The organism is Flavobacterium arsenatis (genome assembly GCF_031456785.1).
Taxonomy (GTDB): domain Bacteria; phylum Bacteroidota; class Bacteroidia; order Flavobacteriales; family Flavobacteriaceae; genus Flavobacterium; species Flavobacterium arsenatis.
In genome coordinates this window covers 230686-283419 of the sequence record NZ_JAVDVI010000003.1, presented here as the reverse complement: position 1 = coordinate 283419, position 52734 = coordinate 230686, and the positions used below count along the sequence as shown (strand labels likewise).

Sequence of the window (52734 nt, the reverse complement as noted above, 5' to 3'; positions counted from 1 at the left end):
AATTGCTTATAATTTTCTGCCGAAAAAACCTTCTTTAAAATACGAAACAATTAAAACTAACCAATTAGCGGTCTTTTATTAATCGAGTTCAGGTTGAGATTATTTTCGCTGGATGAAAAAAGCGTAAATGTTTACAGTAAAAAATATGCTCGAAAAAGCCCTATTCAAGCAATCGCAAAAACCGCCTACAAAGATTATTTCTATAACATTCCTCAAAAAATTATTGTGACAAATAATTTAGAGATTCCCACAACTTTTTATGAAACTGAATTTTTTGATAAAGTTGTTGAGCAAGAATATAGTAAACTGTTGGGTAAACTTACTGCCGTTGAAATTGAAAATGAAAAAATTACGAAACCGGAACCGTTAACAATAGATGAAAAACAATTGTTCGCAGCTCTTATTGCAATTCAATACTTAAGATTACCCACGGTCATTGATGAATATTGGGAAACATACGAAAAAACAGGAAGCGCAAGTTTAGATATTATCAAATCTTTTATGGTAAATCAACACCCAGATAAGAAAGAATTCATCGACAGCGTGAAACTAGAGCTTGATAAGGATTATAAGCCTGTAGAACATTCTAATTTGTACACAGATGAAAAGCTTATCGCAAACCTTCAAGATTTAATTCTGGATAAAATATGGATTTTCATGTCACCAAAGATAACTTTCACACTTCAGACAATCCAGTAATTGTCAAACCACATGTTCCCAACCAAAAACCTTTTTATCATGGGTTTGGAACATATGGCTCAGAAATAATATTTCCATTAAGCAGTAATGTTTTGTTATCGATGTTTGAAAGAGAGTATTTCCATGAGTTGGAATCCGAACATGAAAGTTACCTTATTATTGATAGCAAAAAAACTCGTGAATATAACTGTTACCAATATTTTTTTTCAGACGAAGAAGTTTATTCCAAAATCAATGATTTCAAAGGGTATGAGATACTGAAGGCCGATAATAAAGGAAAAGATATTTTTCTAAAGCAATCTAAAACGAAAATAAATTAAACTATTCCGGCATATTCGTTGCCTGTAAACAGTAACATCACAAGAAGCGAGTGGAAATCGGACTTTTCAGGTCCTGCCAAAACAATTTCAACTGTAGTCAGGCTGAACTAATTAATAACCTTATTTTTAATAAGAAATGGGTTAAAGAAGAGTCAATGGGTTTAATAACATTACTAAAAATACATAGGCAAATTTGATATTAAATGTTAATAGTGATAAACCCTAAAAGTTGAAAAGGATGTTGAAAAAATTCCAGCTTATCTGTAGCTATTTTTGCTATTAAGATTATCTTAGTGCTATAGTAGTAACAGAAATTTCAAGCCATGTGCACTTTTATCTGATTGCTTTTAATTTTTTTATAGTCCAATGGCAAATTCTTTATATGGCGATACAAGATTAAACGATTCACTTGAACTGGCAAGGAGAAGTAAGAGTATCGTTCCTGAAATAAAGCACTGGTGTTCTCATATAAAAATAGCTTCCGAGTATGGTGGCATGATTGGCCAAATGGGCTTGCCCACAATGAATCATGTTTCTTGCCCACAGGCTAACGGTGGCGGTGCAATGAATTTAGAATGGGTAGCACAGGATTTTATAATTGCCAATTGTCAGGATTGTCAATTTCATGCTGAAGTCTTTCCGAAAAATTTTGGACGCAGAACCTTGGAACTTTACAAGGAATATGTTGATAAATTGAATCAGGATCGCGAAGAAGAACAAAAGATAGTTGATGACGTAAAGACAAAAATTAAAGGGAAAATTTTAGATCGGTTTAAATTCTCAAAGACAACTGAGGTTTCAATCTTAAGATTAGTCGATAAATTAAGTGACAATCAAAATCAGTTCGAAATTGCAAAAAGCATCAAGGAATCAAGTAGATTGAAACCTGCTTTTTTCAATTCACTTTCGTTGGATTACTTGGTGCTTTTTTTTGATAATGAAGATATTTCACCTGACATCGCGGACGCAGTTGTAAACGTTTTACTCGCTGATCCTTCGAAATTATCCGATTTTGGTAAAAGTCGAATTCTTGACTGTTTTGCGAAAGGTCAAAACTTAAATACAATTGTCAGATTAGCACAATATTTAAATCTTACCCAGGAGGAAGAATTAGTGTTTGTGACATTATTGATAAATAACTATTTTAAGGAAAATTTTACAAGCCAGGATGATCCTTTCGAGAATTCTTCACCATTCATAATTAAGCATTTCCAAGACTATAGTTCCCGCCAGCAGGAAAACTTTAAAACAATCGTCCGCAATTCGTTAAAAGACCAAGATTCTGCTGTCAGAAAAAATACATGCCTAATTCTATATCAGTTATATATTCTTGAAAAAGCGATTGCCATTCCTTTTCTGGATAATATGATTCTTGCATACAATATTGAGGAAGACAGTCGTGGCGGCTCAGATTGGACCGTTTGCAGAACTTTAATTAGATTTTGTTACACAGATATAGATTTGGTTTTAAACACTATTTCGGGCAAATTTAATACGCTATCTGCGGGTGCGAAAGTCCAAATTTTAAAATTCTATGATAAATTTTTGGAAACAGACGATCTTCGCGAATCATTCCCAGTCCAAAGCAGTGCATTGATTGATAAGATTATTGGCTTTACAGCTAATAACGAAATAAAAGATGATTTTGAAAACCCGTTCTCGATATTACGTGACCTCACCAGGTCATACCCAACAAAGTTTAATGACAAATTCGAAGTTTTCCTCGGATTTCTGATTACTGCACTTAAAGAAAAAAATACTTTCAATTGGAACAAGGATAATCTGAACTCGAACACCACGACTTTTAATCCACTTATTGGCCTTAATCCCTATGATATTATTGGCTTAGAAACCAAAATTTCTGCAAAACTCAGTAATGTAAAAGATATTTTAGTGAATCTGGTTCAGGAAAACGAAACAGCAAATTTTGGAGAGATTATAAAAATCATCCGAAATCTGGATTCCAAAAAAACTGAAGACGTAGATGTTAAAATTTATTTAATCTCCATAATACGTTCCTCCATAAAATCGAATATTAGCTTAGTACAAATCCTTCCTGATACTTATAATTGGCTACTGGATATGAACGCATTAGCAGTACGTATGGAAGCGCTTAAGCTATTAGCAATTTTACTCGAAAATCATTTTGTTATTATACCGCAAACAATCATTGATTTATTGTTACTATTGATAAAAGACGACAATGTAGTAATTAAGAAGTTCGCAATTGATGCATATGGACAGATTTTGGTTAAAAAACCTTCAACAGTTTCCGAAGAAGTAATTAATTATTTATTGGATCAATACGATAGTCGTTACATCGGCATTAGTCATGCCATGTCCAATCTAACATATCCTTTGTTGAATATGCTATCGGTTGAAATGCATGGTAAGTTATATGGAAAAGTGGTTATGATGCTTGCTTTACATTGTTTGCAAAAAGAAAAGAATCATAATTTTTGCCAAAAACTTTTAAAGCAGGCTATATTTTTAAATAGAAAAGTTAATAGCGAAAACTTTATTCCTTACGAAAAAAACATCGTGACAAATTACTTGCTTCCCGATTGTAGCGATTTAGATTTCTATAAGGCTGAGAATGCAATTAAGCTATTAAAGGACTTGAGAAGAAACAATGATGATTTAAATGATTTATGGCTTGCATCAGCTTTGGGTTTTATTTACAAATATCCACCGCATCGCCACGAAATGGCCATATCAAATTCTTTCCGAAAAGGCTTTTACAGTGAAATGTACTATCTAAGGCGTTCTGATATGGTTAGAGAATCTGAAGCAATAATAGAATATTTAAAAAATCATTTGGATGAAGTAGATTTATATGACTATGATATAATCAATATATTAAACCTTTTTGGCTATTTCAGCCTGCACAGTGAGAATTTAAATCTGTGTAATTATATTATTGAAAATGTTCAGAACGTACCCTCTAAAAAATATTTTTTCCGTGTTGTTAAAGACCACAAACTCTTGTCTGGATTGGCACTGGCTGGAAAAGACAATGTTTTAAACGAATTCCTCTTAAAATCTAAAACTGATGGGAGCATTATTTGAAGCGGACATCATTGATGTTCAAAAACTGCTGCGCCAGAAAATAGGTAAAGTATTTTCTGATTTTAGTATTGGATCTATTCCAAAAATCCAAAGCGAAAGAAATGAAATAGATAAATTGCAGCTTGAATTATTAGCTTTGGCAGGAAGCAGAAAAGAAGAAGCAATTTTTAGAAATGAAAAGTTGCTTGTTGATGCAGTTTTCCTTTTGTGCGAGTGGTGTCAAATGGTATTAAAGGGCAATGCGGGTGCTGAAGCAAAAAGAGTTGCTGCTGGGGTCAACATAAATCTTTTCGAATTTGATGCATTTTCACATCTGGAAATTTTTAATGATGAGATAAAAGACCTCCAGACGCTATTTCATAAAATAAACCACACTAGTTTCAATGATTTAAGAACTATCATAGATAAATTTCTTAAATTACAGCATCCCTCAATCGCGTATTTACATTCTGATAATTTTATTCCAAGGAACTACCGCGAAGATAATGATCAAGTTGAGATAATGCCTGAGACTATTGTAGTGTCGCTGGAATTTTATTTGCATGATACTCCATGGGCCAATCCACAGGTCTTAAAAGCAAAAGAGGTATATGTGATAAAAGGGCTTTTACGATTTAATAAATTCCCTGAAAACTTTAAAACGCTAAAAATCTTAGCGGCAACAACCTCATCTGATATATTTGAATTAAATATAAACGATATCATACTTGATGAAAGACTGGATTATAATGTAGAAGGAACACTATTATTCAAATACAGCCAAAGCAATTTTGAAGACAATTTGTCTATTAAACTTGTTCCTTATCTGTTGGGATTGGAAAAGGAAGAATTGCAGCCTGTGATAATTGGCTATGACGAACTGAACGCTAAAATTTTGGATCAAAATAACAACCTGTTCAAAACTGGTTTTGAAACTATTGATAAAAAAGTATTTGAGATTTATACCAATCCTCTTTTAGCACAAATGGAAATGCAGGATAGAAACGACTTTATCAGACTACTTAATGGCATTACAAATTTTCAAGGATATTGCCTTCAAAGCGGTTTATACAAACATTTATCATCATTGAAAGAAGATCAATTCAGGGATAAACTCATTCAGCACCTAACGGCAAATCCTCTAATTGGCGGTGCCATTACTAAAGAGTCACACGTAGCTGGCGGACGTGTTGAGATTGCCTATAAAGGGCATATTGCAGAACTAAAGGTGGAAACAACAATTTCAGATCGTGCGGCTTTAATGAAAAAGTATTCATCTCAAGCTGTGGCTTATGCTTCAGGAAACGGAAAATCAGCTTCAATTGTTTGTATTTTAGATTTGACCACAAAAGTGATGCCGCCAGGTCCTCCTGCAAGTAATGTAATATTGCGATCAGTGGCGATACATGGATTTGAGGAAACACAAGATGGCGAGCATGCACAGGTATTCATATTTATTGATGGGAACACAAAAAATCCAAGCGAATACAGTAAATAACTTTTTTCTCGTCGTCACCTAAAATTGGTGCTTTCTACCTACTATTTATAAGTAAGAAAAGTCATTATTATGCGCAATCGTCATCACCGACTATCGGGTAGTAGCCTTGCACCGTGTGTCTAAGACTCTTCGACCGTGCATCGAGTAACCTTGGCCCGACGGCGGGGAATCCTTCGACCGCGTATCCAATATTCTTTGACTGTGCATGGAGTCCGTTTCCATCGTATTGGAATACAAGTTTCTTCTCTGAAATCTTTCAATTAAAGTAAAATAAAAAGTAATCCTAGCAGTACCTAATCCAGGCGGGATTATTAAGTCTTTAATAATTTGTCAATGTTAAGTTTTAATACATCTGAATCAATGTTTTTTCCATATGTTTGTAAAAATAGGCTCTTGCTGTTGTCCAATATCGCCAACAATTCCTGAAGTTTCCGTCTGATTATTATTGCCTCAACCTGATATTGTAAGGCCAGACTATCTACACTTATATTAAATAAATTTAGCCATTTGTTGTCAGTTGTAGCTATTGAAAGTTGTGTAATAAGACTTTGTGCAACCCAATCTTTTGCTGCTATTTGCTTTGCTTTACCCTGCTGTTCGATGAGCTGATTATCATCAATGGATATCGTATGGAAATCATTGTAAGATATATAGTTTTTGATAGAAGGCTTTATGCTTAGATGCTGTTCAAATCCGGCATTTGGCTCTTTGTATTTCTCCATCTTCATTGGAAGATAGGAGGTCCAGACAGAATCATTTTTTAATACAGGTATGATGTCTTCAAGTTGGGTATTAATACTAATAGCATCGCTGTGCCTGACAGAGTTTTCCAGAAAAGCGCGCATCCCTGCCATGATCATGCAGGGGCTTTCGAGTTCCATTTTTGGTATTGGTTCACTATAGTGCAGTGCTGCTAACAGTTTTATGGCCATAATATCGGGGGAATTGTGGTCCGATAATATGTTGTTCTCAAGGTTGTTGATAATAACCCGGAATAACTCATCAAATGAGGTTTGTCTGCTTAAGAGATACGCATAACAAACGACGATCCCCAACATTGGATTTTCCCACTTTTCGTGGGCAGTTCTTCTAATGAGGTCAGGCGGTACAAAATACCTCCCATTCTGCATTTTTTGCAGTACGGCATCCAGTATTTGCGTCTCATTTTCATTAAAATTCTGTCCATTGTATGGTCGAGCCAAAAGTATGCGGGTAGTCTGAAATATGGGGGTTTGTTTGAACGTTATGAACAGCTGCGTTTGCCATGTTCCAAATATATACAAAGGAATTTCTCTTTTTCTTTTTCCATTTCCGTTATAAATCAGGTAATATATTCCTGCTGGTAATTTGGCGTTGAAAGCCATCCATCCCTGAATGGTATCTTCCCTAATATCATCACCTTTAAGCCTAAAAATAGGCTTTCTATTCGAATCAGCAAGTGTAAAACGCCAGCCCATGGATGCTGCTACATTCTTTTGGGAATCACGGGTTTCCCTGTCCGGATAGCGAAAGAATATGAACAGGGACCGGTTTACAGCGTTATAGTTGTCACCGGGGTCATTACCTTCAATATGCAGGCCATTACGGACAGTTGTATTCTGACTCCAAAACTTTGAGGTTTCGGAATAATACTCATGGGAACTTTTGAATGAAGTATCTGGTATAGAAGAATAAGAGCCTTTGTATTCCCAAGATTCATTAAAATCGTTTTCAACACGCAGGAATTTATTCTCGATCTTTTCATTTGTCTGTACCTGCACCTGGTAGAGCCCTTTTGTAAGTCTAATGTTTAAATTCTGGTAACCGCTGGCTATATTATTTCCTTTTCCATCAAAGAGCCTCAGTTTTACAAAATCCTTAAGTGCTCCTGTAATATTATAATTAAAAGACAGTTCACTTTCACTTTCTATCGGGCGTTCTTTTGTATTAGATGTCATAGCTTATTTCTGTTAAAGTTCCATCAATCCTTACATTCATAATATCCTTTGCATGGTTCCTGAAACGAATTGCATACAGGCCTTTCTGAACAGGGACTGACCATGGGCCCGTAGTAAAGTCCCCTTCTTTGAGCACTTCCAAATTAGAATCTTCTAAGTAGATATACTCCCCATGGGTTATAAAGTTTATTAGGAGGACAATTTCCTTTGGAGGATGTGCAGCGATAATTGTCAGTTCCGGCAGATGGCTTTCGACATAAAATGTGGGTATCTGCATTTTTTGCTTTTTTTTCGCAAGTTCGGGCAATTCGCGCTTTAGGTAATCAGCCAGTGTAACGGTAGTTATTTCTCCATTTTGTTCCGCCCCCCCTTTTAATCCATTCAGGAGTGCGGTAGTGAACAATCCCCTGGTCCGGCTGTTATCAAGTTGGTTCCCGTTTCCCGGCTGGATCAAAGCCTCAAAAGCCTTGTTATCGAATTCTGTCGCTGAAAAGCCATAACATCCGCACTGGCCTGGTTCCGGCCTTACGTTTCCAAAATAGGGTGATGCACCGGTAACCCCTACCATCCTGTTCCTGCAACAATCTAAAAACACCAGAACTTCTTCGAAATAACCAGATTCGATTAAGGTTTTTAAATACCTGGAAGAAGACAGGGCATAATTCCTGAATGTCTCAGACCAGGGAGGCAAGACTAGGGCCGTGTCATTCCATTCAACACCTAAGCCGTGCCCGGAAAAATAGAAATATAATCGCCTGCCAGGATTTTCCTTGCCGTCAAGCTCTTTGAGTATTGCTGCAAATTTCAGGTCAATGGTATGTTGTATGGGTGATTGAAGATCTTCGGTAGAAAGGATCAGATGGCAATTTTTCTGTAGGATACTCCCGCCATCATCTTCCAACAACCACTTTCGGAAATCATAGGCATCTCCTTCAGGTCCTTTTAGCGTTGCCAATCCACTATAGTGGGAGACGCCGACTACAACAGCATAATCGTTTAAGTTTTTTGGCATATCACTTTTTTATAAGATACATAATACTGTCCAAAGTCGTTTCATCGTCATCATCAAAACCGCCATGTGTTACGGAACCTGATCGCAAACCATCTGCTACATCATCGAGGGTTATAGAGTAGACAATCCTGTTCTCCGTTTTCAGATACAATGCAACCTGATCAAGGAAATTCCCCGAATAAGGATAATTCCCCGAGACATGCCTTTGCAGGCCCAGTATGTATGCATCTTGTTCTGGTTCTAATATCCCGGAAATGAGGTATAAGAGTGATCGCGGATAAAGACGTACTAGATGATCGAGTTTTTCTTTTTCATCGCTCATTGTAAAGCATCTAAAAGATGAATACAGTTTGGGGTAGGCTAGTAAGGTTTTTGAAAAGAGGTCACAACGGCATGCCGGTGCCATAAAGATAATATTGCGAAAAGTAACGGCATAATTGCTCTCCTTTAAAAAATCAATAAGTTCACAGATTGCTATCGATCCGGCAGAATGCCCTACAAGGTCAACAGTCAATTCGTTAGTTTCCAGGTACTCATCGAGTTTTTTAATAAAGTATGTTCCAACATGCCATTTTGAACTATCTCCGCTAAAATCATCATCATTCCACATCGCAGCGGCTTTGTTTTTCATTCCTTCCCATGCCCATCTTCCAAGATCGGCGACGTAGAATTCCCTGAGTATTTCTTCAACAACAGTAGGATAGAACCCATGATTTCTCTGTGTTATATGACGTTTAATTATATTTACAGTTATTTTCAATGCAGCAGCAAGAAGTTTTACTGAACTCACAATCCCTTTAGAATCTTCATCTTCAGTTTGCTGTTTATTATCAAAAAGTTCAGCCTCCTGGTCAGGCTTTTCTTCATTTGCAAGTTCCCTAAGTGTTTTATCAGCTTCAATCTCTTCTTCCATTTTGCCTTTTAGAGATTTTCTTAATCTTCTATCAATAACCGGTTCAGGGGTTTCCGAAGGGATTTCAATTATGGTTGCAGATTTAGCGTCAGTATCTGTGCGGTATCGTTCAAAAGGTACCGGTTTTTCAAGTTCGGCATATATTTCGGTATCGCTAAGACTGCTAACTCCTCTTGATCCAACTTCCGTAATACTTTCAATCCCTAGCTCCCCGCCGGCAATCTTAATTATCCTCACTAACAGCCTTCTAAAAAAAGCCGAATTCCATATGGTATCCAGATTGTCAAGTACAGTCCTTTTAATACCTGTATCCCAAACAAAACAAATGGGGTATGCATCGGTATCGCGATTGACATACTTTATGATACGCTCGGCGGTAATAATCCCTTCGTCAGAGGGTACAAGCCCCCCGTGGAAATACATTGCAATTTTTTTGACCTGTTTTCTTTTAAGTTCGTCAAACAGCTCATCAATTTCTTTTGGTGAACTCGTATGTAATAATGTGGCTTGCGAATCGTATTGAAACGTTCCCTTTTTCCCTACATTGATGTAGTTTAGCTTTGATAATTTTGCGGACATATTAATGAGGATTGGTTAGTTAAAATTATAAAAAAATAAACGTAAACTAGTGTTATTTAAACTTTTTTGTAGCCGTGGCCTTCCAAATGGCATTATTTGTATTTCTGTGGGCGATGAAGGGTTCAAACTCTTAACTTTTTTTCATTGTGTCAGACATCCTATTTTTGACAAACTTATCTAAAATAGTTTCGATAATCGTTCCAAATCTTCCAAAAAGAAGTTCGCCATTTGTTCGGGCATGCTACTTAAGGAATACAATAATTATTGTGTTTCTTTTTTTATGCAGTCACTTTTCTATAAAACAATTACAAAACATAAGATATGTGTTTGATTTTGTCGAATAATTTGTAGACGGAATAGAAGTTTTGAATCCGGAAAAGCTTATTAATGCATATTTAATGCGACTCTTTCTAATGTTCAAAAGTTACTCAAGGAAAGGTTATTTACCACAATCATTTTTTTTGTTAGTCTTTGCAAACTATAGATGATAAGATTTTAGAGTGGTTTTGGCGTTATCAATTGCCATAACTTGATTTAAAATATATCTTTAATTAAATTAGCACCCTATCATGCTCGCTATTAAATATTTGTAGATTTATAGCCAGATAGACAACAAAACCCATAATCTTATTGAGTTTAATGCTAATAGATGAACAAAATAATACACGTTTAATTACATTCATTGACACCGAAATTGAACCAAACAAAGATAAAATTCTTGATATAGGGGCAATTAAACAAAACGGGAGTCAATTCCATAAAGCATCTTTAGGGGATTTTGTCCAGTTCCTCAAAGGTGACGATTATGTGTGCGGGCATAACATATTAAATCACGATATAAAATATATAGGTAAAGCAATTTACGATGCTGGCATTAACCCTTCAAACATAATTGATACTCTATACCTATCCCCCTTACTATTCCCAACGAAGCCTTACCATAAACTATTAAAAGATGACAAACTTCAGACGGAAGACACAAACAACCCCTTAAACGATTCCATCAAGGCACGGGATTTATTCAATAGTGAGGTTGCCGCTTTTTGGCAAGCAGATGAAACGCTTAAAGAAATCTTCTACCTTCTCTTAAATTCCACAAAGGAATTTGGCGCATTTTTTAAGTTTGTAACTTACAGGAGCATGAATCCTGATACAGAAGCTCTGGTTAGATTAAAGTTTCGTAACGAAATTTGTGAAGATGCAGATCTAACCGAAATAATAGCTGAACATCCTATTGAATTGGCCTATTGCCTGGCATTGATCAATTCATTTATAACCCATAAAACGGTTCACTCGATTACACCTCCATGGGTTCTAAAGAACTTCCCTGAGGTAGAGCGCATAATGCTATGGTTACGAAGTAAACCTTGCATAACCGGTTGTAATTACTGTAATAATGCCCTTGACATATACAAAGGATTAAAAAGATTCTTTGGTTTCGATTCATACCGGACTTATGCTGGCGAACCGCTTCAGGAAAAAGCTGTAAAGGCAGCTGTGAATAACAAATCAGTTTTGGCTGTTTTTCCAACAGGTGGTGGAAAATCAATTACATTTCAGGTTCCGGCACTTATGAGCGCTGAAAATTCAAAAGGATTGACCATCGTAATTTCCCCCCTTCAGTCGCTAATGAAAGACCAGGTTGACAACCTTGAAAAGAACGGAATAACTGAAGCCGTTACCATTAACGGACTATTAGACCCTATTGAAAGAGCCAAATCGTTTGAGAGGATTGAAGATGGTTCTGCTTCTATTTTATACATTTCTCCTGAGTCGCTTCGCTCAAAGACTATCGAAAAGCTAATTTTAGGGCGGAAAGTTGCCCGTTTTGTAATTGATGAAGCGCACTGTTTTTCATCATGGGGACAAGATTTCAGGGTCGACTATCTATACATCGGGGATTTTATAAAACTAATTCAGGAAAAGAAAAACCTAGAGGATGGCATACCGGTATCGTGCTTTACCGCAACGGCCAAACAGAAGGTAATTGAGGATATCAGAGATTATTTTAGCGAAAAGTTAGCGCTGGATCTTGAAGTTTTCACCTCAAAAGCATCGAGGACTAATCTTCAATACAAGGTTTTTGAAAAGCAAAATGAAGAAGAAAAATATTTGACTGCTCGGGATTTAATTGAAGAGAAAAACTGTCCAACGATTATCTATGTGTCCCGAACGAGAAAGGCTTATCTGCTTGCTGAAAGGTTAGCAAATGATGGTTTTAATGCAAAACCATACCATGGAAAAATGGATAAGCAGGAGAAAACCAAAAACCAAGATGCCTTTTTAAATGGTGAAACACAAATTATGGTAGCTACTTCCGCATTTGGTATGGGAGTAGACAAAAAAGATGTAGGTCTGGTTATTCATTATGAAATTTCAGATTCACTTGAAAACTATGTTCAGGAAGCAGGACGCGCAGGCAGGGATGAAAATATCTCAGCTGATTGTTTTGTACTTTTTAATGAAGAAGATCTCAGCAAGCACTTTATTCTGCTCAACCAGACCAAACTTTCCATAAAAGAAATCCAGCAGGTATGGAAAGCGATAAAAGATATTACAAGATTCCGTTCTAAAGTATCCAATTCAGCATTAGAGATTGCCCGCAAAGCGGGTTGGGATGATAATGTGGTAGAAATAGAAACGCGCGTAACTACCGCAATTGCTGCTCTTGAAGATGCCGGATATCTTAAACGTGGACAGAATATGCCGAGGGTGTTTGCTAACAGTATTTTATCTAAAAATGCTCAGGAAGCGATTGATAAAATAAACACTTCTGAAAAATTTGAAGAAAAACAAAAAGAGCAAGGCGTACGTATTATAAAGAAACTGTTTTCAAGTAAAAGTAGAAAGCAGACCACCAATGAAACCGCCGAATCAAGGGTAGATTATATTAGTGATCATTTGGGTATTGTAAAAGAAGAGGTCATTAATGTGATAAATTTGCTACGTGAGGAGAATATCCTGGCTGATGCAAAGGACTTGACCGCATTTATAAAGAAAGCAGAAAATAAAAACCGCTCCCTTTCCATTGTAGAGACATACAGTAAAATTGAAAACTTTTTATTGCCGCTTTTCAAAGAAGAAGAAAGCACTTTTCATTTGAAAGAATTAAATGAGGAGGCTGAAAAAAATGGATGTGACGGTGTAAATACCAATAAACTAAAAACGATAATTAACTTTTGGTCTATTAAGAACTGGATTAAAAGAAAGAACTTGGAACATTCTAAGAACCATATTGCTGTACTCTGTCTTCAAAGTAAAGAGCAACTAAAAGATAAGCTTGAAAAGCGCCATGAGCTTGCAACATTTATCGTTGGATTCTTTTATGATAAAACCATCAACGAAACTATAAATGGCCAGACGGATAAAGATGAGATTTTGGTGGAGTTTTCAGTACATGAACTAAAGGCTGCTTATGATAATAGTTTCAGCCTTTTCAAAAAAGAAATAAGCATTGATGATATTGAAGATACGTTGTTCTATCTTTCACGAATTGAGGCAATAAAGATAGAAGGCGGTTTTCTTGTTGTATATAACCGCTTAACTATTGAGCGAACCGAACAAAATAATAAAAAGCAGTACACTAAAGACGATTATCAAAAGCTCAGTCAGTTTTACGAAAGCAAAGTCCAGCAAATCCATATTGTGGGCGAATATGCCCAAAGAATGATTACAGATTATAGAAATGCACTTCAGTTTGTGGAAGATTATTTCCAACTAAATTATAGTTCTTTCTTAAACAAATATTTTAAAGGTAGCAGACAAAATGAGATTAAGCGAAATATTACCCCTGCAAAATTCAGACAACTGTTTGGGGAACTGTCCCCTACACAGTTGAAAATTATTAATGATAACGAAACACAGCATATAGTTGTTGCTGCCGGTCCAGGTAGTGGAAAAACAAAGTTGTTAGTTCATAAACTGGCTTCACTCCTGTTAATGGAGGATGTTAAGCATGAGCAGTTATTGATACTGACATTTTCAAGGGCGGCTGCTACCGAATTTAAAAAGCGTTTATTAAAACTGATTGGCAATGCCGCAAACTTTATTGAGATTAAGACATCTCATTCTTACTGTTTTGATCTTCTAGGCAAAGTCGGCACTTTAGAAAAATCGACAGATATTTTAAACACTACAGTTGAAAGGATTAAAAATGGCGATGTTGAGGCCAGTAAAATTACAAAGACCGTTTTAGTTATTGACGAAGCCCAGGATATGAATGCAGACGAGTTCGCTCTTATTAACGCATTGATGGAGCAGAATGAAGAAATGAGGGTTATTGCTGTGGGAGATGATGATCAAAATATTTATGAATTTAGGGGCGCGAGTTCTAAATATCTTGAACAGTTCATTTATGACAACAACGCCATAAAACATGAATTGGTTGAAAATTACCGTAGTAAAAGCAATCTGGTTGCATTCTCAAATCAATTTGTCCGACAAATTCATCACAGGTTAAAAGAAACACCAATTATTGCTAATCAAACTGATAATGGAAAAATCAAGGTTGTTAGGTATCAAAGCAATAATCTGATTACGCCTCTTGTAACTGATATAGCTAACACAGATCTTTCCGGAACCACATGTGTGCTCACAAAAACGAACGAGGAGGCTATCAAAGTTGCTGGACTGCTTTTAAAGAATGGCATTATGGCAAAACTGATACAATCTAATGACGGTTTTAGTTTGTATAATCTTGTTGAAGTCCGGTTTTTACTGGATAAAGTAGATTTGGGAGCTGATATTTACACAATCAGTGATGAGGTTTGGGACAATGCTAAACGAGCGCTACTCAACACCTTCCGTAACAGCAATAAATTAGAAATCTGCCTGAACATCATCAAAGATTTTGAAACCACTAATCCTTACAAAAAGTATAAATCTGATTTAGAAGTTTTGATCCGGGAATCTAAACTAGAGGATTTTTATAATGAAAATGGCGAAACTATTTTTGTGTCAACTATTCATAAAGCCAAAGGAAAAGAGTTTGATAATGTATTCCTTTTGCTTGAGAATTTTAATCAAGCTACAGATGAAACTAAGCGGCAATTATATGTAGCTATGACAAGGGCTAAACGCAATCTAAATATTCATTTAAATACAAACTTTCTCAATCATTTGGTTGCGGAAAATCTTGAAGAAATAAATGATTTTGAGATTTACACTGCACCTGATAAAATTGCTGTACATGCAACTTTAAAAGATATCTGGTTAGACTATTTTATCAACAAACAAGTTTTAGTTTCCCAATTAAGGTGTGGAGAAATGCTGAATGTTAAAGAAGATGAATGCTTAAATTCGAATGGACAATCCGTGTTGAAATTTTCAAAGCGACTCATTGAGAAAATTGAGGAAATGAAGTCAAAACACTATGAACTAAAAAGTGTAAATGTCAATTTCATATTGCATTGGCTTAAGGAAGGAGCTTCGCAGGATATCAAAATAATTTTACCTGAGCTTTATTTTGAAGCTATTGTGTATAAGTGAGATTCTGTTGGGACTAAGTCATCATTGTCCATTAGGTGGGATGGGAATCTGCAGATATGGCTGGCTTTCGAGATCTTTAGTGATCGGGGCGATTAGCATAATAACATTATTCCGAACAGGATCTTCTTATTATATGAGGGCTTTCTGCATAAATATTTGGTGCTGATGTTGTTGATAAACTAAATAATTATGTATCCGTTCACGAATGTAAAGTGTTCACGTTTTCGTGAACATAAATATAAAGTGAACAAGATAAACAAGTAGAACATTAATGCAACATACAGAGGTGGGTTTGAATCCCTTCCTGATACTCTACTAGTCTTTTTTAATAATAATTGAGTTTCAAACACTAATTAATTACCCATATTCAAGCAAAGAAAATGAGGCTCTACGATGCATTTCTATTGCTAGGAATGTTAAGTAAACGCTCTAAATCTTCTACAAAAAAGTTCGACATTAGTTCGGGCATGTACTTGAGGAAACATAGCAATTGCTGTGTTTCCTTTTTTTATGCACTCAATTTCTTGTAAAACAATTAGTTACAAGACACACGATAAGTGTTCGATTTTGTCGAATAATTGGTAGTGGGAACGGAAGATTTGAACCCTGAAAAGCCTAGTATTTCATATATAATGCCGGCTTTGCTAATGTTCGAAGTTTACTTAAGGCAAAAGGTTATTTACCACAATCATTTTTTTTGTAAGTCTTTGCAATGAGATAAAGCAAATCAAGAATTATAATTGCTTCATCAGTATTTACTTCAATTTTGTTTTTTTCCAATATAGTTATGGCACTCTTTACCGATATCCTTTTCATAACCACAAAAAATATTTTACCAAAAAACACAATGTAATACATTTTTAAACTACATTTACTTTGAAATACAAAAATAGATTACAAAATATATTTATGAAAATATCATATTACTTAAACGAAGGCAGGAAAAAAAACCTTTATTGCCGTATCAGCGATGGAACAGAAAAGACAACATTTAGCCTAGAGCATACCATTGACCCTAAAAAATGGAACGCTAAAAAGGAAGAAGAAAAAGAGAATGACATCTACTATTTTACCCTATTAAATCTCAAGAAGTATCTTACTAACAGATATCATGAACTAAAGGCAGAAGGCAAAGAAAACGTTTTGACATTACTAAAAAATGAAGCCACTGAGTTCCTTGACGGCTCTGGAATAAAAGGCATTGCAAGAAAAATGTTTGACCTTGAAAATAAACAAAGTGGATTGCCAAAATACGATAATTTCCTTCAAGCGTTTGAAAAACATAGCAATCTCAAAAAAGACGACTATAAAGCACAAACAGTTGGTGAACAAATACATTTCCACACCAATGATAGGGTCTACCAAATGGATACCTATGAAGGGAAAACGGCGTTTCTAAAGTCCATAATAGATAGCAAATCTTATGACGAGATATACACCATGACAAATGAAGATATATGGAGTGAAATTTATGTAGATGCAGGTATTGAAAAGCATATTTTTCTACCGAAGACACTTAGTGAATGGGAAAATTATTGGAATAAAACATATCAGAAAGTAAAGGAAAATATCGGAAGAACAGAGCATCTTGACAAAATGAAACAGGAGTCCTGGCGAAAGTTTCAGGTCTATATGGAGTGTTACGACAGTGCTGGCGATGCTATAAAATTAGCTTATGAGCTAGAAGATTCAGTCCTTTATCCTCTTGCTGTTATTACGATGATGCAGATCTTCGATGCTGAAACTTGTTATCAAGAATATTGTGAATTAGAATTTGATAGTAACGAATGGGAATCTATATCTTTTGATGAGGATGAGGACTGGGATAGTCCTGTATTCTATATAAGACCTTATGAAATTTAAAAAGTAAAGACATGTTGCACACTGATTACATCAACCCAGAATTTATCTCTTACCTCAACAGACATTGCACCGGTATAATGCAATTGAAAGATAAGATTAAAAAAATATCGGTTTCTTATGAACTGGCTGAAGCTTTTTCTAATCGAGCTTGCCGATTTTATATAGATATTGATTTGTTTGATTATGGAACTCTTTCTGATGAAGATAAAAGAAGCGTAAACAATTATTTTTATAATTCGCAAAATGAAACAGGCAACAAATTTGTTTCTTTCATCTATAAGTCTCAAAGAAATTATCATATGGATGCAGAGGTAATAAAATTGTTCATCTACCATTACCAGTTTGCTCAAAATATTTTTGACGGCTTTATAAAGAATGTAATACCTGCAATATGTGAAATAGAAATAGCTTCCTTAGAGACAGAACCATTTTTCAATTATATATTAGACTTTCTAAGAAAGTCTAAATATTCAGAACAAAACGAGAATTCTTTTAAAAAGGAATACCTGAAGGTTACTAAAAGAGAGTTTGATTTTGATTGCTATTATCATAGTCATTTAATTGACGCGGCAGTCAAAGAATTACCAGATAGAGAAAACATTTTGACAGATGAAGATCTGTATAATGCTGGCGGAGGTGATATATCAGCCATCAGGAGATTTGTTGTAGAAAATAAAGTACCATTTTCTATCGGCTATTATACAGACGTAATTAATAATATCCAGATTGATGCTTCAGTCCTTAAAGAAAAGATAAAGGAATATATTCCTGATGAATATTCTAATATAAGATCTACTGTGATACTCAATCTAATTAAGAATAAGGAAGAGGCTATACTTCAAAAAGATAGAATTATCAAGGAAAAATGCGATATGCTAGCAGTTCGGTTAGGAGATTATGTCTATGTCGAAAACCAATATCACAGAAGTGATAGCGATATTATAGGAATAATAAAAAGCATTCACTTGGATTACAGCGGAGAGCTGGAAATCAAATACAACATCATAAAGAAAGATTTAACTGAAAGTGGTTTATCCGTCAAGTCCGCAAGTAACAAAGAAATTGCCTACACACTACAATCAGAAATATTTCAAGACGAAAAAAACAAAGGATCATTACGAACCAAAGATCATTTAATAAAGCTTTTTAAAAGCAAAGGAAGTAAAAACCCTATATCCAAAAAACTAAAAGGAAATAAAAAAGATGTTGACATTCTTGGATCAAAAGCAATTAATAATCAACCCTAACAAGGATGACCATAGAAGTCAGCCGGCGAGGTTATCTACAAAGTAATCAAGATAAATATCTATTTAAAATAGTCTTGGATCCATAGGAATATTTAGTAGACGTTCCAAATCCTCCTCAAAAAGTTCATTATTCTGTCCCGTCCTCGCTACCACAAAACGGACTAATTTTAGTCCGTTTTTTTATGCCTAAATTCTTTACAAAGAATAAAAAAAGCACAATCCTGAAATAAAGATTGTGCTTTTGTTTTTAAAGAGCTTGGTCTGTTATAGCAAAGCTTTTTTCAATGCTTCAAAATCCAACAAAACCTGTTCGCCTGTAGCAAGGTTTTTCAAAGCAAATTGCTTGTTATTCATTTCCGTTTCTCCTGCAATCACTGCAAAAGGAATATTTCTTTTATCAGCGTGATTGAATTGCTTTCCTACTTTTGCGTTATCCGGATACAATTCTACTTTTATTCCCGCTTTTCTCAATTCAGCAATGGCTTTCATCGCATAAAAAGCTTCGGCATTTCCATAATTGATGAACAAAGCCTTTGTGGTTACCTTTACGGTTTCTGGAAATAGATTCAATTCTTCCACAACCAAATAAATTCGGTCCAAGCCAAAAGAAATTCCAACACCACTCATATTTTTCAATCCGAAGATACCTGTCAAATCATCGTATCTTCCGCCACCACCGATGGAACCCATCGAAACTGAGGCTGGAGGAGCAACTTCAAAAATAGCTCCTGTATAATAATTCAAACCTCTAGCAAGGGTTACATCCAAATCTAGAATCGATTTCTGCATTCCTAAATTTGCAACATTTTCACAGATGAATTTCAATTCTTCAACACCTTTCAATCCTTCTTCCGAAGAAGCCAAAAGAGTTGCCAATTTTTCTATCTTTTCAGTAATTGTTCCTGTGAAATTGAACAACGGCTGTACTTTTTCAATTGCAGTTTCCGAAATACCTTTTTCAAGCATTTCTTTCTTTACTCCGTCTTCGCCAATTTTATCCAGCTTATCCAAAGCGACTGTAAAATCAATCAGCTTGTCTTTTGCACCAATTACTTCAGCAATTCCGGATAGGATTTTTCGGTTGTTGATTTTAATCGTCACACCTTCCAGACCTAAATCAGAAAAAACACCATCATACAATTGCACCAACTCCACTTCCTGCCATAACGAAGTAGAACCTACTACATCGGCATCACATTGATAAAACTCTCTGAAACGGCCTTTTTGAGGTCTATCGGCTCTCCAAACGGGTTGAATTTGGTATCTTTTAAAAGGGAACTCTATATCGTTTTGATGTTGCACTACGTATCTTGCAAATGGAACGGTTAAATCATATCGAAGGGCTTTTTCAGAAATAGAGCTCGTTAATTTCAAACTGTCTCTATTTTCCAATAAAGTTGTATCGGCTTTCGCCAAATAATCGCCCGAATTCAATATCTTAAAAATCAATCGATCGCCTTCTTCGCCATATTTACCCATCAAAGTATCTGAATTTTCAAACGACGGGGTTTCTATCGGCTGGAAGCCAAATTTCTCAAAATTGGTTTTAATGATTTGGATGATGTATTGCCTTTTTGCCACTTCTGCTGGCGAAAAATCTCTTGTTCCTTTTGGTATGCTGGGTTTTGATGCCATTTTTTTAATTATGAGTTATGAATTAGGAACTCTGAGTTTTCTCACGGTTCGAAATTCTTTGCAAATATCTTATTTTAAAAATAAATTGTAGTCGGTTGAAGTATAATTCTAATGATTGTTTTTCAAAACAGCCTTTGTCATCCTATCATTTTCATAAATATCTTTTCGAAGTTCGATATCCTGAAAACCTTTGTTATGAAGTAATTCTATCATTTCTTCTCCTAAATATTGATTGATTTCAAAATACAATCTTCCATCTTCATTGAGGTTTTTTGTAGCCAATTCCGCAATTTTTCGGTAAAAAATCAAAGCGTCATCATCTTCTACAAAAAGTGCCAGATGTGGTTCATTATCCAAGACGTTCTTCTTGATTTCTTGCTTTTCAAGATTTCGAACATAGGGCGGATTTGAAACGATTATATCAAAATGCATTTCCAAATCATTGGTTTCCAATATATTTTTTTCTAAAAAAACAACTTCAACCTGATTCATTTCAGCATTTTCTTTGGCTATTTTCAAAGCTTCGGGAGAAACATCAATAGCATAAACTTTCGAGTTCGAAATGTTTTTAGCCAATGAAATCGCAATACAACCACTTCCTGTTCCAATATCCAAAATCTTTAAATCTTTAAATCCTTGAATCTTTAAATCTTGAATTATCCACTCCACCAATTCCTCGGTTTCAGGTCTCGGAATCAAAACATTTTCATTGACTTTAAATTTTAAACCGAAAAATTCAGTTGTGCCTAATATATATTGAATCGGAATTTCTTTTTTTAATTCCTCCAAAATCAAATTCCACTCTTGGATTTCCTTTTCAGAAAAAACAAAATCAGGATTCAAAGCCAAATCAATTCGCTTCATCTTATGTTTTTCTTCCAAAATCAGATGAAAAAAACTTTCGGCTTCCATCGCATCATAAATGTCTTGAACGGCTTCGATGAATTGTACTTTGTATATTTTAGCTCTCATTTTATATTTTTTTCAGCATCCAAACCTTATCAAAGATTCGTTTAAATATTCAAAACCTTGTATATAATGTAAATTTATGTTTGCTCGTTTTCTTCTTCTGCGTTTATTTCATTCAATATTAAACTTTGCAGTTCATCTTTCGGCAACAACAGCTGGTACTCGGCTACACCAATGGGTTTGTTAATATCTTGCAATGCTATCTCAACATCCAAATGGTCTTTGTCTGCACAGAGAATAATTCCGATGGATGGATTTTCATTTTCGCCTTTTTCCAATTTATCAAGTAAAGAAAGATAGAGGTTCATTTTTCCAACATATTCGGCTTTGAAGCTTCCAATTTTAAGTTCAATTGCCACAAGAGATTGCATGCCTCTGTGAAAGAAAAGCATATCTACAAAGTATTCTTTATAGTTGTATTCTAAGCGGTATTGGTTGCCTATAAACGAAAAACCTTTTCCTAATTCCAGCACAAAAGCCCTTATTTTAGCTATTAACCTATTTTCTAATTCCAATTCTTTTACAGGTTCGGTAATTCCGAGAAAGCCCAAATTATAGGAACTTTTGAACACTTCATTGGCATATTCAGCATTTATTTCAGGCAATGTATTGCTGAAATTATTAGTTTTTAACTGGTTTTCTGCACGACTGTAGCTGTCCATTTTGATGGCGTTGAGCAATAAATCCCTCGACCATCCTTTTGTGGATGCTTCATTGGCGTAAAATTCAACCGCAGAAGGAGATTGTACTTTGTCCAACAACAATAAATTATGCCCCCACGGTAAAACTGCTACACTCTGTAGCAGTTTTGTATCTGACTGATAATGACGCTCATAAAAGCGTTTCATATTCCATAAGTTACGAGGCGACAAACCCATATCTGGAAATTCGTTTTTGAGGTCAACAGATAATTGCTTAACAACACCACTGCCATAACCCTCTTCTAAATGTTTTTCAAAAAGTAATTTTCCTAAATTCCAATAGACAGAATTTGCGGTAGTATTTACCTTCTTTGCAACTAACGTTCGGGCAGTCTTGATTTGATTTATAGCCTGATTTAAAATCGCACTATAATCCAATTCTTCTATATTTATTTGAGATTTTTTACTCATTTTTATTTTCTGTTGTATGGTCCAATACAGCCAATTCCTTTATCGTGAATTTAGTCCAACGCGAATTCACCTCTTTGAGTAGTAATTTTTGACCACATAAAATAAGAATCTAATTCACGAAATCAAAGATAGTAAAATCACTTTCGCAAAAATTAAAAATTCTACAGTCTTGCTCTAGTTTGAAATAGTCAAGCTTTCAGTGATTTTATAATTTTTTCAACATCCAAACCGGACAAGAAGTGTGTCCTGTATTTCCCAAAGGTTGATCCAAATACTCAAAACCTACTTTTTTATAAAGCTTTTGAGCCGATTCCATATAAGGCATTGTTTCCAGGTAGCAACTTTCAAATCCGAATTCCTTGGCTTTCGCCAAACATTTTTCCATCAGTTCAATTCCTAATCCCAAACCTCTCGCTTCGGGCAAAAAATACATCTTTTGCAATTCGCAAATGCTTTCGTTTTCATTTTCAAGTTGGCTCACTCCTGCTCCACCGATTATTTTTCCGTTATTTTCGACTACAAAATAAATTGATCTTGGCTTATCATAAGCCTCAAACATCAATTTTAATTGAGGATCAGCATAGGCGGTTCCTACTTTGGGAATATTCATTTCGATGAAAACATCCCGAACAACTTGTTCAATTGCCTGGTTGTCTTCGGGTTGTATTGGTCGTATATTTATCTGTTGCATTCCGAAACAATATCTTATTTTTGTGATGTGAAGATACATGAAAAATATATAAAACGTTGCATCGAGCTCGCCAAAAACGGTTTGGGAACCACCTATCCTAATCCTTTGGTTGGCAGTGTAATCGTGTATGAAAATGAAATTATTGGTGAAGGTTGGCATAAAAAATCAGGCGAACCACATGCAGAAGTGAATGCTGTAAATTCCGTAAAAGACAAATCTTTACTTTCAAAATCTACGATTTATGTAAGCCTGGAACCTTGCAGTCATTTTGGAAAAACACCTCCATGCTGTGATTTGATTATTGCTAATAACATCCCAAACGTTGTGATTGGAACGGTTGATCCAAATGAAAAAGTAGCTGGAAAAGGCATCAAGAAACTGATTGAAGCCGGAAAAAAGCTCACCGTTGGTGTTTTGGAAGACGAATGCAACGAACTCAACAAACGTTTTTTCACCTTCCATCAAAAACAAAGACCTTATATTATATTGAAATGGGCCGAAACTTTGGATGGTTTTATCGCTCCAAATGAGATTCTTCGCAAGGCTCTGAATGACAAAGAACAAAAGCCAGTTTGGATTACCAATCCATATTCTAGACAATTGGTTCATAAATGGAGAAGTGAAGAACATGCAATTTTAGTGGGAACCCAAACCGTTATTGATGACAATCCAACTTTAACCGTTCGGGATTGGACAGGAAGTAACCCAATCCGAATTGTTTTGGACCGAAAAAACAGAATTCCAAAAGAAAACCATATCTTTAATAACGAAGCAACTACGATTTTAATTTCTGATGGAAATCAAAAATCAGAAGATTCTAATTTGATTTTTGAAAGGATTGATTTTAATGGAACTATTGCCGAAGAAATTACGGCAGTTTTATACAAACACAATATTCAATCGGTTATTATTGAAGGTGGAAGACAAATGCTTCAAACGTTTATTGATGCAAATCTTTGGGACGAAGTACGAGTTTTCAAGGGAACTATTTCTTTTGAAAATGGAACCAAAGCCCCCGATTTGTATTCTACATTGGCAGAAAAACAGACTATTCTAGACGATCAACTTTTAATATTTAGGAACCATGATTGAAGCCATAATTTTTGATTTTGGAGATATCTTCATCAATCTGAACAAAGATGCGATGAAAAATGCCTTTCATACTTTGAAACTCGAAGAATGGAACGACGACATGCGAAAACTGAACATGAGTTTTGAAGTGGGAAAAATCTCCGAAGAAGAATTCCTTTCTGGACTACAACAGCATATTCCAAATGCTTCATTGGAAAACATCAAGTCAAATTGGAATACGGTTTTGATGGATTTTCCACTGTATCGATTGGAATTCTTGCAACTGCTTTCACAAAAATACAGACTGTTCCTGTTGAGCAATACCGATGCAATCCACATCGAGCATTTTCAAGAAACCGTTGGAGAATCATTCTACAGCACCTTTTATCAATGTTTCGAAAAGGTGTATTTTTCATTTGAATTGGGAATGCGAAAACCGGATGAAGAAATCTACAAATATGTCTTGGAGCAAAACAATCTTTCGGCAAAACGCACCTTATTTGTTGATGACAAAAAAGAAAATACCGATTCGGCTTCGAAACTTGGTATCCAGATTTGGAATTTGCAAGTTGGACAAGAAGACGTTGTAGATTTATTCGACAAAAAACTACTTTAAACTGTACTTTGGAAATTAAAGACACCTATAAAACTTTGGCCGAGCCATCAGAAGAAACATTGCTAAAAGAGAAAAACAGCAAGTTCTTTGGCTATGCATTTCCAATCGAAACCGAAGAAGCTGTTAAGGAAATCTTGGAAACGTTGAGGAAACAACATTCAGGTGCAGGTCATTTTTGTTATGCTTATCAAATTGGCACCGATAAAATTTCATTTCGTGCCAATGATGATGGCGAACCGAGTAATTCAGCTGGAATGCCTATTTATGGCCAAATTCAGTCTTTTGGACTAACGAATGTCTTGATTGTTGTAGTTCGTTATTTTGGAGGAACAAAACTTGGAGTTGGCGGATTGATTTCTGCTTATAGAACTTCGGCCCAAATGAGTCTCGAAGTAGCCGAAATTATCGAAAAAACAATCAGCGTTCATTACCTTATAACTTTCGACTATAAAAACATGAACAAAGTGATGCGGGTTATCAAGGAAAAAAACTTGGAACTAATTTCACAAAAAATGGAAATGAGTTGCGAAATTGAAATCGCAACCCGAAAAAAAAATGCCGAACATACATTCGACATTTTTAATTCTATGTTTGAAATTGGCATCAAAATTAAAGAATAATCAGCATCTATTTTGTTTAGCCATCAATTCTCGAAAGTTTTTCATTTATATAGTCTGGAGGAAGCGTTGGACGACCCGTTTTCATATCTACAAAAACCAAAATTGAACTCCCAATTGTTAATAACTCATTGCTTTCGTTATAAATCTCGTATTCAAATTCTATCTTAACAGAAGTCTGATTTTTATAAATAGTTTTGACCCTCAACAAGTCATCATAACGTGCTGGTTTTTTATAATTTATATTTAAAGAAACAACAGGAAGCATAATTCCGTTTTCCTCCATCCATTTGTAGGAAACCCCCATATTTCTTAGCCATTCCACTCGACCCATCTCAAAATATTGTGCATAATTCCCGTGATAAACGACTCCCATTTGATCTGTTTCTGCATATCTAACACGTACTGTAAATTGATGTTCTCTCATGTTTTTTTAACGTTAATTAAAATTAAATTCTATATTACTTACGACAATATTTTTACAAATTCAACCCCTATTTATTTTTTTTTAAAGAAATTTGTTCACATATTTGTTCTCCCGAATAATAGTAGAAATAGCACTACATTTTTTGTAAGATAAACCATTAATAACAAAAGACAAATCAACAGAATATATGAACAAAACTGCTCAATCAGTATGGGAAAACTGTCTTCTATTCATAAAAGATAATATCCAGGATCAAGCCTACAAAACTTGGTTCGAACCGATTAAGTCAGTTGAGTTAACCGATAACGCTTTGTATATTCAAGTTCCTAGTAAATTCTTTTATGAATGGCTTGAAGAACATTATGTGAAACTGTTAAAAGTTGCCCTTACCAAAGAACTCGGAAAAAACGCAAAGTTACTCTATAAAATTAAAATGGAGAATACTTATGGTAACAAACAACCTTTTACTGAACAATTGCCGAGTGCTCATAGAGCTCCGATGAAAGCTCAGGAAGTTGATGCTCCATTTAAAAACTTAAATCCAGAGCTTAAAAATCCTTTTGTAATTCCTGGAATCAGAAACCTCAAGATTGAATCGCAACTGAATGCAAATTACAGTTTTGACAATTTCCTTGAAGGAGATTCTAATAGATTGGCGCGTTCTGCAGGTATGGCTGTTGCCAATAAACCAGGTGGGACATCGTTTAATCCGTTATTGATTTTTGGTGGAGTTGGTCTAGGAAAAACCCATTTGGCTCATGCTATTGGGGTTGAAATCAAAGATAAATATCCAGAAAAAACGGTTTTGTATATCTCTGCCGAAATTTTCACACAACAATATATTGATTCCGTAAAGAAAAACAACCGTAACGATTTTATTCATTTCTATCAATTGATTGATGTTTTGATTATTGACGACGTTCAATTTCTTTCTGGAAAAACAGGTACTCAAGACGTATTCTTCCATATATTCAACTACTTGCACCAAAACGGAAAACAGGTTATCCTGACTTCTGACAAGGCTCCAGTTGATATGCAAGATATCGAACAACGATTGTTGTCCCGTTTCAAATGGGGGCTTTCGGCTGAATTGCATCAACCGGATTACGAGACAAGAATTTCTATCTTGAAAAACATCTTGTATCGTGATGGTGTTGAAATTCCAGATGAAATTATCGAATATGTTGCACGAAACATCAAATCGAATGTTCGTGAGCTTGAAGGCGCTATTATTTCTTTGATTGCTCAATCTTCTTTCAACAAAAAAGAAGTTACAATTGATTTGGCAAAACAAGTCGTGGAGAAATTTGTGAAGAATGTAAAACGTGAAATATCAATTGATTATATCCAGAAAGTAGTTTCGGATTATTTTCAATTGGATTTAGATACTTTGCAATCTAAAACAAGAAAACGTCACGTTGTTCAAGCGAGACAGTTGGCTATGTTTTTTGCCAAGAAATTTACCAAAGCTTCTTTAGCAAACATTGGTTCTCAAATTGGAGATCGCGATCACGCTACGGTTTTGCATGCTTGTAAAACAGTTGACAACTTGGTTTCTACCGATAAGCAATTCAAGAAATTTGTGGACGACATTCACAAAAAACTCTCTCTCTAAAATGCCTGTGAAGATTTTGATGGTTTGCTTAGGCAACATTTGCCGTTCACCTCTTGCAGAAGGCATATTGGCATCAAAACTTCCTAAAGATAAATTCATTGTAGATTCTGCTGGAACCGGCGATTGGCATGTTGGCAAACAACCCGACAAACGCTCGATTGCCATTGCAAACAGCAGAGGAATTGATATTTCTTGTCAAAAAGCACGACAATTTCGTAAGCAGGATTTCAAGGAATACGACTATATTTATGTGATGGACGGTTCCAATTACAGGAATGTGATTGATTTGGCTCCCGATGAAGAATCCAAGAAAAAAGTCAGCCTTATATTAAACGAGCTTTTTCCAAACGAAAACGTAGATGTTCCAGACCCTTATTTCGGACTTGAAAATGGTTTTGTAACCGTTTATGAAATGCTGGACGAAGTTTGTGATGTGATTGCTGAGAAGCTTATCAAGGAACATTCGTCTTCATAATTTTTTCTTCAAATAAAAATCTAAATGAAATCAACCACACTTAAAGGCAAATTATATTTAATTCCAACAACTTTAGGCGAAGGCGATCCTATGGATGCTTTGCCACAAACCGTAAAAAGAGCAATTGATTTCATTGATACTTTTGTTGTTGAAAACGAAAAAACAGCCAGAAAATTTATTAAAAGCATCAATCCAGAAAAAGTACAGGCAAGTTTAAAATTGAGCTCCCTAAATAAACATACTGAAAAATCAGAGCATTTTGGAATGATAAAGCCTTGTCTGGAAGGACATAATGTAGGACTAATGTCTGAAGCGGGCTGTCCCGGAGTTGCCGATCCTGGTGCTGTTATTGTAAAATTGGCCCACGAAAATGGCATACAAGTGGTTCCGTTGGTTGGCCCTTCTTCTATCTTATTGGCGATTATGGCTTCGGGAATGAACGGACAGAGTTTTGCATTTAATGGTTATCTTCCAATAGAAAAATCTGAAAAGAAAACCGCTTTAAAAAATCTAGAAAAATTATCAGGGGATAAAAATCAGTCCCAACTATTTATTGAAACGCCTTATCGAAATAATAAAATGCTCGAAGATATTTTGCAAGCAATAAATCCTTCAACCTATTTATGTATAGCTTGTGATATCACTTTGCCAACCGAATACATCAAGACGATGAAAGCTTCGGAATGGAAAAATGCGAAGATTGATTTGCATAACCGACCTGCTATTTTTATTATTCATAGGATGTAAAAACAAAAAAAACTGCCTTTCAGCAGTTTTCTTTTTATAATAAAATGAAAATCATTACATCTTTATCTTTGCATTACTATTCGCTACAATAAAGGAAGTGTCATAACCTCCGAATTTTTTCATATAACTTTTGAGTGAAGTTCCGTAATTATCTTTTATAGAACGTTTACCTTCACTTCTGAAGAATTTTTTTACAGAACCTGCACCTCCTAAATGAGCAGCTGCCAAAATTCCCGATTCGGTTACTTTGACTCCATCAACTACTTTGCCTTCGTATTTTTCAATTTCTTCACGTAGTTCCCATTTATTTTTAGCCAATAATGCCTTAAATGCCTTTTCTTGCATCCTCGGATTATTTAAAAACTCTGTGGAATTATGAATACCAATGGCTCTCAATGCAGACATCCCAAACTGGTATTTCCCCATATAACCGAGTGAATTAATTAATCGATATCTTCCTTGTGATTCTTTGAATGCAAGTGCTTCTTTGAAGCCTGTGAAGGATTTTCCTGTGAATGGAAAATTGAAATTTGTGTATTCTTCTTCCTCAAGTGAGGGAAATAAATGAAGTGATTCTTCATTTTCTGAAACATAAAACCAATCCTGGTTTTCGTGCTTTGATGTTTTAAAACTTAAGCTTATAAAAGCGACAACAACTGCAATACTAGTGTAATATATCCATTTTTTAATCATACTTTGAATTTCTTCTCAACCTGTCACACCGAGAAATTTCTGCGGGGCAAATATACAACAAAAAATACAAACCTGAAAATCAGCCTGTTAATGTTTTCTAAAAGTAAAGAACATGAAATTTGGACTTCCCTGAACTGTTGATTTCAAAGGTTGGAGCGGGTATCTTGATGGTATTGAAAATGGAAAAAAGTGTCCTTAAAGTATGTGATTGCGTTTCAATTTTTGTCAAATCAACATCCAGACTCAGGTAAAATTGACGGATTCTGTTCTTCTCTGGAAAGAAAACCGTGTTCACCAAAACATCATCCCCAGTAATCATTCCTTCGGCTCCATAACCAACGGCAACATTGACCCATTTTGGAATTTTTGAACCTTTGAAAAAAGAATGGATGTTCCCCGAAAGCCAATAGGTTTGTCCGTTGTAATCTTTTAGGATTTGTTCGTTTAGCGATTCTCCCAAAACATTTGGTCTTGCAGAGGCATAAGGTGTTGTATGGAATGAAAATTTAGGAACAATTCGCTGTTCGTTCCAAAGTAATTCCTGCGAAACATATAAAGCCGTTCCTGAAGCATTTGCTAACATATCTCCCCAAGAAAAACCCCATTCGGCTGAATGTCCATCAAAAACCTCAACAGCTGTAAGAAATCCCAAACCAAGTGTTGAACCATAAATCAGTTGGCTTTTCTGACTCGCTCCACTCCATTCTAACAATTCAGCTCCAAATCTTCCCATTTGGTAAGATGAAAAAACATGTCCAGCTTTGTCCATCTGAAGCCATTGGGCATTATCGTTTTTTAGGTGGAAACTGGATTTTGCATAATCGCTGTACCAAACTTGGTTCAATGCTACCAAAGTTCCTGTTAAAACAACAGCTTCAGAAATTACTACGGCATTTCTTCGTTGGATATTTAAACTATCTGCTGGTTTTAGGAAACTGTCCAATTTGCCTTGTCCGAAAGCATTCGAAAAAGAAACGATTAAAAAAAGTAAAAGTATGTGCTTATAAAACTTCAAACTATCGTTTTATGCCTTGTTTGCTTACCCAAGCAATATATTTTTGACGATTCACTTCGTGTTGGGCTGGAGTCACGGCAAATTCATGATAGCCAAAATTCGTAACACTTGCACAGAAATAAATATAGTTGTGCTTTTCTGGGTTTAAAACCGCGTCAAGAGCCGTGATGTCTGGCATTGCGATTGGACCTGGAGGCAAACCTTCGTTTTGGTAGGTATTATAAGGAGAAACCGTTTCCAAATCTTTGTATAAAACGCGTTTGATGACTTGGTCGAAATTTCCTGAAGATTTCTTTACGGCATAAATAACAGTTGGATCGGCTTCTAACTTCATTCCCGTATTCAATCTATTCAAATAAACACCTGCCACTCTTGGTCGTTCGTCTTTTTTCACGGTTTCTTTGTGAACGATTGAGGCCAATGCAGAAACCTGAAGCGGTGTTAGATTTTGAGCTTCGGCTTTCGCCAATCTTTCCGGTGTCCAAAACTTTCGGTATTCCTTTGCCATTCTTTCGCGGAATTTCTCAGCATTCACATCCCAGAAAAACTCATAGGAATTTGGGATAAACATACTTAGAACGTTTTCTTCGGTAAAACCATTTTCTTGTAAAAACTTTTCGTCCTTAAAAGAATTTAGCAGACTCAAACTATCGGCTTCGATTTGAGTAGCGATTCTTCCTGCAAAATCTTCCAATCGCTCTTGGTTGTTGAATGCTAGATTCACTGGAACTTCCCGACGAAGACTGTTGACAATATCGTTACTGTTCATTCCGTTTTTCAACAGAAATTTTCCAGATTTTACGTTTGCCACATACGATTTCTTTTCGGCAACCATATTAAAACGGCCAATATCTTCTATATAAGGTTTGATGATTTCTACAACTTGATTGTAATTGGCATCGGTTGGAATATAAATAAAAACTTCCTTTTCGTTGAATTTTGTATTGGCAGAAAAAATCTTTCTATAGATGATATAACCGTAAACAGATGCTCCAACAACTACTAGAAGTGAAAAATAAACAAGGATTTTTTTAGGTTTCATAAAAAGCCCCATATTCTACTGGGGTATGTAGATTTTAAAGTTATTTTCTTAATTTGATTGGATTTTGTTTTGTGTGGAAAATTTGAAGAATTCTGATTTCTTTTTCAGATTGTACCTTGTAAATAATTTTATAAATACCTATAATCATTCTTCTGTAGGGAAATCCTAAAAATTCATCAACTTGATATTGTTCTGTAAAATGTATGGACTTGATTTCTTTTAATAAGCCACTAGCTTTCTTTTTGCTGGAATTTTCATAAATTATTTTCAAATCCGCTTTCGCTTCATTATCCCAAAGATTTTACTTCGTCATTAATTCCAAGCAACCATTGCATCAACTCTATTTTTTTTGCCGAAATATCCATAAAAGACGTATTTAATGTTTTACAAATTTATTAAAATTATCGCAACAGTTGATAAAGTGACTCATCTTTATAAACAGCATTTACCAAATTCCATTGTTTTTTTGTTCCGATTAATTGGAATCCAAAAGTAGTAAAAAGCTTTAAACTGATTTCATTTTCAGCATCAATATTTGCGTAAAGCTGGTGTAAATTTAAATGTGTAAAAGCATAATTGATTAAGAGTTGCAACGCTTCTGAACCAACTCCTTGGCCTCTATTTTCATTGTCTTGAATTAGAATACCAATTCCTGCACGATTGTTTCTTGGGTCATAATCAAATAAATCAATCAAACCGATTGCTGAAAAATTGTCATTTCGGCAAATTACCAATCGCAATTGTTTAGCTTCATAAATATCTTGGTGTGCATTTTCAAGGTATTGACGAATTAAAAATCGGCTGTAGGGCGTTTGGGTATTGCTGACATTCCAAATGGATTCATCATTTTCTACAGCATACACAAACTCCAAATCCTCGGGTTCGAGCGCTCTTAAGTAAATGTTTTCTCCTTTTAGTGTTATCATTTGGAATTTAGGATTTTCCTGCAAGGTTTTCAAAACCTTGTAGGTATTTTTAATCTTTTGTATTTGAGAAACTCATTGTTCTTCTCTCTAAATTTAAACCTACAAGGTTTTGAAAACCTTGTAGGTTAGGTTTAAACTTCGATTGTTCCTGAGAAAACAAATGTTGCCGGTCCTTTCAAGAAAACGTCTGTAAATTTATTATTGCTTGAATAGAATGAAACCTCTAATTTCCCGCCTTCTACATTTATATTTATGTTTTCTGAATTGGTTTTTCCTAAAACTTTCATCGCAATTGCCGTTGCCGTTGCTCCAGTTCCGCAGGAGAAAGTTTCGTCTTCTACTCCTCTTTCGTATGTGCGAAGTGAAAACGTAGTGTCGTCAACCTGTTTTACAAAATTGACGTTGCTTCCTTTTTCACCATATAATTCGCCATAGCGTATTTTTGAACCTTTGGTTTTTACATCCAGATTTTTCAAATCATCTACAATTTCAATATGATGAGGCGAACCTGTATCTAGAAAAACATATTCCGGCGTCACTTTTACGGTATCAACATCTTTCATTTGAAGGGAAACAATTCCGTCTTCAAAAATTGTAGCGTGATGCAAACCATCGGTTGCTATGAAGGTGGTTTCTTTTTCGATTACCTCTAAACTTTTTGCGAATGCTACCAGACATCTTCCCCCGTTGCCACACATTGAGCTTTGGTTTCCGTCAGAATTATAATAGACCATTCGAAAATCTGTCGAATTGTCATTTTCTAAAAGTATCAAACCATCGGCTCCTATGCCAAATCTTCGGTCGCATAATTGCTCGATTAATTTGGTATTATTTTTGGGAAATTTTTCATTGCGATTGTCTATCATCACAAAATCGTTTCCCGTTCCTTGGTATTTGTAGAATTTGAGTTGCACGTTTTTAAAGTTATAAGTTGTTGGTTATAAGTTATAAGTTGGTTGGTGTTTAAAGAATGCTATTAGTTTTTCTCTAGCCCCGATGGTAGTGGAAATCCTTTTCTTTTTTTTCTTTAAAAAAAGAAAAGATTGCAACGGACAGCGGGAATATGATTTAAACAAATGCCCGAGCCTTTTGCTCCTAAAAAAATAGCAACACAAAGTTACGAATATTAATGAAAAGTTAATCATTGTTAATCGAGCGTTAAACTCATTTTGGAGAAGGAATTAATCATCTAATTTTACTGTTAAATAACTTAATTATTATCAAACAATGAAAAGATTTGGAAATTTATTCTTGGTAGCCTTGTTAAGTGGGGCAACGACTCTTGGTGCATATAAAGTGCTGTTTGATGACGGCGGAGCGTTTGAATCGAAATCGATTGTGACGACTGCACCAAATAATTTTTCAAGAAATGTTGGCTTGGGAGCCGAAACAGTTGATTTTACGGACGCGGCCGACAAGGCGGTTCATTCGGTGGTTCACGTTAAAAATGTATCGTACAGGACGGTTTCGAACCCGATTATGGAATATTTTTACGGTTATAGAGGTGGCCAACAACAGGAACAAGTGGGAACCGGTTCTGGTGTGATTATTTCGGAAGATGGGTATATCGTGACGAACAATCACGTTGTGAAGGATGCTCAAGATATTGAAATTACGTTGAACAACAAGAAATCGTATAAGGCAAAATTGATTGGAACGGACTCTAAAATGGATATCGCTTTACTGAAAATTGATGCTGATGTGAAACTTTCCTATTCGACTTTTGCTGATTCTGATAACGTAAAGGTGGGAGAATGGGTTTTGGCAGTTGGAAATCCGTATAACTTGACATCGACTGTAACGGCTGGTATTGTTTCGGCGAAAGCCCGAAATTTGGACACCAATGGAATTCAATCGTTTATTCAAACCGATGCAGCTGTAAATCCTGGAAACAGTGGTGGTGCTTTGGTGAACACGAGAGGAGAATTGATTGGAATTAACACGATGATTTCGTCGATGACGGGTTCGTATGTTGGCTATTCGTTTGCAGTTCCGTCGAATATCACGCGAAAAATCATCGAAGATATTATGGAGTTTGGAAACGTTCAACGTGGAATGTTGGGTGTTGAAGGAACAGAATTAAATGCAATGATGTCGAAAGAATTTGGTGTAAACCAGACCGAAGGTTTCTATGTTCATAAGGTTACTAAAAGCTCAGGTGCTGAGAAATCAGGGTTGAAATCGGGTGATATTATCGTGAAATTAGACAACCAAAATATTACTTCTTTTGCCGACTTAAACAGCTATATCAACACAAAACGACCAAATGACAAGGTTCAGGTTTCGTTTTTGAGGGAGGACAAAATGATGACAACTTCTGTTGTATTATCTAAAAATGATATTGTAAAAACGGATTTAAAAGGTATTCAAATTGAGAATATTGGCTCTGCCGATAAGAAACAATTCAAGATTGGATATGGCGTTAAAATCACAGAAATTGAAAATCCTAGGTTGAAGCGATATGCAGATGAACTTTCTGGAGCAATTATCTTAAAGGTTGATAATATTAAAGCTGTGGATGTTGAAACGGTTTCGAAAATCATGTCGAACAAGGACGATCAAGAAGGTGTTCAAATTGAATTGATTACTAACAACGGTCAGATGGTTCGAATGATTATCTGATAAAATTTAGACTTATTTTTTAAACCATTAAGAGGTTAAGAAAAGTTAAGGGTGAAGCCTTAATGAAACTTAATATCTTAATGGTTTTCTTTTTTGGTTTCGTCCTTAGATTATGAAATGTTTAAAATTTCCAGAAAATAAATTGCAAAAACATTTCACGAAAACGTTATAGTTGTTTACTTTTGCACCAAATTAAAAATAAACAACACTAACTATTTATAATTTAAACGAATGGACAACAAAAAAGCTTCCTACGAAAAAGAACTTTCTTTTCAGGCTGACAGAAGACGTGCTGGTGTAGAATTCATCAAAATCATCAGTGATTTATGGTACGACAAATCAATTGAGCTTGTATTTTTCAGAAATCAATTGATTGACAGAAATGTCAGCGAAATCATTAACCTGCACGAATATGCTGGAGCTTTTGTTGAAAAACCAATCTCTGTTTTTGATTCGGTTGAAATTGCAAGAGCCATTCTTTCAATGGATTTGCCTCCTTCAAAATTGGACATCGGAAAGCTTACTTATGAATTCCATTTGGAAGATGATAAATACAACGATTCAAGGTCATTTGTTATCGACAAATTGAAAAATGCAAAAGAATTCAAAAACATCAAACCTAAAAATGTGGTTTTGTATGGTTTTGGACGTATCGGACGTTTGTTGGCCCGCGAATTGATGTCGAAAACCGGAAAAGGTAACCAATTGCGTTTGAGAGCTATTGTGACCCGAGATAAAAACGACGCAACGACTTTAGAAAAAAGAGCTTCTTTGTTACGTTATGATTCTATTCACGGCGATTTTCAAGGTTCAGTAATTGCCGATCCAGAAAACAATGCCTTGATTATCAACGGAACTACTGTTCACATCATCACTGCCAATGCTCCAGAAGAAATTGATTATACCACTTACGGAATTGATGACGCTTTGGTTATCGATAACACGGGTGCTTTCACAACGCAGGAAGCTTTGGCAAGACACTTGACTTCTAAGGGTGTTGATAAAGTTCTATTGACGGCTCCTGGAAAAGGCGTACCAAATATCGTTTATGGTGTAAACCACAACGAATACAATCCTGATGAAGTAAATATTTTCTCTGCTGCATCTTGTACAACCAATGCCATCACCCCAATCTTGAAGGCTGTTGAAGATACTTTGGGTGTTGTTAAAGGACATTTGGAAACCATTCACGCTTATACAAACGACCAAAATCTTGTGGATAATATGCACAAAAAATACCGTCGTGGTAGAGCTGCCGGATTGAATATGGTTATTACCGAAACTGGTGCAGGAAGTGCCGTTGCAAAAGCATTGCCTTCGTTGGCTGGGAAATTGACTTCAAATGCGATTCGTGTTCCTGTTCCAAATGGCTCCCTTGTAGTCTTGAACCTTGAAGTAAACAAAGAAACTTCGATTGCCGAAATCAATGCAATTATGAAAAAATATGCCTTGGAAGGCGAATTGGTTGAACAGATCAAATATTCTTTGAACAACGAATTGGTTTCTTCTGATATTATCGGAACTTCTGCGCCATCCATTTACGACAGCAACGCAACAATCGTTTCTGCTGATGGAAAAAATATTGTACTTTATATCTGGTATGATAACGAATATGGCTACAGCCACCAAGTCATCCGACTTACAAAATATATTGCTAAAGTAAGACGATTTGCCTACTACTAGCAGTTAACCTCCAAAAACCAACCAAACCCAAAAATCCGTTCTGAAATTCAGAGCGGATTTTTTTATTTAAATAATAATTATAAATTTAAAACTTATTTATATTTTTACAGCATATAATAATATTTACCCCTGATTGTTATTATGTCTAAATTCAGTTTTCTATTTCTGATAGGTTGTACTTCAGTTTTTTCACAAAACAATATTGAGGTACCGTATAATTACGGACAAAATGGAATGGAACTAATATCTACTAGAGAAGGCGAAACTATCATCATCAATAACTTTAATGCTAAAATGAAGATTCGTGAAGATATTGCCGAAAAATTACTCGCTCTATATAATAAAAATGAACTCCTAAACGATAGCAACATTACTGTTGTTGGAAATGAGGCTAAAGTAACAGGTAAAATCATCATCGAAAAGAGGGAAAAACTTGTATCGGTTAGTTTCTACTATGAAAAAGTGGAATGGAATTCTGGATTAAAGGAGATCTATACAAAAATATAAAACCTAAAACGAAGCTTTTCATTTCTTCTAATTTTATAAAAAGCTAAAAACGAATACAACCGCAAAAAAATACTATGGAAGCCAACAGATTTGTTGGCTTTTTTTATTTAAAAAATAATATATTTGTTGCCTAATCTTCAGGAAATATGATTGTTTCAGCCGTCCTCACTTTCTAAAAGCAGGACAATCATTTAGTGCTAACAATAAAAAGGGTTCGGATCTTCTACCGTAATCCTATCATTTTTCAATCATTTATACTTTATTTTTTATGTCGACAACAGGACAACCTACGAATATATTTTCTACAATTTTATCGGTTATTAAAAAATCCCTCAAGGGAGAAGAAATCGATTATACAACAGGAAGCATTAAGCTTTCGGTAATACTTCTTGCCATTCCGATGATGCTGGAAATGGCCATGGAATCCGTCTTTGCCTTGGTCGATTTGTATTTTGTTGGCCATTTGGAAAACAGCAGTTTTGCCATTCAAACCGTCGGCTTGACCGAATCGGTATTGACCATTATCTACTCGCTTGCGATTGGGATCAGTATGGCGGCAACGGCTGTTGTAGCGAGAAGAATTGGCGAGAAAGACCCAGTTGCTGCGGGAAAAGCAGGGATGCAGGCGATCTTGATTGCGTTTTCCATAACATCTGTTATCAGTGTTCTTGGAGTGATTTTCGGAACCGAGATATTGCTTTTGATGGGTGCTTCTCCCGAAGCTGCCGAACACGGAACGCCATTTATCCAGATCATGATGGGTGGAAGTATCGTGATCATGCTTCTTTTCCTGATCAATGGAATTTTTAGGGGAGCCGGAAATGCAGCCGTTGCGATGAAAAGCCTTTGGATTGCCAACTTGGCTAACATTATCTTATGTCCGATTTTCATCAATGGTTTTGGACCTGTTCCTGCCTTTGGCTTGACTGGTGCCGCGATTGCCACTACAATAGGAAGAAGCATTGGAGTTTCTTATCAATTGTATCATTTGTTTAACGGGAAGAATATGCTGAAGATTACGCTTGCCTATTTGAAACCAAATTGGGAACAAATCAAAACGTTGGTGGGGATTGCTTCGCCAGCGGTTTTGCAGTTTGTGATTGCTTCGTGCAGCTGGATCTTTTTGGCTCAATTGGTGGCGACAACTGGAGGTGACAATGGTTCGGCAGGTTATCAGACGGCAATGCGGTTGATGATGTTTTTCCTTCTTCCAGCTTGGGGTTTGAGCAATGCAGCGGCAACATTGGTTGGACAGAATCTGGGAGCCAACGAGGTGCAACGTGCCGAAGATGCCGTGTTGAAAACCGCCAAATACAACGTGATTTATATGGCGTGTGTGATGCTGATTTCATTGTTGGGTGCCGAATTATTAGTAGCTTTTTTCACGAACGACCCCGAAGTGCAAGTATATGCCGTGAAGGCAGTTCGGGTGATAGCAACCGGCTATATCTTCTACGGTATTGGGATGGTTTTAATCAATGCGTTTAATGGTGCCGGTGATACTTGGACACCGACTTGGGTAAACCTTATCGGGTTTTGGCTGTTCCAGATTCCGCTTGCTTATTTCCTTGCAAAATATTTAGAGATGGGTCCAATGGGGGTGTTTATTGCGATTCCGGTTGCTGAAACGGCTATTACCATTGCGAGTTTTATTTTGTTTAAGAGGGGGAAATGGAAGAAGGTGCAGGTTTAGGTATTTTCAAAATTTAAAAACAACCCTGTTTTTATTTGTTAATTGTTTACTTTTAAGATAACTTTGCTGATGACCAGAGAAATTATATTTTATGAAAATCATTTCATTCGAGTTCTATCAAAAACAAGATGATAAGGTAAAAGATAAAATCAAGTATGTCCTTGAATTGATTAAACAAGTAGAAAAAGTTCCTGAAAAATTCTTAAAGCATTTAACTGGAACCAACGGACTTTATGAAATTCGAATTGAATACAAGTCAAACATTTACAGGATATTTTGCTGTTTTGATAAAGGAAAACTGGTAGTTCTTTTTAATGGATTTCAGAAAAAGACACAAAAGACACCCAAAAATGAATTGGACAAAGCATTGATTTTAATGAACAACTACTTTCAACAAAAAAACGAATTATAATGACAGCTTATAAAAACATAAAAAACTTTGATCAGCTTATAGAAGCTGAACACGGAAAAATTGGAACCGAAACACGAAATATCTACGAAGAAAAATCGCAGATGTTTATTATCAGCGAGATGCTTAAAGAAGCCAGAAAGGAAGCTAAAATTACGCAAGAACAATTAGCCGAAAAAACAGGCACAAAAAAAAGCTACATCTCAAGGATAGAAAACGGAAAGGGTAACATACAGCTTTCAACTTTGATCAGAATTTTTGAAGTTGGTTTGGGTAAAAGAATTGGGTTGACTTTTTTGTAATTATGCTTTAAGCATAAATCCTGGTTTAACTCTTAAAACTAAAAATGAGAGAAAAAAACATTACGCTTTATGTAAAGAAAATCAAAACAAGATGGAAACTAAAAGTTGGAAAGATATCAAAGACACCGTTTATGGCGAAAAAGGAACGGAACGCCGTGATGAGCTTGAACGCGATGTAGAAGGTTTTAAAATTGGACTGCAATTAAAGAAAACCCGAGAAGAAAAGCACCTGACCCAAACACAGCTTGGAGAACTTGTGGATAAAAAGCGTGAATATATTTCACGAATTGAAAATAATGGAAGTAATCTTACGCTTAAAACCTTGTATGATATTGTGGAAAAAGGACTTGGTGGGAAGGTGACGATTCAGATTGAGGTGTAGGGTTTATGATTTGGGATTTAGTGGGATTTTTTTTGGTTTTACGGGAAACCGTAATTTTTGTATTGGGATTATAGTTAAATTGCAATAAGATATCTTATCATATTTAGTTTTATCTAAGTTCCTGAATCAAAAAAAAAAATCTAACTACTAAAAATTGAAAAATTGAAAAAATTAATATTATAAACAATTTCTAAACTCAAAGCATTAAGACTTAACCTTAAAAAATTTACTTATGAAAATATCTTCTATTTGTAAAATTATATTTTATACTACATTTTTTATTTCTACTAAATCTATATCTCAAACTAATATATTTTTTAAAATACCAGATCCAGTAGTTTCTGAACAAAAAATTTAAAAATTTTGATTATTTTATGAATCTTGCTAGAGAGTCTTTCATTATTAATGATTATGACAAAACTTTTTATTATCTTAAAAATGCTGAGAAAGAAGGAATACATAATGGTCTATTTTGGTATTATTTAGGTATATCAGTTCACTATAGAGGTAACGAAAGTGCAGCTAAGAGATATTTAAAAAAAGGGTTTGAAAAATTTGGTTGTTTTGAATGTAGTGATGCTTATGAAAAGCTATATGGTAAAAAGCTAAAATTTTAAACTTCTTCGCAAAGCTTTTTTAAGAAATGTAATGTTTCGAAAATATCTTTAATAAATCCAATAGTCCTCTTTAAACTTTCGCCTCCAACAAAAAGCAACAACTTTGTAACAACAAAAAAATAAAATTATGGATGTTTCAATTATCTCAATCGTAAACTCGAAAAAATACGAACCTAGAACCGGTTGGGATAAGGCATTTAAAAAAATGCATGATAACGGAGAAGATAAATTGCTTATGAACGATGTTTTTGAAGACGAAAATTTCGAGGAATGGATGTAATCAAATTTATCAAGAAAATTATACACGAAACCTTTGTAGAATTATACAAAAAACACTGTCTCTCGACAGTGTTTTTTATTTTAATAAATTGTGGATTATAAGGATGAGATTGCTTCGTTCCTCGCAATGACGAGATGGATTAATGGGGGAGGGTCCTTATTTAATCGAAAAACTCAAACTCAATTTATACACCAAATTATCTTTTGTTTCAGCATTTGCATATTCGCCATAGCGGTAAAAGATGCCTCCTCCTATTCCGAGATAACCCACATCCATATAATTCATTTTAACAAGATTATCGAGTTGCAGGCCGGTTTCCATAAAGATTTTCTTCTTGGTTTGGTAGGCAATCAGCTGGTTGCTGGTGGCATTTTTTTCGGACAAATCGCCCCAGCCAAAGTTATTGTGCAGGATAACACTCGGTTGGAATTTCCCTTTCTTGAACAAGAGTCCTCCAAAATTATGCGTGAGGAACAAATTGGCATATCGGTCGGATAAAAATTCATACGGAAGCATCGTTTGGAAATAGTTCGGAATCAAGTACGGATAATCCTTGTCGTAGCTTCCCTCGCCTGTAAACAACAAGCCATACGGCAACGGATTGTCGATAATTCCTGCTTCAAGTCGGTATTTTGTGGCTCCGAAATTCTTCGTAAAAAACGATTGTTCCAACCTCGCTTCTATCTTATCATAATTAAAATCGCTGTTCATCACGTCCTTGATTCCTTTTGAGTAGGAAACCGAAAGAATGGGATAGGTTGTACCCAATGAAAGTCGTTGGTTGAAAGACGTTACAAGTTTTTCCTTGAAGGCAAATCGCAAATCTATTCTTATGTTGCTGTCGTTATAATCCGTGTAAACCTGTCCGTTTTCGTGAAACTCGTAGAGGTATTTTGGCGTGGTTTCGCTTTGCGTAAACGTAACCTTCCACTTCAGATAGCGGAACGAACGGGCTTCTACATTAAAGCTTCCCTGTTTGACATTGTCCATCAAATAGGCTTGAAAATTTCGGAAATTGAGCATGTTCTGCATCGAATAATTGAGTCCATAATTTCCTGCTTCAACGAGATTGTCCTGGTATTTTGCACCAATCTTAAATTCATTTTCCTTGGACAAGGTATAGATGGCCTCGGCTCCATATTTCCATTCATAATCCCTTAATCCGTAGCCAAAGAAACCGCCAAGTGTCAGGTTTTCAAAGAGTTTTTCGTTGGTGTAAACGCCAAGGCCCAAGCGGTAGCCTTCGTATTTATTATAGACCAATGTTTTGGCTAGATCTAAATCGAAAACTCCAATCCCGATTTTGAACTGAGCCAGTTTCTCCATCGTGGTGAGTAACTTGTCGAAATTGTTTTCCTTCCCGATGCTGTCCACGACTCGATAGGTGACTTTTTCAGCTTCGGAAAGTTTTTCAATCCGATGCTTGTCCCAAAACAAAGTATCCTGTTTTGTCGCCATCTTGTCAATTCGAACGGATTCGAGGGCAAATTCCTTCTTACGAAGCGGAATGTCCAACTGCACTTCGCTGATGTAGCTTTTTCCATCAACCACCATTCCCAAATCGGTGAAAACCAAGGCATAATTCAACTGTTCTGGAAACCAATATTTGTTGTCGATGAAGGTATATTGCTGTTGGATTTTGATGTCGATCTTTCCTTTTTCGAACGGTGTGGCAATTACGTTCTGAACCGCATATTTATTGGAATTGATGTAAAGCGAACCCTTCAAACCTTCGATGTTTTTGTTTTTCCTAGGTTCGAACGAAATGATATAGATAGTGTCGTTTTTCTGAAAAAGGGTATCTTCTAACGTGAAACGGTATTTGTTTAAACTTCCCTTACTGATGGGGTTCAGGTATTGGATGTCGAACAATTTGATGTTGTCCTTATAAAACGAAAAAGGTTGCAAATCGGTTGCCAAAGAAGCAAAAGAAGGGTTTTGAAAACCCGAAACCTTGGTACCGATAACGACCTCTTCGCTGATATCCGGAGCGATGAACTTACGTTCGGAAACCGATTCCATCATAAAAAGAGGGCTGTCCTTGAGCAGTTTTCCTTTCATCTTCTTATTGATGCTATCGTTCTTGGTCTGGCCGTCGGTTTTAATATCATACACCGTCTTATTATAGGACGTGTATTTAAAGGTGGAGATATTCTCCGGATTATTCTTTTCCTTGTTGGCAATTACCTTTCGGATGATCGCATTGGCTGGATTTTCGCCAGGCTTGATGACAACCTCATCTAAATTATCGGCGGAAGCCTTCAAATAAATGGTGATGTTTTTGTCCTTTTGAAGTTTTACGGTCTGGGTTTCATAACCGATATACGTCACCGTCAAAGTGGTGAGCTCCTGACTCGACGAAAAGCTGAATCTACCATCAATATCCGAGGAAGTATAGAATTTCTGGTTGTTGTTGAAGATGAAATTCGCAAAGGCAAGAGGCTCTTTGGTTTCGGCATCGAGGATTTTGCCGGTAATAGTTTGGGAATAGGAATAAGGAACAAAAAAAATCGAGATTAATAGAATCTTTAGAAAGTTGTTCATTGTTAGGGTTTTGGTTTGGTTTTACAAATATAAAAATTAGAGTTTTCTTACACTTTTATTTTAGTTAAAATTATCATAACGTAATTCTATAAAATTATTGTAAAATTGTATAAGCTATTGAATATGAGTTAGAGTAATTTAGTATCAGATTAATAACCCCAAAATCGAAGACTATGAAAACGCTATCACTTATACTATCAATCGCTGTATTTTTTACTGCAGGCTACTTTTTTGTTGTTGATTTTACGGCTTCAACCGAAACGAATTATTTAATTTATATGGCACTTCTTGTCATCCTGATGCTGATTTGTGTAGTGGGTGTAATGATTAATCTTCCTATGATTTTGAGAAGAAGACGAGAAATGAAAGTACTGATTTACAACAGCTATTCAAAAAAAAGAGTTCAAAACAGAGAGTTCGACCGACAGTTCGGAATTTCTTAAAGATACCATCATAAAACCAACCTTTGACCAACTTTGATTGAAAAAGCGACTCGATTATTTGAGTCGTTTTTTTTATGCTGATTTGTGTAGTTTGCTTACATTTACTTTTATAAAATCAGCCATAATGAACGACACAGTTATCACTATTATTACTTTTATCATCGCCTTGGGAATAGGCATCTACATCGGAAAATTAATTTTTTCGGCACGCTTTCAATCCGAGAAAATTGGTTTAGAAGAAAAATTAATCGGCCTGACCGCCCAACATAACATCTTAAAGGAGCAATTTGTGTCTGAAAAGATTTCGGCCGAAAAGCAACTGCTTCAAATTTCGCAGGAAAAAGAAAACATCCGAACCGAGAAAGATGCACTCGCCATTCAATTATCTAAAAAAGAAGTCGATTTTGAAAATCTTTGGGAACGAAACAGCGAACAAAAGCAAGAAGTAGAAAAACTCCAGGAAAAATTTACAAAGGAATTTGAAAACCTTGCCAATAAAATATTAGAAGAAAAAACAAGCAAGTTTACGGAGCAGAATCGTGAGAATTTGAAAAACATCCTTTCGCCTTTGCAGGATAAGATTCATTTGTTTGAGAAAAAAGTAGAAGATACACACAAAGAAAGCATCGACTATCATGCCGCTTTACGTCAGCAGATTCTTGGCTTGCGTGAAATGAACGAGCAAATGAGCAAGGAAACCATCAACCTGACAAAAGCTTTGAAAGGCGACAGCAAGATGCAGGGGAATTGGGGCGAATTGGTTTTGGAGCGTGTTCTGGAAAAATCCGGACTGGAAAAAGGAAGGGAATATGACGTGCAGCAAAGTTTCACCAATACCGATGGACAACGTGTTTTTCCGGATGTTGTTGTGAATCTTCCTGATGGAAAAAAAATGATCATCGACTCGAAAGTTTCGCTCACGGCTTATGAAAAATACATCAATGAAGAAAGTGATCTTTTGAAAATCACTTATTTGAAAGAACACGTCAACTCGATTAAACGTCACGTTGAACAATTGGGAGAAAAAAACTATCACGACTTGTATCAAATAGAAAGTCCGGATTTTGTATTGCTTTTTATTCCGATTGAACCCGCCTTTGCAAGTGCCTTGAACGAAGACACTACTTTATACAACAGGGCTTTCGAGAAAAATGTGGTTATCGTTACACCATCAACCTTACTGGCGACTTTAAGAACAATTGACAGTATGTGGGCCAACCAAAAGCAACAGGAAAACGCTTATGAAATTGCACGTCAGGCAGGAGCTTTATACGACAAATTTGAAGGTTTTGTAACGGATCTGGTAAAAATCGGAAAGAAAATGGACGAGGCAAAATCCGAATACGGCAACGCGATGAACAAACTTGTGGACGGAAAAGGAAACCTGATAACAAGTGTTGAAAAACTCAAAAAAATGGGTGCAAAAGCCAAGAAAGCCTTGCCTGAAAATATATTGAAAAGAGCTTCAGATGAAGAAATAGAACTTTAATAATCGACTATGAAAAAATTTATCCTGATTGCCGTTTCCATCCTGATTGTTGGATTCGTTTCCTATTTTCTATTTGTTTATTATGCCACTTACAGTGAAGGCGTTCGTGCAGGCGAATTGATAAAAGTGAGTAAAAAAGGTGTGATGTTTAAAACCTGGGAAGGCGAAATGAGCCAGGGAATTGCTGGAGCACAAATTTTTTCATTCTCGGTTTTGGACAGTGACGAAAAAGTCATTGCCGATTTGAAGCAACTTCAAGGTCAGTATGTAAAAGTAACTTACATCGAACGTTACCGCACTTTTGCTTGGTGGGGCGACAGCCATTATTTTGTAACTTCGGTCGTTAAAGAAGAAGCTCCTTTTAATTTTAGATAAGTTTTAATTAAAAATTACGAATTAAAGCTTAAAACCAATGGTTGAAAAGCAGAGATATCCCATCATTATATTTGTTGTTTATGGAATTCAAAACTGTAAAAGAGTCCAAAATTATCCTTTCGGAACTGATGCTTCCGTCGCATTCCAACTTTAGTGGAAAAATCCACGGAGGTTATATTTTATCCTTGATGGACCAGATTGCATTTGCAAGTGCTTCAAAATATTCAGGTTTTTATTGTGTTACAGCTTCGGTTGATACCGTAGATTTCCTAAATCCGATAGAAATTGGCGAATTGGTTACCTTGAAAGCGAGTGTCAATTATGTTGGAAGAAGCTCGATGATTGTTGGGATTCGGGTAGATTCGGAAAACATACAAACCGGAAAAATAAAACATTGCAATTCGTCCTATTTTACAATGGTGGCAAAAGACAACGAAGGAAATTCTGCCACTGTTCCAGGACTTATTCTTTCCAATTATGAAGAAGTTCGACGCTTTTACAACTGCATCAAGCACATCTCGCTGAAAAAACATAAAAACCATCACGAGGAAGTGTTTGATTATAAATCAGATGAGGCTTTAAAGGGACTTGAAAAATATAATATCAAGCTTGAAATAAAATAAGAAATCGTTGTAACAGCTTTATTTCATTGAAAGTTTACAATATTCTAAAAACTATTGAACATATATCATTTATTTTTTATTAATGTTACGAAATAATTATTATTTTTGGTGGGATTATTAAATTTCCCCATGAAACATAATTACTTATTTATTTCTTTCTGTCTCTTTCTAATTATTGGTTTAAGCTCTTGTTCCGATAAAGAAGACGACTATGTCCCGATTGTCCCCGATCCAGTAGAAGAATCTCCCGTGGTTCTAGATTTGGCAAGGGTTCCCTATCAAACACTTTCCGAATACAAGCTTTTTGAAGGAGACATGAAAAACCAAGATCCTTCGCTTGGGGTTCTTCCTTATGAACCTATCAGCCAGCTTTTTACAGATTATGCACACAAGAAAAGATTTCTTTGGATGCCGAAAAATGTAAAAGCAACTTATAACAGTGATGGTAAAATTCTCGATTTTCCAACAGGAACCGTTTTAGTAAAAACCTTTTATTATGATAATGTACTTCCTTCCAACACTACAAAAATAATAGAAACCCGTTTGCTCATAAAAAAAGCCGATGGATGGATTTTCGGAGAATATGTATGGAACGAAAATCAAACCGAAGCCACCTTGCAAACCACCGGAAGTTATGTTGACCTGGAATGGATGGAAGGCACTTCCTTAAAAAGCACAACTTATAGGATTCCATCCGAAGCCGAATGTTTCACATGTCATAAATCCGGTCTTGATATTATTCCGATTGGAACAAAACCTCAAAATTTAAACAGCAGTTACACCTATGCAGATGGTGCATCTAACCAACTTTCAAAATGGGTAGAAATGGGGTATTTGGACAGCAATTATCCAACAGATATCACAACTGTGGTCGACTGGAAAAATACTTCCTTAGATATTGGCCTGAGGGTTCGTTCCTATCTTGACATCAATTGTGCACATTGCCATCAGCAAGGAAGCTATTGCGATTATAGACCGATGCGATTTGCATTTAATGAATCGGCAGATCCTGCCAATCTAGGAATCTGTATTTCACCGGATCAGGATTTAGGAAACGGATTGACCCAGATTGTATTTCCGGGAAGACCACAACGATCTGTTTTGGATTTCAGAATCAACTCAACAGATGAAGCTACAAGAATGCCGCTACTCGGAAGAACTCTTGTGCATGAAGAAGCTGCACAAATGATCAATCAATGGATTACACAACTTGAAGGTTGTGATTAATAATATTAAACCCTAAAATCAATAATCAATATGAAAAAACTTTTACTTTTATTTTTATTATCAATAACCAATTTTGTCGCTAACGGACAAAATACCTGTGCAACTGCACTGCCTGTAACTGCAGGAATTACGGTTACTGATGCTATAAACGGTGAGGTCCCAACTCCAGTATGCATTGCTGGTGGAACGGTTGCTACAGCCGGAAAATGGTACATTTATACTCCCGTAGGAAACCGCACAGTGACGGTAACAACTGATTTGAACATTAACATTGGAAAAGACCCACGTGTTCACATCTACAAAGGAGGTTGCAACAATCTTATTTGTGTCGCAGGCGATGATGACAGTGGAGTACTTGGAAATCCTGATGCTTTATGCAAAGTGACTTTTAATGCAATGTCTGGAACACCTTACTATATTGCCTTTGATAACAAATGGGACTCTAGTGGAATAACTTTTAATTTAATTGAAAATGATTACATTCCGCAACCAGTTTCTGTTGTATCTTTTACTCAACAACCTATTTCCCTTCAAGGAACATACAAGGATTGTGTAGTGGACATGAACGGAGATTATCTGGATGATATCGTTTCGGTTAGCAATGGTCAGATTCACATGTTGCTGCAAACAGAAAGTGGCACTTTTCAATCTGTGACCCGCACAACTCCAATTACTTCTTTCCAACCTTCTTGGAGTATTGCCGCCGGTGACATTGATAACGATGGATTTAATGATTTGATTTACGGAGGTGGTCAAGGTGTTGCCTTCATGAAGCAAAACAGCAACCAGACAGCCTTTACAATGATGTCAACTCCTGAATATGTTTTTTCACAAAGAACCAATTTTGTCGACCTAAACAACGACGGACATTTAGATGCTTTTGTTTGTCACGACGTTGATCCCAATGTTCGTTATATGAATGATGGTAATGGCAACTTTACTTTCTTTCAAGGTGGAATGGGCGACTATGATGCAGGTGGAAATTACGGATCTATATTTGTAGATTATGATAATGATGGCGATATGGATTTGTTTATTGCAAAATGCGGAAGTGGTCCAATTGATGAACTCCACAGAAACAATGGCGACGGAACTTTCACAGATGTAAGTATTGTTGCTGGAATGGCAGAACCTTCCCAATCATGGTCCTCTGCCTGGGCAGATTTTGATAATGATGGCGACATGGATGCAATGATTGGAGCCAGCTCAAATTCTAATGGCGGACATAAATTAAGACGCAATAACGGCGACGGAACATTTACCGACATTACTTTCGGATCTGGCCTTGACGTCTTTTCTACAACTAATATTGAAAACGTTGCCCACGACTTTAATAATGATGGTTTTGTTGACCTATTTATGGGAGGAAATACCATCATGATCAACAATGGAAACATGACTTTTACACCGAATCCTATCAATACGGCAGTTGGTTCTATTGGAGATTTGAATAATGATGGTTTTCTCGACATTCAGCTTGGGAATAATATTTTCCTAAATAATGGCAACGACAATAATTGGATCACACTAAGCCTGCAAGGTGTTACAAGTAATCGAAACGGAATTGGAGCCAGGGTTGAATTGTATGGAGCCTGGGGAAAACAAATTCGAGAAGTAAGAAGTGGAGATGGATTTAGACACATGAGTACTCTTAACACTCATTTTGGAATTGGAACAGAAGAAACAATTACTAAACTTGTAATTAAATGGCCTTCAGGCATTGTAGATGAAATTTTAAACCCTGCAATAAATCAAAAAATATTAGTTACAGAGAGCAGCACTCTTGGCGTGAATCCTTCGGTGGCTAGCAAGTTTACAGTATATCCGAATCCAACAAAAAACATACTGAACATTGAATCTGCTTCATTTGATATTAAAACAGCAACCGTTTATGATATAACCGGACGAGTGGTCCTAACTTCAAAAGTAAACAATCAAACCATTGATGTTCATTCTTTGTCAACTGGAACTTACATCCTCTCGTTAATCGATGCAGAAGGTAAAAATCACATTCAGAAATTCATTAAGAATTAAAATATTGAACTTATAAACAAAAAGAGCGTCCAAGTTGCAAACACCTGGACGCTCTTTTTATGTTTGAAAAATATATTAAAACACCCTTGCCAAATTAAATCCGAAGAAAATATCTCCTTTTCCCCAATCTCCTGTGGTTTGACCTAAATATCCTGCTTCGTGGATTCCTTGAGAACTTGTGAAATGCATTTGGAAAACGTGACCGCCCGTTTCTAAATCTACACCAACAGACAACGGATTTTTATAAATAGAACCACTTGCCCTGTTCAAATGGGCAGCATAATCAACATTCACCGACCAACGGCTTGCAATTTTATATCGTCCTCCCACTCCAATGGCATATTGGCTGTTGTCCTGCAAATCATTCTCTACAAAATTTTCATGGAAAAAAGTCGGAGCCAGTTCTAACGACAATTTATCGGAGAATTTTCTTGAAACCAAAACCTGTGTTACATACATCAATCTGTTTTCAAAATTCATCTTCGGATAATTGCTTTCCTTCAAAGTATTATTGATGGCAACACTGTTGAAGCCTACAATTGTAAACGGAAAACCATCCTTGATTTGATTCTGCAACCTGTATTTCACCGAAAAGTCATAGGCCAATTCGCTTCTGGCTCCACTCACTGTTAGCCAATCCTTTAATCCGTAAAGAAATTTTATCTGGGTGTTGGCATTATCCAAACCATAAAACCCTTCAAAACCATCTTTTATTGAGCCAAAACGGTGTGCTACAATAAAATACATATCGCCCTTTGCTGCCAGTTTTGTCGATTCAAGATTAATAATCTTCAAGCCTTTAAAAGCCGATTCTACCTTTTCATTGGTTACAGTCGAATCGATTTCGGCCAATAAATCGTCCTGTGCAAAAGTCATTATCGGAAAAAGTAAAAGAAAGAGTAATTGTTTTTTCATGGATATGGATTTAATTGTTTTGAAATTTACGTATTAATTGCAATTTTGGTTTATTCTGCTTTTGTAGCCTGATCGATTTTGAATTCCTCCAGCAAATCATCATACCCTACAAATCTTCCTTTGATTGTAATTGCATCTTGAAGATTGATTTTCGGAAGCACCGAATCGGTAAAAACAACAGATAATTTTTCGTCGATAATAATCGAATGTGAAGGGAAATCTACATCGGTAACTTTTCCGTATATCTGAATAGTCTTATCCGCATATTTTGAATTGGCCAAGCTGTCATTTTCAGAAAACTCTTTTGACAAACCTGAAACCGTTAGATCAAAAGCAGCATTTTCTGTAGCAATATCTCGGTGTCCTTTATAAGCATAAAAATACAATCCTATGCTTGCAAGTATTAAAATAACTATAATAATTAGTAGTTTCTTTTTCATTTTATTTTTTTTGAGACAAATTTAATTAAATTATTTACCTATGCTCATTATCTTAACTTTATTATCTAATTTTGGAAAAAATAGTACCACTATGAATTTAAAAAATACGTTGCTTTTCACTTCTCTCGTTCTTGTTTTAATTAGCTGTACAAATGACAGCACCAATGATCTAACAGAACCTCTTGACATCAATCAAACCGTGAAATTTAGTTCCGTTCAATCCATAATGCAAAACAACTGCAACAACTGTCATGGAAATCCAACTTCGGGCGGTGCTCCAATTTCGCTGGTAACCTATAACGAAGTAAAAGCCGCTGTATTAGAAAGCGACTTGATTGGAAGAATGTCTATTGAAAACGGCGGCGACGGACTCATGCCTGAAGGCGGGCCAAGGTTGCCACAAACCACTATTGATGTGGTGATTAAATGGCAGGCGGACGGATTTCAAGAATAAAAACAAAATCAATATCATGAAAAAATCAATACTTATTTGTTTCTTACTTTGTGCTACAAGCTTTTTTGCACAAGAGAAAATGGTTACCAAAACCGGCAAAGTCAATTTTGAAGCTTCTGTTCCTTCGTTTGAGGAAGTGAAAGCCAAGAACGAGGGCGTTACTTTTATATTGAATTCAAAAACCGGAGAAGTAGCCAGCCTTGCCCTGATGAAAGGCTTTCGTTTCAAGATTGCCTTGATGGAAGAACATTTCAATGAAAATTACATCGAAAGCCATAAATATCCAAAGGCTACCTTTAAAGGGAAAATTGAAGATTTTGATGCAACTACACTTACCGCCACTGCAAAGGAATATACCATCAAAGGAAAATTAGAACTTCACGGAAAAACCAAAGAGGTTGCCTCGGTTGCAAAAATCAGGAAAACCGATGCCGGAATAGAAATCATATCGAGCTTTAGTGTCAATGCTAGTGATTTTGACATCTCGATTCCAAATGTTGTAAAAAACAAGGTATCAAACAAGATTGACATCCGATCTGAATTTACAGTTAAATAGGTTTCCAGAAAACAACGCTTTAAGTTATTGCCACATTTGAAATGCTTTTCGAAGGTTTTTATAGCCTCAAAATCATTTTGAATGTGGCAATCTTTTTTAGGCTGTCATAACTACCCCCTACTATTGTCGTTAATGCACAGTTGAAATGAAAATTACATCCGCTAAATTTGTAAAGATGAATAAAGTAAATCTTTTTAGAATGATACGAAAAGTAACCTTTTCAATACTAGCAATTTTATTTATAACTTCCTGCATAAGCAATAAAATGGGAACAACTAACACTAATTTGGATTTTAAGAGTGGCTATTCGGATGTGAATGGCATAAAGATGTATTATGAACTATACGGAAAGGGAAAGCCGTTGGTACTGCTTCATGGAGGCGGTTCTACCATCCAGACATCGTTTGGAAGAGCCATACCCTTGTTTTCCAACAGGCAACTCGTTTGTGTGGAGTTACAAGCCCACGGACGAACATCCGATAGAAATGCAGCACTTTCATTTGAACAGGATGCAGACGATGTTGCCGCACTACTAAAAAACCTCAACATCCAAAAAGCCGATATACTCGGCTTTAGCAATGGAGGAAACACTGCCTTGCAAATCGCAATCCGTCATCCCGAACTTTGCAATAAAATTGTTACGGCATCCATTCTGCTAAAACGAGAGGGGACCTTTCCTCAATTTTGGGAGTTTATGCAAAACGGAACCTTCGAGCAAATGCCTCAACAATACAAGGATGCCTTTATGAACGTGAATCCCGACAGTACCAAACTGATCACCATGTATCAGAAATGTGCAAACAGGATGATTGATTTTAAAGACTTCCCAGACGAACAAATAAAAGGAATAAAAGCTCCCGTGCTTCTTATAAACGGAGATACCGA

Annotated in this window: 44 protein-coding genes and 3 pseudogenes (1 of these 47 only partly in view); 30 read left to right on the top strand and 17 right to left on the bottom strand. The window is 35.8% G+C overall.

Features of this window, described 5'->3' with window-relative positions; translation table 11 throughout:
* Nucleotides 1-93: 93 nt before the first annotated feature.
* The 3 genes and pseudogenes from J2X31_RS05310 (at nt 94) to J2X31_RS05295 (ending at nt 5565) form a co-directional block, all read left to right on the top strand.
* A pseudogene (locus J2X31_RS05310) lies at nt 94-1019 on the top strand (DUF4238 domain-containing protein).
* A gap of 366 nt (nt 1020-1385) precedes the next feature.
* Nucleotides 1386-4088, top strand: a complete 2703-nt coding sequence (locus tag J2X31_RS05300) for a hypothetical protein (protein ID WP_310025029.1) — start codon at nt 1386-1388, stop codon at nt 4086-4088.
* The gene (locus tag J2X31_RS05295; RefSeq protein ID WP_310025028.1) at nt 4072-5565 is read left to right on the top strand and encodes a hypothetical protein; all 1494 of its coding nucleotides are present in this window, start codon (nt 4072-4074) and stop codon (nt 5563-5565) included. The genes J2X31_RS05300 and J2X31_RS05295 overlap by 17 nt, the downstream gene beginning before the upstream one ends.
* 311 nt (nt 5566-5876) lie before the next feature.
* On the opposite strand, the gene J2X31_RS05290 is transcribed toward J2X31_RS05295, so the two are convergent.
* Genes J2X31_RS05290 through J2X31_RS05280 form a run of 3 tightly spaced genes read right to left on the bottom strand, consistent with a single transcriptional unit; the run spans nt 5877 to nt 10006 of the window.
* Nucleotides 5877-7502, bottom strand: a complete 1626-nt coding sequence (locus J2X31_RS05290) for a hypothetical protein (protein ID WP_310025026.1) — start codon at nt 7500-7502, stop codon at nt 5877-5879.
* Entirely contained in the window at nt 7492-8514 is a 1023-nt protein-coding gene (locus tag J2X31_RS05285) for a caspase family protein (protein ID WP_310025025.1), read from the bottom strand. Before J2X31_RS05285 ends, J2X31_RS05290 begins: the two co-directional genes overlap by 11 nt.
* Nucleotide 8515: 1 nt before the next feature.
* Complete coding sequence (locus tag J2X31_RS05280) at nt 8516-10006, bottom strand: hypothetical protein (protein WP_310025024.1); 1491 nt, start codon at nt 10004-10006, stop codon at nt 8516-8518.
* A gap of 639 nt (nt 10007-10645) precedes the next feature.
* Here J2X31_RS05280 and J2X31_RS05275 point away from each other — a divergent pair.
* The 3 genes from J2X31_RS05275 (at nt 10646) to J2X31_RS05265 (ending at nt 18603) form a co-directional block, all read left to right on the top strand.
* Nucleotides 10646-15493, top strand: coding sequence for a RecQ family ATP-dependent DNA helicase (locus J2X31_RS05275; RefSeq protein WP_310025038.1), 4848 nt, complete (start codon nt 10646-10648; stop codon nt 15491-15493).
* 909 nt (nt 15494-16402) lie between these two features.
* Nucleotides 16403-17356, top strand: coding sequence for a hypothetical protein (locus J2X31_RS05270; RefSeq protein WP_310025023.1), 954 nt, complete (start codon nt 16403-16405; stop codon nt 17354-17356).
* Between the two features lie 11 nt (nt 17357-17367).
* Nucleotides 17368-18603: a hypothetical protein gene (locus J2X31_RS05265; RefSeq protein WP_310025022.1), complete on the top strand. Its 1236-nt coding sequence runs from the start codon at nt 17368-17370 to the stop codon at nt 18601-18603.
* Between the two features lie 264 nt (nt 18604-18867).
* On the opposite strand, the gene hisS is transcribed toward J2X31_RS05265, so the two are convergent.
* The 4 genes from hisS to J2X31_RS05245 all read right to left on the bottom strand — a co-directional run bounded on the left by hisS (nt 18868) and on the right by J2X31_RS05245 (nt 23010).
* Nucleotides 18868-20238 carry a histidine--tRNA ligase gene (gene hisS, locus J2X31_RS05260; protein ID WP_310025021.1) on the bottom strand — a complete coding sequence of 457 codons (1371 nt, stop codon included), beginning with the start codon at nt 20236-20238 and terminating at the stop codon, nt 18868-18870.
* 108 nt (nt 20239-20346) lie between these two features.
* Nucleotides 20347-21210, bottom strand: coding sequence for a peptide chain release factor N(5)-glutamine methyltransferase (gene prmC, locus J2X31_RS05255; protein WP_310025020.1), 864 nt, complete (start codon nt 21208-21210; stop codon nt 20347-20349).
* Nucleotides 21211-21284: 74 nt separating this feature from the next.
* Entirely contained in the window at nt 21285-22319 is a 1035-nt protein-coding gene (locus J2X31_RS05250; protein WP_310025017.1) for a PDDEXK nuclease domain-containing protein, read from the bottom strand.
* A gap of 205 nt (nt 22320-22524) precedes the next feature.
* Complete coding sequence (locus J2X31_RS05245; protein WP_310025016.1) at nt 22525-23010, bottom strand: GNAT family N-acetyltransferase; 486 nt, start codon at nt 23008-23010, stop codon at nt 22525-22527.
* A gap of 27 nt (nt 23011-23037) precedes the next feature.
* On the opposite strand from J2X31_RS05245, the gene ribD reads away from it, so the two are divergent.
* From ribD to J2X31_RS05230, 3 genes are read left to right on the top strand one after another with little or no spacing between them, the layout of a single operon-like run.
* On the top strand, nt 23038-24102 hold the full coding sequence (gene ribD, locus J2X31_RS05240; RefSeq protein WP_310025015.1) for a bifunctional diaminohydroxyphosphoribosylaminopyrimidine deaminase/5-amino-6-(5-phosphoribosylamino)uracil reductase RibD: 1065 nt from the start codon (nt 23038-23040) through the stop codon (nt 24100-24102).
* On the top strand, nt 24095-24697 hold the full coding sequence (locus J2X31_RS05235) for an HAD family hydrolase (RefSeq protein WP_310025014.1): 603 nt from the start codon (nt 24095-24097) through the stop codon (nt 24695-24697). The genes ribD and J2X31_RS05235 overlap by 8 nt, the downstream gene beginning before the upstream one ends.
* 8 nt (nt 24698-24705) lie before the next feature.
* Complete coding sequence (locus J2X31_RS05230; RefSeq protein WP_310025013.1) at nt 24706-25317, top strand: IMPACT family protein; 612 nt, start codon at nt 24706-24708, stop codon at nt 25315-25317.
* Between the two features lie 16 nt (nt 25318-25333).
* Here the strand turns inward: J2X31_RS05230 and J2X31_RS05225 are convergent, their stop codons facing one another.
* The gene (locus tag J2X31_RS05225) at nt 25334-25741 is read right to left on the bottom strand and encodes an acyl-CoA thioesterase (protein ID WP_310025012.1); all 408 of its coding nucleotides are present in this window, start codon (nt 25739-25741) and stop codon (nt 25334-25336) included.
* Between the two features lie 187 nt (nt 25742-25928).
* Here J2X31_RS05225 and dnaA point away from each other — a divergent pair, with 187 nt between their 5' ends.
* From dnaA to J2X31_RS05210, 3 genes are read left to right on the top strand one after another with little or no spacing between them, the layout of a single operon-like run.
* Complete coding sequence (dnaA, locus tag J2X31_RS05220; protein WP_310025010.1) at nt 25929-27356, top strand: chromosomal replication initiator protein DnaA; 1428 nt, start codon at nt 25929-25931, stop codon at nt 27354-27356.
* Nucleotide 27357: 1 nt separating this feature from the next.
* Nucleotides 27358-27831, top strand: a complete 474-nt coding sequence (locus J2X31_RS05215) for a low molecular weight protein-tyrosine-phosphatase (RefSeq protein ID WP_310025008.1) — start codon at nt 27358-27360, stop codon at nt 27829-27831.
* Between the two features lie 24 nt (nt 27832-27855).
* Entirely contained in the window at nt 27856-28578 is a 723-nt protein-coding gene (locus tag J2X31_RS05210; RefSeq protein WP_310025006.1) for an SAM-dependent methyltransferase, read from the top strand.
* Nucleotides 28579-28632: 54 nt separating this feature from the next.
* On the opposite strand, the gene J2X31_RS05205 is transcribed toward J2X31_RS05210, so the two are convergent.
* The 6 genes and pseudogenes from J2X31_RS05205 to dapF all read right to left on the bottom strand — a co-directional run bounded on the left by J2X31_RS05205 (nt 28633) and on the right by dapF (nt 33168).
* Nucleotides 28633-29271, bottom strand: a complete 639-nt coding sequence (locus J2X31_RS05205) for a peptidoglycan-binding protein LysM (RefSeq protein ID WP_310025004.1) — start codon at nt 29269-29271, stop codon at nt 28633-28635.
* Nucleotides 29272-29368: 97 nt separating this feature from the next.
* Complete coding sequence (locus J2X31_RS05200; RefSeq protein WP_310025003.1) at nt 29369-30286, bottom strand: DUF2279 domain-containing protein; 918 nt, start codon at nt 30284-30286, stop codon at nt 29369-29371.
* 1 nt (nt 30287) lies between these two features.
* Complete coding sequence (gene mltG, locus J2X31_RS05195; protein WP_310025002.1) at nt 30288-31328, bottom strand: endolytic transglycosylase MltG; 1041 nt, start codon at nt 31326-31328, stop codon at nt 30288-30290.
* 40 nt (nt 31329-31368) lie between these two features.
* Nucleotides 31369-31611 (bottom strand): annotated as a pseudogene (locus tag J2X31_RS18210) (type II toxin-antitoxin system RelE/ParE family toxin); the annotation flags it as partial.
* Between the two features lie 118 nt (nt 31612-31729).
* Nucleotides 31730-32254, bottom strand: a complete 525-nt coding sequence (locus tag J2X31_RS05190; RefSeq protein ID WP_310025000.1) for a GNAT family N-acetyltransferase — start codon at nt 32252-32254, stop codon at nt 31730-31732.
* 131 nt (nt 32255-32385) lie between these two features.
* Complete coding sequence (dapF, locus tag J2X31_RS05185) at nt 32386-33168, bottom strand: diaminopimelate epimerase (protein WP_310024997.1); 783 nt, start codon at nt 33166-33168, stop codon at nt 32386-32388.
* 313 nt (nt 33169-33481) lie between these two features.
* On the opposite strand from dapF, the gene J2X31_RS05180 reads away from it, so the two are divergent.
* The 9 genes and pseudogenes from J2X31_RS05180 to J2X31_RS05140 form a co-directional block, all read left to right on the top strand.
* Nucleotides 33482-34876 carry a trypsin-like peptidase domain-containing protein gene (locus J2X31_RS05180; protein WP_310024995.1) on the top strand — a complete coding sequence of 465 codons (1395 nt, stop codon included), beginning with the start codon at nt 33482-33484 and terminating at the stop codon, nt 34874-34876.
* A 231-nt stretch (nt 34877-35107) separates the two neighbouring features.
* The gene (locus J2X31_RS05175; protein ID WP_310024994.1) at nt 35108-36559 is read left to right on the top strand and encodes a glyceraldehyde-3-phosphate dehydrogenase; all 1452 of its coding nucleotides are present in this window, start codon (nt 35108-35110) and stop codon (nt 36557-36559) included.
* A 234-nt stretch (nt 36560-36793) separates the two neighbouring features.
* On the top strand, nt 36794-37066 hold the full coding sequence (locus tag J2X31_RS05170; protein WP_310024992.1) for a hypothetical protein: 273 nt from the start codon (nt 36794-36796) through the stop codon (nt 37064-37066).
* A gap of 268 nt (nt 37067-37334) precedes the next feature.
* On the top strand, nt 37335-38759 hold the full coding sequence (locus J2X31_RS05165) for an MATE family efflux transporter (RefSeq protein WP_310024990.1): 1425 nt from the start codon (nt 37335-37337) through the stop codon (nt 38757-38759).
* A 91-nt stretch (nt 38760-38850) separates the two neighbouring features.
* Entirely contained in the window at nt 38851-39171 is a 321-nt protein-coding gene (locus tag J2X31_RS05160) for a type II toxin-antitoxin system RelE/ParE family toxin (RefSeq protein ID WP_310024989.1), read from the top strand.
* On the top strand, nt 39171-39470 hold the full coding sequence (locus J2X31_RS05155; protein ID WP_310024988.1) for a helix-turn-helix domain-containing protein: 300 nt from the start codon (nt 39171-39173) through the stop codon (nt 39468-39470). Before J2X31_RS05160 ends, J2X31_RS05155 begins: the two co-directional genes overlap by 1 nt.
* A 91-nt stretch (nt 39471-39561) precedes the next feature.
* Nucleotides 39562-39852 (top strand): helix-turn-helix transcriptional regulator, encoded by a 291-nt coding sequence (locus J2X31_RS05150; protein WP_310024986.1) that lies wholly within the window; start codon nt 39562-39564, stop codon nt 39850-39852.
* Nucleotides 39853-40226: 374 nt separating this feature from the next.
* The gene (locus tag J2X31_RS05145; protein ID WP_310024984.1) at nt 40227-40469 is read left to right on the top strand and encodes a hypothetical protein; all 243 of its coding nucleotides are present in this window, start codon (nt 40227-40229) and stop codon (nt 40467-40469) included.
* 172 nt (nt 40470-40641) lie between these two features.
* Nucleotides 40642-40749 (top strand): annotated as a pseudogene (locus J2X31_RS05140) (AbrB/MazE/SpoVT family DNA-binding domain-containing protein); the annotation flags it as partial.
* 156 nt (nt 40750-40905) lie between these two features.
* On the opposite strand, the gene J2X31_RS05135 reads toward J2X31_RS05140, so the two are convergent.
* Nucleotides 40906-43293 carry a DUF5686 and carboxypeptidase-like regulatory domain-containing protein gene (locus J2X31_RS05135; RefSeq protein WP_310024981.1) on the bottom strand — a complete coding sequence of 796 codons (2388 nt, stop codon included), beginning with the start codon at nt 43291-43293 and terminating at the stop codon, nt 40906-40908.
* Between the two features lie 173 nt (nt 43294-43466).
* Between J2X31_RS05135 and J2X31_RS05130 the strand changes: the two genes are divergently transcribed.
* From J2X31_RS05130 to J2X31_RS05105, 6 genes are all read left to right on the top strand, one after another.
* Nucleotides 43467-43736: a hypothetical protein gene (locus J2X31_RS05130; RefSeq protein WP_310024979.1), complete on the top strand. Its 270-nt coding sequence runs from the start codon at nt 43467-43469 to the stop codon at nt 43734-43736.
* Between the two features lie 124 nt (nt 43737-43860).
* Nucleotides 43861-45225 (top strand): DNA recombination protein RmuC, encoded by a 1365-nt coding sequence (locus J2X31_RS05125; protein WP_310024977.1) that lies wholly within the window; start codon nt 43861-43863, stop codon nt 45223-45225.
* Between the two features lie 9 nt (nt 45226-45234).
* Nucleotides 45235-45600 carry a DUF8785 domain-containing protein gene (locus tag J2X31_RS05120; RefSeq protein ID WP_310024976.1) on the top strand — a complete coding sequence of 122 codons (366 nt, stop codon included), beginning with the start codon at nt 45235-45237 and terminating at the stop codon, nt 45598-45600.
* A gap of 80 nt (nt 45601-45680) precedes the next feature.
* Complete coding sequence (locus J2X31_RS05115) at nt 45681-46223, top strand: acyl-CoA thioesterase (RefSeq protein ID WP_374725210.1); 543 nt, start codon at nt 45681-45683, stop codon at nt 46221-46223.
* A 129-nt stretch (nt 46224-46352) separates the two neighbouring features.
* Nucleotides 46353-47450: a hypothetical protein gene (locus tag J2X31_RS05110; RefSeq protein WP_310024975.1), complete on the top strand. Its 1098-nt coding sequence runs from the start codon at nt 46353-46355 to the stop codon at nt 47448-47450.
* Between the two features lie 30 nt (nt 47451-47480).
* Nucleotides 47481-49484 carry an FG-GAP-like repeat-containing protein gene (locus tag J2X31_RS05105; RefSeq protein ID WP_310024973.1) on the top strand — a complete coding sequence of 668 codons (2004 nt, stop codon included), beginning with the start codon at nt 47481-47483 and terminating at the stop codon, nt 49482-49484.
* A 75-nt stretch (nt 49485-49559) separates the two neighbouring features.
* Here the strand turns inward: J2X31_RS05105 and J2X31_RS05100 are convergent, their stop codons facing one another.
* On the bottom strand, nt 49560-50399 hold the full coding sequence (locus tag J2X31_RS05100) for a DUF5777 family beta-barrel protein (RefSeq protein ID WP_310024971.1): 840 nt from the start codon (nt 50397-50399) through the stop codon (nt 49560-49562).
* 50 nt (nt 50400-50449) lie between these two features.
* A complete protein-coding gene (locus J2X31_RS05095; RefSeq protein WP_310024968.1) occupies nt 50450-50839 on the bottom strand; it encodes an OB-fold protein in 390 nt (129 codons plus the stop codon).
* Between the two features lie 91 nt (nt 50840-50930).
* On the opposite strand from J2X31_RS05095, the gene J2X31_RS05090 reads away from it, so the two are divergent.
* From J2X31_RS05090 to J2X31_RS05080, 3 genes are all read left to right on the top strand, one after another.
* The gene (locus J2X31_RS05090; RefSeq protein ID WP_310024967.1) at nt 50931-51293 is read left to right on the top strand and encodes a c-type cytochrome; all 363 of its coding nucleotides are present in this window, start codon (nt 50931-50933) and stop codon (nt 51291-51293) included.
* Nucleotides 51294-51309: 16 nt separating this feature from the next.
* On the top strand, nt 51310-51849 hold the full coding sequence (locus tag J2X31_RS05085; protein WP_310024966.1) for a YceI family protein: 540 nt from the start codon (nt 51310-51312) through the stop codon (nt 51847-51849).
* A 175-nt stretch (nt 51850-52024) separates the two neighbouring features.
* On the top strand, nt 52025-52734 hold the 5' portion of the coding sequence (locus J2X31_RS05080) for an alpha/beta fold hydrolase (RefSeq protein WP_310024965.1). It continues 184 nt past the right edge of the window; 710 of the gene's 894 nt are visible here — the first part of the coding sequence; its start codon is at nt 52025-52027; its stop codon lies beyond the right edge, outside the window.

Bases quoted from the DNA above. Each gene is read 5' to 3' on its own strand.
- J2X31_RS05300 (WP_310025029.1), top strand. From the start codon at position 1,386: ATGGCAAATTCTTTATATGGCGATACAAGATTAAACGATTCACTTGAA.
- J2X31_RS05295 (WP_310025028.1), top strand. From the start codon at position 4,072: ATGGGAGCATTATTTGAAGCGGACATCATTGATGTTCAAAAACTGCTG.
- J2X31_RS05290 (WP_310025026.1), bottom strand. From the start codon at position 7,502: ATGACATCTAATACAAAAGAACGCCCGATAGAAAGTGAAAGTGAACTG.
- J2X31_RS05285 (WP_310025025.1), bottom strand. From the start codon at position 8,514: ATGCCAAAAAACTTAAACGATTATGCTGTTGTAGTCGGCGTCTCCCAC.
- J2X31_RS05280 (WP_310025024.1), bottom strand. From the start codon at position 10,006: ATGTCCGCAAAATTATCAAAGCTAAACTACATCAATGTAGGGAAAAAG.
- J2X31_RS05275 (WP_310025038.1), top strand. From the start codon at position 10,646: ATGCTAATAGATGAACAAAATAATACACGTTTAATTACATTCATTGAC.
- J2X31_RS05270 (WP_310025023.1), top strand. From the start codon at position 16,403: ATGAAAATATCATATTACTTAAACGAAGGCAGGAAAAAAAACCTTTAT.
- J2X31_RS05265 (WP_310025022.1), top strand. From the start codon at position 17,368: ATGTTGCACACTGATTACATCAACCCAGAATTTATCTCTTACCTCAAC.
- hisS (WP_310025021.1), bottom strand. From the start codon at position 20,238: ATGGCATCAAAACCCAGCATACCAAAAGGAACAAGAGATTTTTCGCCA.
- prmC (WP_310025020.1), bottom strand. From the start codon at position 21,210: ATGAGAGCTAAAATATACAAAGTACAATTCATCGAAGCCGTTCAAGAC.
- J2X31_RS05250 (WP_310025017.1), bottom strand. From the start codon at position 22,319: ATGAGTAAAAAATCTCAAATAAATATAGAAGAATTGGATTATAGTGCG.
- J2X31_RS05245 (WP_310025016.1), bottom strand. From the start codon at position 23,010: ATGCAACAGATAAATATACGACCAATACAACCCGAAGACAACCAGGCA.
- J2X31_RS05235 (WP_310025014.1), top strand. From the start codon at position 24,095: ATGATTGAAGCCATAATTTTTGATTTTGGAGATATCTTCATCAATCTG.
- J2X31_RS05225 (WP_310025012.1), bottom strand. From the start codon at position 25,741: ATGAGAGAACATCAATTTACAGTACGTGTTAGATATGCAGAAACAGAT.
- dnaA (WP_310025010.1), top strand. From the start codon at position 25,929: ATGAACAAAACTGCTCAATCAGTATGGGAAAACTGTCTTCTATTCATA.
- J2X31_RS05215 (WP_310025008.1), top strand. From the start codon at position 27,358: ATGCCTGTGAAGATTTTGATGGTTTGCTTAGGCAACATTTGCCGTTCA.
- J2X31_RS05210 (WP_310025006.1), top strand. From the start codon at position 27,856: ATGAAATCAACCACACTTAAAGGCAAATTATATTTAATTCCAACAACT.
- J2X31_RS05205 (WP_310025004.1), bottom strand. From the start codon at position 29,271: ATGATTAAAAAATGGATATATTACACTAGTATTGCAGTTGTTGTCGCT.
- mltG (WP_310025002.1), bottom strand. From the start codon at position 31,328: ATGAAACCTAAAAAAATCCTTGTTTATTTTTCACTTCTAGTAGTTGTT.
- J2X31_RS05190 (WP_310025000.1), bottom strand. From the start codon at position 32,254: ATGATAACACTAAAAGGAGAAAACATTTACTTAAGAGCGCTCGAACCC.
- J2X31_RS05180 (WP_310024995.1), top strand. From the start codon at position 33,482: ATGAAAAGATTTGGAAATTTATTCTTGGTAGCCTTGTTAAGTGGGGCA.
- J2X31_RS05175 (WP_310024994.1), top strand. From the start codon at position 35,108: ATGGACAACAAAAAAGCTTCCTACGAAAAAGAACTTTCTTTTCAGGCT.
- J2X31_RS05170 (WP_310024992.1), top strand. From the start codon at position 36,794: ATGGAACTAATATCTACTAGAGAAGGCGAAACTATCATCATCAATAAC.
- J2X31_RS05165 (WP_310024990.1), top strand. From the start codon at position 37,335: ATGTCGACAACAGGACAACCTACGAATATATTTTCTACAATTTTATCG.
- J2X31_RS05160 (WP_310024989.1), top strand. From the start codon at position 38,851: ATGAAAATCATTTCATTCGAGTTCTATCAAAAACAAGATGATAAGGTA.
- J2X31_RS05155 (WP_310024988.1), top strand. From the start codon at position 39,171: ATGACAGCTTATAAAAACATAAAAAACTTTGATCAGCTTATAGAAGCT.
- J2X31_RS05150 (WP_310024986.1), top strand. From the start codon at position 39,562: ATGGAAACTAAAAGTTGGAAAGATATCAAAGACACCGTTTATGGCGAA.
- J2X31_RS05145 (WP_310024984.1), top strand. From the start codon at position 40,227: ATGAATCTTGCTAGAGAGTCTTTCATTATTAATGATTATGACAAAACT.
- J2X31_RS05135 (WP_310024981.1), bottom strand. From the start codon at position 43,293: ATGAACAACTTTCTAAAGATTCTATTAATCTCGATTTTTTTTGTTCCT.
- J2X31_RS05130 (WP_310024979.1), top strand. From the start codon at position 43,467: ATGAAAACGCTATCACTTATACTATCAATCGCTGTATTTTTTACTGCA.
- J2X31_RS05125 (WP_310024977.1), top strand. From the start codon at position 43,861: ATGAACGACACAGTTATCACTATTATTACTTTTATCATCGCCTTGGGA.
- J2X31_RS05120 (WP_310024976.1), top strand. From the start codon at position 45,235: ATGAAAAAATTTATCCTGATTGCCGTTTCCATCCTGATTGTTGGATTC.
- J2X31_RS05115 (WP_374725210.1), top strand. From the start codon at position 45,681: ATGGAATTCAAAACTGTAAAAGAGTCCAAAATTATCCTTTCGGAACTG.
- J2X31_RS05110 (WP_310024975.1), top strand. From the start codon at position 46,353: ATGAAACATAATTACTTATTTATTTCTTTCTGTCTCTTTCTAATTATT.
- J2X31_RS05105 (WP_310024973.1), top strand. From the start codon at position 47,481: ATGAAAAAACTTTTACTTTTATTTTTATTATCAATAACCAATTTTGTC.
- J2X31_RS05100 (WP_310024971.1), bottom strand. From the start codon at position 50,399: ATGAAAAAACAATTACTCTTTCTTTTACTTTTTCCGATAATGACTTTT.
- J2X31_RS05095 (WP_310024968.1), bottom strand. From the start codon at position 50,839: ATGAAAAAGAAACTACTAATTATTATAGTTATTTTAATACTTGCAAGC.
- J2X31_RS05090 (WP_310024967.1), top strand. From the start codon at position 50,931: ATGAATTTAAAAAATACGTTGCTTTTCACTTCTCTCGTTCTTGTTTTA.
- J2X31_RS05085 (WP_310024966.1), top strand. From the start codon at position 51,310: ATGAAAAAATCAATACTTATTTGTTTCTTACTTTGTGCTACAAGCTTT.